This window comes from Microcoleus sp. MON2_D5 (genome assembly GCF_036701905.1).
Classification (GTDB): Bacteria; Cyanobacteriota; Cyanobacteriia; order Cyanobacteriales; family Microcoleaceae; genus Microcoleus.
Genome location: NZ_JAUBRM010000034.1, coordinates 1 through 57,552 on the forward strand (window position 1 = coordinate 1; position 57,552 = coordinate 57,552).

General features: G+C 45.7%; 58 protein-coding genes (1 of these 58 only partly in view). 34 read left to right on the forward strand and 24 right to left on the reverse strand.

The window, feature by feature from the left end:
• Positions 1-42: 42 nt before the first annotated feature.
• The 7 genes from QUA47_RS14195 (at position 43) to QUA47_RS14225 (ending at position 5,807) form a co-directional block, all read left to right on the forward strand.
• Positions 43-561 (forward strand): hypothetical protein, encoded by a 519-nt coding sequence (locus tag QUA47_RS14195; RefSeq protein ID WP_333431212.1) that lies wholly within the window; start codon positions 43-45, stop codon positions 559-561.
• Positions 562-679: 118 nt separating this feature from the next.
• Entirely contained in the window at positions 680-1,114 is a 435-nt protein-coding gene (locus QUA47_RS14200) for a ferritin-like domain-containing protein (RefSeq protein ID WP_333102835.1), read from the forward strand.
• Between the two features lie 103 nt (positions 1,115-1,217).
• Positions 1,218-2,180: an FTR1 family protein gene (locus QUA47_RS14205; RefSeq protein WP_333431213.1), complete on the forward strand. Its 963-nt coding sequence runs from the start codon at positions 1,218-1,220 to the stop codon at positions 2,178-2,180.
• Positions 2,181-2,778: 598 nt separating this feature from the next.
• Positions 2,779-3,516: a response regulator transcription factor gene (locus QUA47_RS14210; protein WP_039886887.1), complete on the forward strand. Its 738-nt coding sequence runs from the start codon at positions 2,779-2,781 to the stop codon at positions 3,514-3,516.
• A gap of 534 nt (positions 3,517-4,050) precedes the next feature.
• Positions 4,051-4,308 (forward strand): hypothetical protein, encoded by a 258-nt coding sequence (locus QUA47_RS14215; RefSeq protein WP_333218044.1) that lies wholly within the window; start codon positions 4,051-4,053, stop codon positions 4,306-4,308.
• Positions 4,305-4,619: a photosystem I reaction center subunit XI gene (locus QUA47_RS14220; RefSeq protein ID WP_333431214.1), complete on the forward strand. Its 315-nt coding sequence runs from the start codon at positions 4,305-4,307 to the stop codon at positions 4,617-4,619. The genes QUA47_RS14215 and QUA47_RS14220 overlap by 4 nt, the downstream gene beginning before the upstream one ends.
• Before the next feature lie 672 nt (positions 4,620-5,291).
• On the forward strand, positions 5,292-5,807 hold the full coding sequence (locus tag QUA47_RS14225; protein ID WP_333431215.1) for a transcriptional repressor: 516 nt from the start codon (positions 5,292-5,294) through the stop codon (positions 5,805-5,807).
• A 244-nt stretch (positions 5,808-6,051) separates the two neighbouring features.
• Here QUA47_RS14225 and QUA47_RS14230 read toward each other — a convergent pair whose 3' ends face one another.
• The 3 genes from QUA47_RS14230 to QUA47_RS14240 all read right to left on the reverse strand — a co-directional run bounded on the left by QUA47_RS14230 (position 6,052) and on the right by QUA47_RS14240 (position 7,680).
• Complete coding sequence (locus QUA47_RS14230) at positions 6,052-6,903, reverse strand: Npun_R2479 family HD domain-containing metalloprotein (protein ID WP_333218050.1); 852 nt, start codon at positions 6,901-6,903, stop codon at positions 6,052-6,054.
• A gap of 207 nt (positions 6,904-7,110) precedes the next feature.
• Positions 7,111-7,314 (reverse strand): hypothetical protein, encoded by a 204-nt coding sequence (locus tag QUA47_RS14235; protein WP_015174049.1) that lies wholly within the window; start codon positions 7,312-7,314, stop codon positions 7,111-7,113.
• Between the two features lie 213 nt (positions 7,315-7,527).
• On the reverse strand, positions 7,528-7,680 hold the full coding sequence (locus QUA47_RS14240) for a hypothetical protein (RefSeq protein ID WP_333431216.1): 153 nt from the start codon (positions 7,678-7,680) through the stop codon (positions 7,528-7,530).
• A gap of 85 nt (positions 7,681-7,765) precedes the next feature.
• On the opposite strand from QUA47_RS14240, the gene rpsL reads away from it, so the two are divergent.
• The 7 genes from rpsL to QUA47_RS14275 all read left to right on the forward strand — a co-directional run bounded on the left by rpsL (position 7,766) and on the right by QUA47_RS14275 (position 15,210).
• A complete protein-coding gene (gene rpsL, locus QUA47_RS14245; RefSeq protein ID WP_006632197.1) occupies positions 7,766-8,146 on the forward strand; it encodes a 30S ribosomal protein S12 in 381 nt (126 codons plus the stop codon).
• Positions 8,147-8,291: 145 nt separating this feature from the next.
• Positions 8,292-8,762 (forward strand): 30S ribosomal protein S7, encoded by a 471-nt coding sequence (gene rpsG / locus QUA47_RS14250; RefSeq protein ID WP_006632196.1) that lies wholly within the window; start codon positions 8,292-8,294, stop codon positions 8,760-8,762.
• A 345-nt stretch (positions 8,763-9,107) separates the two neighbouring features.
• Complete coding sequence (gene fusA / locus QUA47_RS14255; protein ID WP_190660864.1) at positions 9,108-11,180, forward strand: elongation factor G; 2,073 nt, start codon at positions 9,108-9,110, stop codon at positions 11,178-11,180.
• A 102-nt stretch (positions 11,181-11,282) separates the two neighbouring features.
• Positions 11,283-12,512, forward strand: a complete 1,230-nt coding sequence (gene tuf / locus QUA47_RS14260; RefSeq protein ID WP_190660866.1) for an elongation factor Tu — start codon at positions 11,283-11,285, stop codon at positions 12,510-12,512.
• 182 nt (positions 12,513-12,694) lie between these two features.
• Positions 12,695-13,012: a 30S ribosomal protein S10 gene (gene rpsJ, locus QUA47_RS14265; RefSeq protein ID WP_006632193.1), complete on the forward strand. Its 318-nt coding sequence runs from the start codon at positions 12,695-12,697 to the stop codon at positions 13,010-13,012.
• Positions 13,013-13,420: 408 nt separating this feature from the next.
• Positions 13,421-14,062: an LON peptidase substrate-binding domain-containing protein gene (locus QUA47_RS14270; RefSeq protein WP_006632192.1), complete on the forward strand. Its 642-nt coding sequence runs from the start codon at positions 13,421-13,423 to the stop codon at positions 14,060-14,062.
• Positions 14,063-14,277: 215 nt separating this feature from the next.
• On the forward strand, positions 14,278-15,210 hold the full coding sequence (locus tag QUA47_RS14275) for a PspA/IM30 family protein (RefSeq protein ID WP_333431217.1): 933 nt from the start codon (positions 14,278-14,280) through the stop codon (positions 15,208-15,210).
• A gap of 33 nt (positions 15,211-15,243) precedes the next feature.
• Here the strand turns inward: QUA47_RS14275 and QUA47_RS14280 are convergent, their stop codons facing one another.
• Both QUA47_RS14280 and pheA read right to left on the reverse strand, forming a co-directional pair.
• On the reverse strand, positions 15,244-15,891 hold the full coding sequence (locus QUA47_RS14280; RefSeq protein WP_333431218.1) for a pentapeptide repeat-containing protein: 648 nt from the start codon (positions 15,889-15,891) through the stop codon (positions 15,244-15,246).
• Positions 15,892-15,941: 50 nt separating this feature from the next.
• Positions 15,942-16,868 (reverse strand): prephenate dehydratase, encoded by a 927-nt coding sequence (gene pheA / locus QUA47_RS14285; protein ID WP_333431219.1) that lies wholly within the window; start codon positions 16,866-16,868, stop codon positions 15,942-15,944.
• A gap of 222 nt (positions 16,869-17,090) precedes the next feature.
• Here pheA and QUA47_RS14290 point away from each other — a divergent pair, with 222 nt between their 5' ends.
• Positions 17,091-17,669, forward strand: coding sequence for a DUF1997 domain-containing protein (locus QUA47_RS14290; RefSeq protein WP_333282704.1), 579 nt, complete (start codon positions 17,091-17,093; stop codon positions 17,667-17,669).
• Between the two features lie 137 nt (positions 17,670-17,806).
• On the opposite strand, the gene QUA47_RS14295 is transcribed toward QUA47_RS14290, so the two are convergent.
• The 6 genes from QUA47_RS14295 to pgl all read right to left on the reverse strand — a co-directional run bounded on the left by QUA47_RS14295 (position 17,807) and on the right by pgl (position 22,070).
• On the reverse strand, positions 17,807-18,259 hold the full coding sequence (locus QUA47_RS14295) for an FHA domain-containing protein (RefSeq protein WP_333282707.1): 453 nt from the start codon (positions 18,257-18,259) through the stop codon (positions 17,807-17,809).
• Positions 18,256-18,816, reverse strand: coding sequence for a hypothetical protein (locus tag QUA47_RS14300; protein ID WP_333431220.1), 561 nt, complete (start codon positions 18,814-18,816; stop codon positions 18,256-18,258). The genes QUA47_RS14295 and QUA47_RS14300 overlap by 4 nt, the downstream gene beginning before the upstream one ends.
• 169 nt (positions 18,817-18,985) lie before the next feature.
• Positions 18,986-19,723, reverse strand: a complete 738-nt coding sequence (locus QUA47_RS14305) for a PRC-barrel domain-containing protein (protein WP_333282713.1) — start codon at positions 19,721-19,723, stop codon at positions 18,986-18,988.
• Between the two features lie 55 nt (positions 19,724-19,778).
• Positions 19,779-20,255, reverse strand: coding sequence for an FHA domain-containing protein (locus tag QUA47_RS14310; protein ID WP_445243748.1), 477 nt, complete (start codon positions 20,253-20,255; stop codon positions 19,779-19,781).
• 97 nt (positions 20,256-20,352) lie between these two features.
• On the reverse strand, positions 20,353-21,144 hold the full coding sequence (locus tag QUA47_RS14315) for an FHA domain-containing protein (protein WP_190660884.1): 792 nt from the start codon (positions 21,142-21,144) through the stop codon (positions 20,353-20,355).
• Between the two features lie 206 nt (positions 21,145-21,350).
• Complete coding sequence (pgl, locus tag QUA47_RS14320; RefSeq protein WP_190660887.1) at positions 21,351-22,070, reverse strand: 6-phosphogluconolactonase; 720 nt, start codon at positions 22,068-22,070, stop codon at positions 21,351-21,353.
• Positions 22,071-22,545: 475 nt separating this feature from the next.
• Between pgl and QUA47_RS14325 the strand changes: the two genes are divergently transcribed.
• Positions 22,546-23,916 (forward strand): hypothetical protein, encoded by a 1,371-nt coding sequence (locus QUA47_RS14325; protein ID WP_333431221.1) that lies wholly within the window; start codon positions 22,546-22,548, stop codon positions 23,914-23,916.
• A gap of 284 nt (positions 23,917-24,200) precedes the next feature.
• Here the strand turns inward: QUA47_RS14325 and QUA47_RS14330 are convergent, their stop codons facing one another.
• The 7 genes from QUA47_RS14330 to QUA47_RS14360 form a co-directional block, all read right to left on the reverse strand.
• Complete coding sequence (locus QUA47_RS14330; RefSeq protein ID WP_333431222.1) at positions 24,201-24,704, reverse strand: helix-turn-helix domain-containing protein; 504 nt, start codon at positions 24,702-24,704, stop codon at positions 24,201-24,203.
• 198 nt (positions 24,705-24,902) lie between these two features.
• Entirely contained in the window at positions 24,903-25,349 is a 447-nt protein-coding gene (locus QUA47_RS14335) for a type II toxin-antitoxin system RelE/ParE family toxin (protein WP_190738079.1), read from the reverse strand.
• Between the two features lie 301 nt (positions 25,350-25,650).
• Positions 25,651-26,817: an LptF/LptG family permease gene (locus tag QUA47_RS14340; RefSeq protein ID WP_333431223.1), complete on the reverse strand. Its 1,167-nt coding sequence runs from the start codon at positions 26,815-26,817 to the stop codon at positions 25,651-25,653.
• Positions 26,818-26,898: 81 nt separating this feature from the next.
• Complete coding sequence (gene lptB, locus QUA47_RS14345) at positions 26,899-27,627, reverse strand: LPS export ABC transporter ATP-binding protein (RefSeq protein WP_190738078.1); 729 nt, start codon at positions 27,625-27,627, stop codon at positions 26,899-26,901.
• Positions 27,628-27,800: 173 nt separating this feature from the next.
• Positions 27,801-28,271: an LptA/OstA family protein gene (locus QUA47_RS14350; RefSeq protein ID WP_190660893.1), complete on the reverse strand. Its 471-nt coding sequence runs from the start codon at positions 28,269-28,271 to the stop codon at positions 27,801-27,803.
• A 305-nt stretch (positions 28,272-28,576) separates the two neighbouring features.
• Complete coding sequence (locus QUA47_RS14355) at positions 28,577-28,984, reverse strand: DUF309 domain-containing protein (protein ID WP_333406613.1); 408 nt, start codon at positions 28,982-28,984, stop codon at positions 28,577-28,579.
• A 147-nt stretch (positions 28,985-29,131) separates the two neighbouring features.
• Positions 29,132-29,494: a ferredoxin-thioredoxin reductase catalytic domain-containing protein gene (locus QUA47_RS14360; protein ID WP_333282733.1), complete on the reverse strand. Its 363-nt coding sequence runs from the start codon at positions 29,492-29,494 to the stop codon at positions 29,132-29,134.
• A 300-nt stretch (positions 29,495-29,794) separates the two neighbouring features.
• Here QUA47_RS14360 and cas6 point away from each other — a divergent pair, with 300 nt between their 5' ends.
• The gene (cas6, locus tag QUA47_RS14365) at positions 29,795-30,925 is read left to right on the forward strand and encodes a CRISPR-associated endoribonuclease Cas6 (protein ID WP_333406615.1); all 1,131 of its coding nucleotides are present in this window, start codon (positions 29,795-29,797) and stop codon (positions 30,923-30,925) included.
• Between the two features lie 76 nt (positions 30,926-31,001).
• Here the strand turns inward: cas6 and QUA47_RS14370 are convergent, their stop codons facing one another.
• Both QUA47_RS14370 and QUA47_RS14375 read right to left on the reverse strand, forming a co-directional pair.
• A complete protein-coding gene (locus QUA47_RS14370) occupies positions 31,002-32,444 on the reverse strand; it encodes a DUF2079 domain-containing protein (protein ID WP_333431224.1) in 1,443 nt (480 codons plus the stop codon).
• Between the two features lie 9 nt (positions 32,445-32,453).
• Complete coding sequence (locus tag QUA47_RS14375; protein ID WP_333431225.1) at positions 32,454-34,037, reverse strand: DUF2079 domain-containing protein; 1,584 nt, start codon at positions 34,035-34,037, stop codon at positions 32,454-32,456.
• Between the two features lie 127 nt (positions 34,038-34,164).
• Between QUA47_RS14375 and dxr the strand changes: the two genes are divergently transcribed.
• Positions 34,165-35,355, forward strand: a complete 1,191-nt coding sequence (dxr, locus tag QUA47_RS14380) for a 1-deoxy-D-xylulose-5-phosphate reductoisomerase (protein WP_333431226.1) — start codon at positions 34,165-34,167, stop codon at positions 35,353-35,355.
• Between the two features lie 358 nt (positions 35,356-35,713).
• Here the strand turns inward: dxr and QUA47_RS14385 are convergent, their stop codons facing one another.
• Positions 35,714-36,226 carry a phosphoribosyltransferase family protein gene (locus QUA47_RS14385; RefSeq protein WP_190660905.1) on the reverse strand — a complete coding sequence of 171 codons (513 nt, stop codon included), beginning with the start codon at positions 36,224-36,226 and terminating at the stop codon, positions 35,714-35,716.
• Between the two features lie 54 nt (positions 36,227-36,280).
• Here QUA47_RS14385 and QUA47_RS14390 point away from each other — a divergent pair, with 54 nt between their 5' ends.
• Positions 36,281-37,030: a pentapeptide repeat-containing protein gene (locus QUA47_RS14390; RefSeq protein ID WP_333406621.1), complete on the forward strand. Its 750-nt coding sequence runs from the start codon at positions 36,281-36,283 to the stop codon at positions 37,028-37,030.
• A gap of 327 nt (positions 37,031-37,357) precedes the next feature.
• Here QUA47_RS14390 and QUA47_RS14395 read toward each other — a convergent pair whose 3' ends face one another.
• Positions 37,358-37,558, reverse strand: a complete 201-nt coding sequence (locus QUA47_RS14395; RefSeq protein WP_039886773.1) for a hypothetical protein — start codon at positions 37,556-37,558, stop codon at positions 37,358-37,360.
• Positions 37,559-38,294: 736 nt separating this feature from the next.
• Entirely contained in the window at positions 38,295-38,492 is a 198-nt protein-coding gene (locus QUA47_RS14400) for a hypothetical protein (RefSeq protein WP_006632170.1), read from the reverse strand.
• 226 nt (positions 38,493-38,718) lie between these two features.
• Here QUA47_RS14400 and QUA47_RS14405 point away from each other — a divergent pair, with 226 nt between their 5' ends.
• The gene (locus QUA47_RS14405; protein ID WP_333406623.1) at positions 38,719-39,135 is read left to right on the forward strand and encodes a hypothetical protein; all 417 of its coding nucleotides are present in this window, start codon (positions 38,719-38,721) and stop codon (positions 39,133-39,135) included.
• Positions 39,136-40,124: 989 nt separating this feature from the next.
• Positions 40,125-40,304 (forward strand): hypothetical protein, encoded by a 180-nt coding sequence (locus tag QUA47_RS14410; protein WP_333406625.1) that lies wholly within the window; start codon positions 40,125-40,127, stop codon positions 40,302-40,304.
• Between the two features lie 188 nt (positions 40,305-40,492).
• On the opposite strand, the gene QUA47_RS14415 is transcribed toward QUA47_RS14410, so the two are convergent.
• Complete coding sequence (locus QUA47_RS14415; protein WP_333431227.1) at positions 40,493-40,798, reverse strand: transposase; 306 nt, start codon at positions 40,796-40,798, stop codon at positions 40,493-40,495.
• Positions 40,799-41,210: 412 nt separating this feature from the next.
• Here QUA47_RS14415 and QUA47_RS14420 point away from each other — a divergent pair, with 412 nt between their 5' ends.
• The 13 genes from QUA47_RS14420 to QUA47_RS14480 all read left to right on the forward strand — a co-directional run.
• Positions 41,211-41,417 carry a hypothetical protein gene (locus QUA47_RS14420; protein ID WP_190693815.1) on the forward strand — a complete coding sequence of 69 codons (207 nt, stop codon included), beginning with the start codon at positions 41,211-41,213 and terminating at the stop codon, positions 41,415-41,417.
• Between the two features lie 255 nt (positions 41,418-41,672).
• Positions 41,673-42,530: a calcium-binding protein gene (locus QUA47_RS14425; protein ID WP_333431228.1), complete on the forward strand. Its 858-nt coding sequence runs from the start codon at positions 41,673-41,675 to the stop codon at positions 42,528-42,530.
• Positions 42,531-42,807: 277 nt separating this feature from the next.
• Positions 42,808-45,723 carry a tetratricopeptide repeat protein gene (locus tag QUA47_RS14430; RefSeq protein WP_333431229.1) on the forward strand — a complete coding sequence of 972 codons (2,916 nt, stop codon included), beginning with the start codon at positions 42,808-42,810 and terminating at the stop codon, positions 45,721-45,723.
• A 24-nt stretch (positions 45,724-45,747) separates the two neighbouring features.
• Positions 45,748-49,839: a tetratricopeptide repeat protein gene (locus QUA47_RS14435; protein WP_333431230.1), complete on the forward strand. Its 4,092-nt coding sequence runs from the start codon at positions 45,748-45,750 to the stop codon at positions 49,837-49,839.
• Entirely contained in the window at positions 49,832-51,694 is a 1,863-nt protein-coding gene (locus tag QUA47_RS14440; protein ID WP_333431231.1) for a tetratricopeptide repeat protein, read from the forward strand. The genes QUA47_RS14435 and QUA47_RS14440 overlap by 8 nt, the downstream gene beginning before the upstream one ends.
• A 42-nt stretch (positions 51,695-51,736) precedes the next feature.
• Positions 51,737-51,991 carry a hypothetical protein gene (locus QUA47_RS14445; RefSeq protein WP_333431232.1) on the forward strand — a complete coding sequence of 85 codons (255 nt, stop codon included), beginning with the start codon at positions 51,737-51,739 and terminating at the stop codon, positions 51,989-51,991.
• A 31-nt stretch (positions 51,992-52,022) separates the two neighbouring features.
• Positions 52,023-52,382, forward strand: coding sequence for a Uma2 family endonuclease (locus tag QUA47_RS14450; protein ID WP_333431243.1), 360 nt, complete (start codon positions 52,023-52,025; stop codon positions 52,380-52,382).
• Between the two features lie 228 nt (positions 52,383-52,610).
• The gene (locus QUA47_RS14455) at positions 52,611-53,345 is read left to right on the forward strand and encodes a glutathione peroxidase (RefSeq protein ID WP_333282768.1); all 735 of its coding nucleotides are present in this window, start codon (positions 52,611-52,613) and stop codon (positions 53,343-53,345) included.
• 204 nt (positions 53,346-53,549) lie between these two features.
• On the forward strand, positions 53,550-54,521 hold the full coding sequence (locus QUA47_RS14460) for a sodium-dependent bicarbonate transport family permease (protein ID WP_190660925.1): 972 nt from the start codon (positions 53,550-53,552) through the stop codon (positions 54,519-54,521).
• Between the two features lies 1 nt (position 54,522).
• Positions 54,523-54,834, forward strand: coding sequence for a P-II family nitrogen regulator (locus QUA47_RS14465; protein WP_242728729.1), 312 nt, complete (start codon positions 54,523-54,525; stop codon positions 54,832-54,834).
• Positions 54,835-55,287: 453 nt separating this feature from the next.
• Entirely contained in the window at positions 55,288-56,316 is a 1,029-nt protein-coding gene (gene gap, locus QUA47_RS14470) for a type I glyceraldehyde-3-phosphate dehydrogenase (RefSeq protein WP_333431244.1), read from the forward strand.
• A 265-nt stretch (positions 56,317-56,581) separates the two neighbouring features.
• On the forward strand, positions 56,582-56,947 hold the full coding sequence (locus QUA47_RS14475) for a DUF1823 family protein (protein ID WP_333431233.1): 366 nt from the start codon (positions 56,582-56,584) through the stop codon (positions 56,945-56,947).
• Positions 56,948-57,070: 123 nt separating this feature from the next.
• Positions 57,071-57,552, forward strand: partial view of an LPS assembly lipoprotein LptE gene (locus QUA47_RS14480; RefSeq protein ID WP_333431245.1) — the 5' portion only. It continues 136 nt past the right edge of the window; 482 of the gene's 618 nt are visible here — the first part of the coding sequence; it begins with the start codon at positions 57,071-57,073; its stop codon lies off the right edge, out of view.

Consider the following 57,552-nt stretch of genomic DNA (forward strand, 5'->3'; position numbering starts at 1 on the left):
TAGCTAAAGATTCCATCCTGTTTTGAATAATGTTTTTGGATCTTGATCGCTACATCATACATCAATTCAGCAACGCCTAATTCCTATTTAGCGGTAGACAGCCAACAAAAGCTGCCTGACAAGTCTCCAGATGTTGTACCTTTCACTAATACGTCTACTGAAACGGCTATTGCGAGTAGCCCTACAGATAAGACTGTCCAAGCTGTACCTGTATCAGCAGGCCAGCAGCAAGTTCAGGCGGTGGATGGAACAAATCAGACAGCAGAAATTACGGATCGCGTCAAACTAGATGAGTTAGCTCTAAAAGTCTACGATCGCATCGATCAAAGTTGGCAAACTAGCCCTACGTTCAATCAAAATCTAGTGTATCGAGTCAGTACAAGCCAAGATGGGGCGATCGGCAATTTCGAGCCGCTCAATCAACCAGCCAAGGATTACACCAAAGAAACTCCTTTGCCAAATCTGCTCAAATCTCCCGAAACTAGCAGCAACAATGCAGCACCAGTCGCTAAGTTTACTGTAGTGTTTGCTCCTACTGGAACCTTAGAAGTTAACCCCTAACTCACATACAACATCTATATCGGGTAAGGTGCGCCATCCGCACCTTACTTTTCATTTTTAACTTAAATGTGATATTATAAACAGCGCCCTCTAAGGCATTCTACATCTAAAACAACAAATGAAAGAACTTGACGAAAAAAAAACTCAGGAACTGCTATGCACCATCATGGAATGGGAACTTGCAGGTGTCGTGCGCTACACTCACTATTCACTAATGGTGACAGGGCCAAACCGGATTCCCATCGTGCAGTTCTTTAAAGCACAAGCAACGGAATCCCTACTCCACGCCCAACAAGCAGGAGAAATTCTCACGGGTTTAGAGGGGCATCCCAGTCAGAAAATTGCTCCCATCGAAGAAACCTACAAACACTCGGTGAAAGACTTGTTAGAAGAAAGTTTAAATCACGAGAAAAAGGCGCTCAAAAAGTATAAATCTTTACTTGACGTTGTGACTGACTCCAGCGTTTATTTGGAAGAATATGCCCGCAATCTAATTGGACAAGAAGAATTGCACCAAGTAGAATTGAAAAAAATGCTGCGGGATTATAGTTGATTTAATCATTAGTTAGTGGTTAGTGGTTATTGGTTATTGGTTATTGGTTATTTCCAATCACCAATGACCAATGCCCCATGCCCATGCCCCATAATTATAAAAAATGAATTTTAGTGAAGCCATACCGACTTTTGTAATTACCCTGCGCGAAGGCGTAGAAGCCGCCTTAGTCGTCGGAATTGTACTAGCTTGCCTCAAAAAAGCCGAGCAAAGTCACCTCAATTCTTGGGTTTATGCAGGTGTCGCAGCCGGCATTGCTGCGAGCGGTTTTGTGGGTGTTCTATTCAATGGATTGCTCGCAGCACTATCAACATCAGAGCAGCCTTACGCACCAGTCCTTAAACAGCTATTAGAGGGCGTGTTGGGCATTGTGGCGATCGCAATGCTAAGCTGGATGCTAATTTGGATGACTCAGCAAGCGCGCTTTCTCAAAGCTGAAGTTGAAGGAGCAGTTACAGCAGCTTTGACAGAAAATAGCAATGCCGGCTGGGGCGTATTTGGCTTAATTTTTATTGCGGTACTGCGCGAAGGTTTTGAAACAGTTATATTTGTCAGCGCTCAATTTCAACAAGGCTTGAGTCCCGCTTTGGGAGCTTTGGGCGGTTTGACTGGGGCGGCAATAATTGGCGCGCTACTGTTCAAGTGGGGTGTCAAAATTGATATCCGCCTGTTTTTTAAGTTTATGGGGATTTTGTTGCTGTTAATCGTGGCAGGTTTGGCAGTATCGGCGCTGAAACATTTCGATCAAGCTGCTGGGATTTTGTCGCAGATGAATAGCAAGTATGCAGCAATTTGTGTTTATTACGATCGCCTCGCACCAGTCCACTCTTGTATTTTAGGGCCTATGGTGTGGAATGCAGCGGAAATTTTGCCCGATCGACAATTTCCAGGAGTGCTTCTCAAAGCACTGTTTGGATACAGAGATCGACTTTATCTCGTCCAAGCAGCGACTTACACAATATTCTTAGCCACCATCGGCGGTCTTTATTTCCAAAAATTAGGATCTAAGGCGACTCTTCCCAACAAAAATACTCAGCCCGAGCGATCGCAAACTCGCCCTCAGTAGGTATGCAAGCGGTTGTTATCGGTTGTTTTGCTGATTCCAGAGCGAGAGAACAATTAGCACCACAGGCAAAAAATTGACCAAAAATTGTCAGGTTGCGGAATTGATTATTTAACTTTTATATGATATTATTTAATGATTGCATTATTGTTTATTTACTTTATAAATACTTATATTAATATTATTTAATCATACGGTCTATCCCCCAACAAAGCAAGCCTTACCCCCTCAAAAAACACAAAAATTTTATAAGCAAAATTAACTAACTTAAAAAATTTACAGTTAAGAGTTAACAGGGTTATGCAAAACGCGGACTACCGTTAGGGCGATGCTGTGAAGCCCCAGGCGCACCCTGCAAAAGTTAAGGCTGTTCTTGCCGACCAAAAATCTGCCCCCAGCAAGATTTTGGGTCAACAGTTTTCTGATATGTGCTCCTAGGGCTTATAATTAGTACAAGAATATTTACACAGCCCCGAAAGTTCTTAATCAACCTTATAATCCTTACATGAAGCTTAAAATTAAAAAATTGTTCGTTAAAGTTACCTGGAACCCCCAGAAGGCTGTAGGATCTGCCATTCGGTTAGCGGTGAGATAAATAATGATGCCCCGGATACTTGTTATTGATGATGACGCGGCGATCGCCGAACTCGTAGCCGTCAACCTAGAAATGGCTGGCTATGAAGTCACCCAGGCAGAAGACGGCATCAAAGGTCAGGCACTAGCCATACAACTGCTCCCCGACCTGATCATGCTAGACCTCATGCTGCCTAGAGTAGACGGATTCACCGTATGTCAGCGTTTGCGGCGTGACGAGCGCACCTCAGACATTCCCGTCTTGATGTTGACAGCCTTAAGTCAAACTCAAGACAAAGTAGAAGGCTTCAACTCCGGCGCCGACGACTACCTGACCAAACCCTTTGAACTAGAAGAGATGCTAGCCCGAGTGCGAGCTCTACTAAGGCGCACAGACCGCATCCCCCAAGCTGCCAAACACTCCGAAATTCTGAATTACGGCCCGCTGACCCTGGTCCCCGAAAGGTTTGAAGCTGTTTGGTACGCTCAGACAGTCAAACTGACCCACCTAGAGTTTGAGTTGCTGCACTGCTTGCTTCAGCGCCACGGTCAGACAGTTTCTCCCAGCGAAATTCTCAAAGAAGTGTGGGGTTACGACCCCGACGACGACATCGAAACTATTCGTGTACACATCAGACACCTGAGAACCAAGATGGAACCCGATCCCCGCCATCCTCGGTACATCAAAACCGTATACGGGGCCGGTTATTGCCTGGAGTTGCCCAACAACGAGCAAGTAGCTGAAGAAACCAAATCCTCTGCTTGAGCTAGCGCGCCAGATGCAACAAGCAGTTAAAAATTCCGCTAGAAAAGCCTGAGAGCAAATGCTCTCAGGCTTGGTTGTTTGGAGTTTGAGATGAATATGTCAACAAATAGGCATTAACTCTCTTGATTCGGAAAAAAACAATGGCGCGCCCCCCTCTAAGCCTATTTTTAGAGAAGCTTGTCCATAGGAAAGTACCGGATTTCTTTTTCCACCTTGTCTTTTCCGAGAGGATTGGATAGCTACTCAAACAATACTCTAGCCATAATACTCTTTAATAATATTATTTATCAATAAATTTAGAAGTATTCCTTTAGCTGCTATTTTTGCTAACGAGAGACCAAACTCCGCTCAAGCGCCAAAAACAGTCATAATCGTGATAGGGCGATGTTTTTTCCTACTGATTTACATACCTGAACTCAAATCAGTGAAAATTTTTCTCAAATACCCCTTGACGAAACTACTAAAATTGTTGATTATCTATATCAATAACCTGCTATCGCTTAAAACTCCCCTGACATCTTTCTCAAGAGGTAAATGGCCGTGACCAGCATGGCAAAAAAATCCTTCTTCGCCGTTAGGGCGATTCACCTAATCAGCTCAGCCTTTCTAGGCTTCGGCGACATCTTTCACTCCCTCAAAGGGCCAGCAACCCTCGAAGCAAGAACTTCTTTCTTTGGCTACACATGGGAAGACGCAGACAAAATGACCACCCTCTTGGGCATCAGCCTAGTTTTGCTGGGTGTCGCTACCTTCTTGTTGGTACCCAAAGCTATGTATTTCGGTGGTTTATGAGTTTAGCTGACGGATATTCCCTAGTAGGAGCAGTTGCTGTGTTGATTCGGTTGCAGGAAAAAGGGTTGACACGGCTGACGGGTTTGCTGACGACGCTGGCATTGATTTTGATTTGGGCGATCGCCCTTTGTGTTGGCGATCGACAAAATCTGGAAAAAGACAAGTCATTCTATTGGCATAAAACTCCCGAACCTGGGAGTTTATTCCCGAGTGGTTTTGTCATCGGTGACACCTCTGCAGCTTTTCTCGGCTATTTGCTGCTAGAAAATATTTCTCCTATAGATGCCATTGTTCGAGGTTTTGTCAATTAACTACTCTGCTGGCGGTTGACATCGGTCGAGCGCAAGCCCGGAGAATTAGGAATTGCGAAACAGACTTTCATCCGCCGACTTGCTGAAAACCTTTTGTCGCTGTTACAGCGCAGTTACACACAGAAAATCGATGGTGCAATTCCTATTTTTTACCTACAAACGCCGTTCAGATTTCGGTCAACCTTGAGCAATAACCGTATGACTGTCTTTTTCTAAAATTTATGTATCGCCACTTTGATTATTTTTGTGGAGTCTGTCCGTAACATTGCCAGAAGGAGCGCATCAAATCAAGCGCTTGTATCCAATTCATTGTTATTGGGATTTTTTTTACGACGGACTACCGCCTCAAATTTACAGTGCGCCCGTGCGTTGCTTGTACTGAAGATGCGATCGGTTGCACTGACTTTGACCTTAAGACTTGTTTTACCAATGCTTATCAGCAACATTACTATAAACTTCACAAAAATTACGCCTAAATACCGAAAACTACTTTTTCAGTTCCACTTTTAGCAAGGGGGAGAGATGGCTAGCAGATTACCCTTAACTAAAGGGGAAGTCTAGAATTAGATGGATTATCACGGAAAATACACTTTAGGAGAATCTAAAAAATAGCGCGAATAAATAACAGATAATCCACTAGAAGCCTCGTTCAAGTTTTTTATTTTTTGCGACATGAATTTATACAGTGCTAACTCACTCAAAGTCGAACTAAACCAGAGAGGCTGCCGCCTTACTCCCCAGCGAGAAACTATTTTGAGTGTCTTTCAAAATCTGCCACAAGGCAATCATTTAAGTGCGGAAGAGTTATACAGGACTTTGCAGAATAAAGGAGAACGAATAGGCTTGTCTACTGTCTACCGCACCCTGCATTTATTAGCAAGAATGGGAATTTTGCGTGAACTAGAATTAGCAGAAGGGCACAAACATTACGAACTGAATTTTCCCGAATTGCATCACCACCACCACCTGGTTTGCATTCAGTGTCACAAAACCTTTGAATTTAGCGATGAATCCATTTTAAGAATTGGCAAAAAGCAAGTTGAAAAAGCTGGGGTCGAACTGCTTGACTGTCAATTAACTGTGCGAGCTGTTTGTTTGGAAGCGCTACGGGAGGGATGGCCTTCTTTGGTACCCAGCAATTGGTTGTGTCCCCGATATCATTCAGAAATTGATGAGGAAATTAGTTGATTGGGATGAAATACACTTCGGTAATGGGGAATTGGTAATTGGTAATTGGTCACTCTTGAACTCAGGTACGGCAATAGCGTTGCAAGGAATGATAGCGAAGTGATTCTTAGGAAAGCAATCTCACGCATTCAAAACCCCTTCTGCTTAGTAGCATGGGAAGGAATGTTAAGGAATGTTAGCGAAGCAATTATTAGAAAAGTAATGTCACGCATTCAAAAATTGTCGCCTTTCCCTTCCCCTTCCGTCAAGCAACCTCAGAATCGCAACGTTGGTGTTCCATCCGAAATATGTTAGCGTACAAACTAGCAACAATCTGTTTACCTTCCTGCGTCAACTGCAAGTAACCGAGAGATTCACTGATGTGAGGATAAATGCCGGTCCAGTAAAACTTAGAGTAGCTTTGCAGCAAGTCGCCCGGATGTCGATAGCCCAAAATTTTAGTAGCACCGCTTTCTTCCAACTCGTAAAACAGCGCGCCAATTTTCTGCAAATATTGCGGGTTGCTGAGCTGACCTATCAAGTCAGCACCGCGCACTAAACTAGAGTAATTAAGTGCATCCTCGTCAGTGTTACCGTCAAGCACCGAGAAACGAGTCTGTTCTATGTTCTGCTTAATTATCTCAGCATTAATTAGCTTGTGGTTGCCGAAGCGCTCGTCAATGAACAATTTAGCTCTGTCAACTCGGTAAGGAGCTAAGCTAGCCGCTGTTGCACCGGGAGCAAGTGCAATTCTCATGCCATCTTTTCCAGTAGCATACAATCCTTCTGATTCTTGGTCTTGCCGGCAAACTCCTTTGACATATCCGATGTCTTGGCACAGCAAAGAAATGATGAAGTGCAGCCAATCTTCGCAGGAAACTCCGCCCTTGCGAATGTGTTTTCCCCGCAAGATTTCTTGACCGACTAAGCTAATGCAAATGGCGTGTTCTACATTGTGATAAAGAGCGTCGCTGTTAGCGATGTTTTCTAACGCCATTGCCCCCACCCAGGCAATAATGTCAGCATAGTCTGATTTGTAGCCTCCGTAAGTGCGGCTGTACCCGTTCTGAAGTTGTTCGATGAAAGCCTCGATCAGCAGTTCTGTAGAATTAAACATATCCTATCCTTTTACCTTAATATTGCCTTTCAAGAACGGTGCATCTATTGGGGAGTAGTCTAATTTTATGGATGAGATTTGAACTCACAACTCCTGCACCCCGTGTGTGTTGTGCTCTGTGGGTGGCAATCTCAAAACTCATTGACGCAGCTACGCCCGGGGAGTCACTAAGCAATCTCGCGCCCTGAGTCAAAACTCCCAAGCAACTCAGTCCATCACTGACACCCATCCCCGCCGTACTGCATAGAGCAGCCTGCTGACAATTTTTCGCTCCTCTGAACTTTTTAAACTGTGAGAATTAATTGCGTATTGAATTTGTTGGAACACAGTCCGATCGATCTTACCGGATTTCCAAATGTTCAAGTAAAGTTCGGAAATTTTATATTCAGGAATATAAGCTTTGGTTGTCATCTGCAGTCAACTCAATGTATATTTCTTATTGTCCGGCAATTTTAGATAAGTTTATGTGATGTAGATCGGCTATAGACTGTGATGCGATCGCAGGCTGGAGTTAATGCGCCTCTCCTAACAATGGTAATTTGATCGAAAAAGCGATATGGCGAGCTTCATAAATTTTGCTGACGGCTGTGACAATCATCATAGTTGCGCCTAAATTATAGGATGTCACATACCATTCTCCCGTTGCGCTCGCCCCCTCCCAACTTGCAGCAACGAAAGAAGTTCGATCGCCCGCCGTGCAAATTTCTTGCCAAAGAAACTCGCGTCGTGTAGAATATAGAGTCTGGTATCCTCACTTACCCATAGATTTTCATTCATCCCGTCCCCCCAGAGGGGAAGGGACTTTCAGTGCGGATGCAGCCAAATCACTATATTCAGCAAAAAGCTAGAAATGCCGTAACTCATGCCCACTATTCAGCAACTCATCCGTTCAGCACGGGAACAAACGCAGAAAAAAACCAAATCGCCAGCTCTCAAGAGTTGCCCCCAGCGCCGCGGAGTTTGCACCAGAGTGTACACGACCACCCCGAAAAAACCCAACTCGGCGCTGCGGAAGGTGGCTCGGGTACGGCTGACCTCTGGTTTTGAAGTGACAGCCTACATCCCAGGGATCGGTCACAACTTGCAAGAACACTCTGTAGTAATGATCCGGGGCGGTCGGGTAAAAGATTTGCCCGGAGTTAGATACCACATCATTCGCGGTACATTAGACACCGCTGGGGTGAAAGACCGCAAGCAGGGTCGTTCCAAATACGGGGCCAAGCGTCCTAAAGAGAAAAAATAACACGCAGCTCGCCCGATCGTCGAGGTTGGGAAGCAAAAATAAATCCGATCGCGCCGATCGATTGCACGCTCGCTCGTCATAGATCGAGATCTGAGCCCAAAACCCCAAACTCAGTCATTCAAAATCAAAAATCCCAAGTAGAACTATGTCTCGCCGCACAGTTATTCAAAAACGTCCAGTTCCACCAGATCCAACCTACAACAGCCGGTTGGTAAGCATGATGGTGAGACGGATCATGCAGCACGGCAAAAAATCCGTTGCCTCCAGCATCGTCTACGACGCCCTCAAAACCATCCAAGAACGCACAGGGGCTGAACCGTTAGACTTGTTTGAAAAAGCAGTCAAAAACGCGACACCCCTGGTAGAAGTCAAAGCCCGCCGGGTAGGTGGCGCCACCTACCAAGTGCCGATGGAAGTGCGTTCCGATCGCGGTACCACCCTCGCCCTCCGCTGGCTGATCAGATTTGCCCGCGCCCGCACCGGCCGCTCGATGGCCGCCAAGCTAGCCAACGAACTGATGGATGCAGCTAACGAAACAGGCAGTGCTATTCGCAAGCGCGAAGAAACTCACCGCATGGCTGAAGCTAACAAGGCTTTTGCTCACTACCGCTACTAACGGCAACATCGGGCATGGAGAAAAGCGCGATCGTGCGGTATAAAAGCATCGGGTGAGAAATTGGAAAGTGTAAGTTTTGAGTGTTGAGATTGCTTCTCTTGGCGCAGTTGCGATTCGTGAAGCAAACTCAAAACTCCCAAAATCAAAATTCACGCACTCAAAATTCACGCACTCTCTGAATCCTCCATGTCGCATCCTTAATATTTTTGTAAACAAATTTTGCAAAAAATATTAAAATGTAACAATAAGCTCCAGAGACTTTTGTAAGTCGCTGGGGAGTGCAAAATAGGGTTACTGTGTAGTATAATAGTATTATAACAGCAACACAAGATTAAGGAGGTAGCTGTGGCACGTACCGTCCCGCTAGAAAAAACTCGCAACATCGGCATCGCAGCCCACATCGACGCGGGCAAAACAACAACAACTGAAAGAATTCTGTTCTATTCAGGCATGGTTCACAAAATGGGTGAAGTGCACGAGGGAACAGCAGTCACTGACTGGATGGAGCAAGAGCGGGAGCGGGGAATTACGATTACTGCCGCTGCTATCACCACCAGTTGGAAAGATTACAAAATCAACATCATCGACACTCCCGGACACGTAGACTTCACGATCGAAGTCGAACGCTCGATGCGAGTGCTCGACGGAGTGATCGCAGTGTTCTGCTCGGTAGGGGGAGTGCAGCCGCAATCCGAAACAGTTTGGCGACAGGCCGATCGGTACAAAGTACCGCGGATCGTGTTCGTCAACAAAATGGATCGGATGGGCGCAAACTTCTACAAAGTCTACGCCCAAATTCGCGATCGAATGAGAGCGAACGCCGTACCCATCCAAATCCCGATCGGCAGTGAAGAAAACTTCCGGGGAATTGTAGACTTAGTGCAAATGAAAGCCTATATCTACAACAACGACATGGGAACCGACATCGAGGAAGTAGAAATCCCCGATGAAGTAAAGGATCTAGCCGTAGAATACCGCACCAAGCTGATCGAGTCCGTAGCAGAAACCAACGACGCCCTTACGGAGAAATACCTTGAAGGCGAAGAGTTAACGGAAGACGAAATTCGTGCAGCTTTGCGGACTGGCGCGATATCTGGGACGATCGTCCCCATGTTGTGCGGTTCGGCGTTCAAAAACAAAGGCGTTCAGCTTTTGTTGGATGCAGTGATCGACTACCTGCCGTCGCCCTTGGAAGTTCCCCCAATTCAAGGACTCCTCCCCAACGGCGACACAGCAGAACGATTTGCAGACGACAGCGCCCCCCTGTCAGCCCTGGCATTCAAAATCATGGCTGACCCCTACGGCCGGCTGACCTTCGTTCGCGTCTACTCGGGTATCCTCAAAAAAGGCACCTACGTCCTCAACTCCACCAAGGACAAAAAAGAGCGGGTTTCTCGCTTAATTGTCCTCAAAGCCGACGATCGGATAGAAGTTGAGGAACTGCGGGCCGGAGACTTGGGAGCAGCCTTGGGTTTGAAAGACACCTTCACCGGCGACACCCTCTGCGAAGAAGGAGCGCCAGTGATTCTGGAATCTCTGTTTATTCCAGAGCCAGTCATCTCGGTGGCTGTCGAACCCAAAACCAAACAGGACATGGAGAAGCTCTCCAAAGCCCTCCAGTCGCTCTCGGAAGAAGACCCTACCTTCCGAGTCAACGTTGACCCAGAAACCAACCAGACAGTCATCGCCGGCATGGGCGAACTGCACCTGGAAATCCTGGTAGACAGGATGCTGCGCGAATTCAAAGTAGAAGCCAACGTGGGTCAGCCGCAAGTAGCCTACCGCGAAACCATTCGCAAAGCCGTCCGCGCCGAAGGTAAATTTATCCGCCAAAGCGGCGGTAAAGGTCAGTACGGTCACGTCGTGATCGAACTAGAACCTACCGAAGTCGGAAGTGGCTTTGAATTTGTCTCCAAAATTGTCGGCGGCACTGTACCGAAAGAGTACATCGGCCCGGCCGAACAAGGGATGAAAGAAGCCTGCGAATCGGGTATTGTAGCAGGATATCCCGTGATCGACCTCAAAGCCACTATGGTAGACGGGTCTTTCCACGACGTAGACTCTTCGGAAATGGCATTTAAGATCGCCGGCTCAATGGCGATCAAAGAAGCCGTGATGAAGGCTTCGCCTGTGCTGCTAGAGCCTATGATGAAAGTAGAGGTGGAAGTTCCCGAAGATTACATCGGGAACATCATCGGCGACCTCAACTCGCGTCGGGGTCAGATTGAGGGCCAAGAGACGGATCAGGGAATTGCCAAAGTTTCTGTAAAAGTTCCACTAGCAGAAATGTTTGGCTACGCCACTGACATCCGCTCGAAAACCCAAGGTCGAGGCATCTTCACAATGGAATTCAGCCATTACGAAGAAGTGCCGCGAAATGTGGCTGAAGCCATCATCGCTAAGAACAAAGGTAACTAACGATTTTGAATTTTAGATTTTGGATTTTGGATGAAATCCAAAGTCTAAAATCTAAAATGTTAAAATCTAAAATCGCTAAAAGAAACAAGGAACAAATCGAGAATGGCACGCGCAAAATTTGAACGGAATAAACCCCACGTAAACATCGGCACGATCGGTCACGTTGACCACGGCAAAACAACTTTGACCGCCGCGATTACGATGACTCTCTCTGCACTAGGTCAAGCAAAGGCTAAGAACTACGCCGACATCGACGCCGCGCCAGAAGAAAAAGCACGGGGTATTACGATTAATACTGCTCACGTCGAATACGAAACCACAGGTCGGCACTATGCCCACGTAGATTGCCCCGGACACGCTGACTACGTGAAAAACATGATCACCGGTGCCGCTCAAATGGACGGTGGCATCTTAGTGGTATCAGCCGCAGACGGCCCCATGCCTCAAACTCGCGAACACATCCTGCTGGCAAAGCAAGTTGGCGTTCCCAGCTTGGTTGTGTTCTTGAACAAAGAAGACATGGTGGATGATGCTGAACTGTTGGAATTGGTAGAACTGGAAGTTCGCGAACTTTTGAGCTCTTACGATTTTCCGGGCGATGACATCCCCATCGTCACAGGTTCGGGATTGAAAGCTCTCGAAGCGATGCTTGCTAATCCCAAGACTGTAAAGGGCGAAAATGAGTGGGTTGACAAAATTTACAAGCTGATGGAAGAAGTAGATGCTTACATCCCCACCCCAGAGCGCGAAGTTGACAAGCCTTTCTTGATGGCAGTTGAAGACGTATTCTCGATTACTGGTCGGGGTACTGTCGCCACAGGCCGGATTGAGCGCGGAACCATCAAAGTCGGCGAAACAGTCGAATTGGTGGGTCTTAAGGACACTCGCAGCACTACGGTGACTGGTGTGGAAATGTTCACCAAGTCTCTGGAGGAAGGTTTGGCCGGCGATAACGTGGGTCTACTGCTGCGGGGGATTTTAAAGGCGGATATTGAACGCGGAATGGTGATTGCCAAGCCGAAAAGCATCATGCCTCACACTCAGTTTGAATCTGAAGTGTACATCCTCAAGAAGGAAGAAGGCGGTCGGCACACGCCCTTTTTCTCTGGCTATCGCCCTCAATTCTACGTCCGTACCACTGACGTGACCGGCACGATCGCACAGTTCACCGCTGATGACGGTAGTGAAGCAGAAATGGTGATGCCTGGTGACCGGATCAAAATGACTGTTGAGCTGATTCACCCGATCGCGATCGAACAAGGAATGCGCTTCGCTATCCGCGAAGGCGGACGCACCGTCGGCGCCGGCGTTGTTTCCAAAATCCTCAAGTAGGAATCCGATAACAGCTTAAATAGCAGAAAAGCCGCCAAATTTAATCAGGCTTTTCTGCTATTTAGTGATTAGTTATTACTCAGAAGTCTGCTGTTAGCAGTTAGCCCAAAAACAACTGCAAAAAGACAACAGACAACAGACAACAAACAACAAACTGAACCTCGAAAATTCAAGAAACAAAAATGGCAACAATTCAACAACAAAAAATTCGCATTCGCCTCAAAGCTTTCGATCGCCGAATTCTAGACGCATCCTGCGAAAAGATTGTAGATACAGCAAATCGCACAGCAGCCACAGCGATCGGCCCGATTCCCCTACCGACAAAACGGCGGATTTACTGCTTGCTGCGATCGCCCCACGTAGACAAAGATTCTCGCGAACACTTTGAAACCCGCACGCACCGCCGGATTATCGACATTCACCAGCCATCAGCCAAAACAATTGACGCTTTGATGAAACTGGATTTGCCAGCCGGCGTAGATATCGAAGTCAAGCTGTAGATTGACCTATCTCAAACGCAGAAAGAAGGATCAAAGGGAAGAGCATTTGTTCCTTCTTTTTGCATAAAGTTCCCTAGTCATTACTTATTAGGTATTAGTTATTAGTTAAGACTCAACAATAATTTCTGCTCGGGCACGAACTTAAATAATTATTCTTAATTAAGGGGCGATCGCTACAAAAACGCTCCTTTAGCAGTCGCTATCATCGCATTCAGCATCACTTAGTTCAGCAAAAAGGTATATTTAGCATTTTGACGAAATAACGCCTTTGTCAAGCTGCCAGCACGGGCGATCGCGCTCGCTGGCTCAAATCCGCGTCGCAAAAGCCCGATCGCTCCTGCCCCGGAATTGCCTTTAATCAGTTAAAGTAAGAAAAATAAGCGCAAGTACCGTCACTTTTGAGCGACAATGGCATCCTCTTCCTCTGTAGCAGTTCGCGAACTCCCCTTATTTCCGTTGCCGGAAGTGGTTCTATTTCCAGGTAGGCCACTCCCGCTGCAAATCTTCGAGTTTCGCTATCGAATCATGATGAATACGATTCTGGAGGGCGATCGGCGTTTCGGTGTACTCATGTGGGACCCCAACCAAAACAAAGTCTCCGCCGTCGGCTGTTGCGCCGAAGTGATTCACTGCCAACGCCTGCCCGACGATCGCATGAAAATTATGACTCTCGGGCAGCAGCGGTTCCGAGTGCTCGACGCAGTTCGGGAAAAACCGTATTTAGTCGGTCTAGTAGAATGGATTGAAGACGAACCGCCGCAAAAAGACCTCAGACCTTTGGGAAAAGATGTCGAACAACTGCTGAGAGATGTAGTTCGCCTCTCCAGCAAATTGATGGATCAGCCGATCGACCTGCCCGAAGACATTCCCAGTTTGCCTACAGAATTGTCCTACTGGGTAGCCAGCTACCTTTACGGGGCAGCGACAGAACAGCAAACTCTTTTAGAATTGCAAGATACTGCTGCGAGATTGGAACGCGAAACCGAAATTTTGACTTCTACTCGCAATCACTTGGCAGCGAGGACTGTACTTAAAGATACCCTCAAGTAGCCAATTTGCCTAGGAAAAAGCACGATCGGTTTGACCTGCATTGAAGAAATAATTACACACAAATCATACCATTTTCGATTGGCGATTTTCGATTGGGAATGAGTTATGAACTAAGAGTTCGGAGATTGGCTACAGTTCCATTCTTTTTGGGAACTGGTATCTGTTTAATTCTTAACTTCAAACAGGTTCGGATAGGTTCCTTATAGCAGTAACTTGTGTTAGACAATCACGACCAACCGAAACCATACGATGCAGTTAGAGGCGGTCAACTGCCACCTCCTGTGGGCGGTGTAGTGCTCGGCGGACTAGCAGGAGTTAAACATCGGCTGTCTAGTTCTGTCAACGAACATCGAATCGCCGCCCTGAGAGAGACATTGAATTACGGCGATGCCGGCTTAAAAATAGTCATCAACATTTGTCAAAGCGAAACAGGGCCAGTGCAGCGGGCGGCCTGCGATTTGCTTCGACAAAGGCTGAATTCGATCGCCCGCGAAAAATTACAGGCCTTTGTAGCTTCAAGTTCAGATTCAGAAGCTAAGGTAGATAGCAGTGAAAAAATATTAAAGCACTCATCCGGTGCAGTCTCAGAAAAAAATTACGATCGGCAAATGTCCGAAGCACAGTTAATATTTGAGACAGTTACGCAGCAGATGCAACCAAATTTGTTGCTCTTAGAAGCACTGGTAGCCTCTGTAGAACGCGAAGAATTTACCAGCGAACTGATGAATCTTTGGGAACTATTAATCTTAGAAATTCAGGAACCTCTCAAAGAACTGCGTCAGGCTGTTGGCACTGCGATTTCCGCCCAACTGCGGATTCAGTGGCTGTACAATCAAGCTGAATCTCAAGCCAACCAGTGGCAGCAACGAGCTTTGCTAGCTCTTCAGACACAGGATGAAAATTCAGTCCGCCTCGCCGTGGTTCGCAAGCAGATTCAATTCGATCAGGCGGCAGAACTAAAAATTGACTTAGACTACCAAACTGTGCGAGTAGAAAATCTCAACCGCAACTTGCTGGCTTTGGAAAGTAAGATTGCTCAAGCTAATTCCAAGAAAGAGATCCTCAAGATGCAGCTTCATTTTGCTAAGGTACAGCAGCAAATAGACTTCACTTTCAGCCAAGTCAATAGTATATTTTTTAGTCCTTAGTTGTCGGATTCTCTGCGGATATATTGCCTGATGTCAGACTTGTCTGACGCAAAAATGTATTGTCCCACTGAAAATTGTTTCCTCATCTCGCTTAGCTCCTTCGAGATTAGCCCCGCACAAAAATGCCCCGCTCAAATTAGCACCCCTCAAGTCAGCTCCTCTCAAGTCTGCGCCCTCAAGGTTACTTTCACACAAAAATGCGCCTCTCAAACTTGCTCCCATCAAACTCGCTCCCCGCAGTCTAGCATTGCTTAAATTGGCTTCGTTGAGGTTTGTATTGTCCAAGCAAGCATCTATGAGGTTGGCTTCCATAAGGTTTGCCCTATACAAGTTTGCACCGCTCAAATCAACACCAATCATTTTCGTATCGCTCAAGTTGGCGTTTGCCAGGTTTGCCTCACTCATGTCAGCTCCTGTTAATCTCGCGAATCTTAGATCGGCTCTGCCACTCAAATCGATGCCCTCGAGTTTAGCCATCACTAGGCAAGCATTCTTGAGGTTGGCATCTATTAAGTTAGCCCAACTTAGGTCTCCTAAAGCTAAATTGACCTCCTTCAAATTCGCAGAGGCTAGATTAATGTGAATTAGAAAAGCTTTTGACAGGAAAGCGCCTATCAAATTGGCTTCGTGAAAATTTCTTTCTCCGGCTGCGTATCGCTTGAGAAGTTCATCAGCATTCATCTCGCCCGACTCCTAAGTTTTACTTAAAAAGTATAGTACATAAAAAGAAATTATACAACTGACAGCAAGCTGTAGCAACCAAAGATTTTTAAAGTTTCGGTGTGATTTTTTAACTCTTCGAGTGCCGATTGAACAAATGCTTGGCAGGCGTTAGCCTCAACGTCCATAAAGAAAATATATTCTCCGAGCGATCTTTTAGTCGGTCTAGATTCAATCCGACTTAAATTAATACCGCGACTGGCAAATACTTGCAAAGGTTTTACCAGTGATCCCGGCATATTGGCAGGTACGCTAAAAGCTAGTGAGGTATGGGTGCAATTAGACGGTGAAGCATCGAGGATCAACTCAGGAGCAGATTGTGTAATGGATTTAATGGATGAGCGAGCCCCTGATTCTACGTTTCCGATTTCTCCACCACTCCTGCTAAGTACCCAAAATCGAGTGTAATTATCGGGATAATCATTAATGGGTTGAGCTAACACTGGCAAATGGTAAAGTTCAGCAGCTCTTGGCGAAGATATCGCTGCTACATTTCTATCTTCCAGATATTGCAATGCTTCCGTGGTAGAATTGGCCGGAATTAATTGAGCTGAGGGAATAAACTGCCCCAACCATACCTGACACTGAGCTAGCGCTTGCGGGTGAGAGTAAACTTTTTGAATCTCGTTAAAATTTTTAGCATTAGACACCAGAGCGTGGGAAATTGGCAAAACTAAGGCGTGTTGAATGCGGAGTTGATCGAGTCGCCACAGTGTATCTAAGGTGACAGTCACACTGCCTTCGATCGAATTTTCAACGGGCACAACTGAATAGTCAACCTGCCCTACGGCCGATGCCTCTAGCGCTTGGGAAATGGTGGAATAAGGACACAGGGCGCATTCCAAGTTAGTTTTCAGGCTCAACCAATTGACATAAGCTAGAGCCGCTGTTTCTGCATTTGTACCAACAGGGCCGAGATGTGCGATCGAAATTTTCATTTAGAGGCAATTTTAGGTTACAAATGTTTGCTTTACTCTCATCAGCTAGGAAGTATGATGAAAAATTAGCGATGTCCCGAAAGCTTTTATCGGTGATTTCTCGGATGACATTGCTGGGGGCGCGACGTATGTCACCTGACTTAGGGCGCGACTTATGTCACCTTAAAAAAGGTGATAGTTTATTAAGATATGCTTAGGAATCCTATATTTTGATATTTTCTCATGTATACCCGCTTTAATTCTTCCCAATCCGTTGAGATCGCCGTACCAGAGGAACGGGTTCCCATTCAACATTATCTGCGCCAGCCGAGGCGACTGGTGAACGCCCTTGTCGATCAAAGTCGCACAGAACAGCTAAGCGATGACTGTTTCCGCCTAAAAATGCGACCGTTACAATTTATGATGCTGAGCCTTCAACCCACAGTAGACATGAGGGTGTGGGCGCAGTCGGACGGCACAATCAATTTGGAGTCCGTCGCCTGCGAAATTCGCGGCGTGGGTTATATCAACGATCGCTTTGCTCTCAATCTCAAAGGACAGCTTTGTGTACACCAAAGCAGCGGCGTAGCGTACTTGAGGGGAAAAGCGGATTTGGAAGTGCAAGTAGAGTTACCGCCGCCGTTTTGGCTGACGCCCAAACCCATTTTAGAAGCAACGGGGAATGCTTTGCTCAAGAGCGTACTGCTGAGCGTCAAACAGCGCTTGATGCACCAGTTGCTCTCGGATTACCGCCGGTGGGCAAGCAGTGAAACTGAGGTAACATCGATCGAGATCCCCCCAATCCTATCTTTAGAAGGGTGAAATCCTACTAGAGAACCTGTTAATTAATGTATAGGGATATTTAGGCACAAATCAGGCCACTTACCACAATATTAGTTAGACGCTCGAATTGGGCCTCTGAGCTTTGTTTGAACTAGCCTGCCATAGATAGCTGCCGATCAGTCCAGATCGATTTGAGTGAGCCCTCCATGTTCATCGTCTTCGATGATTCCCACGACCCCAGGCCAAGCAGTTGACCTGTTTTTTGAAACTTCCTCCTTTTGACGGAGATCCTGCTGCGGTGGCTTGATTATTTTGCCCGGTTGATTCGTGGCGGCCACCCCAATCCTGATTTTTGGCCCGGAGTTGCCCAAGCGAATTGTCATCCCGTCCACAACTGACACCTGAGCGATCGGTCTATCATCTACATAAGTGCCGTTAGCACCAAAATTAATAATTTCCCAGCCATTGGCGTGATTCCACAGCTCTACATGGTGGCGGGAAACTACAGCGCTGTAAATAATTACATCATTGTCGTTCGATCGACCGATCCGAACCACCGGTTCAGCTTCAAAACACCAACTTTGAACCGCTACAGACTGGATAGGATGTAAAAGAGTTAAGGTAATCACTGATGTTTTGACACTCCACCGCCAGACAGAAACGGGGATACTTCCAGAGAGATTTTTTGGGAGAAAACTGCAAAAAATTTGATTTTTAAAGGCGTCGTCAGTGCGCCATGATTCCCTCGCTCTGCCGTAAAATTTGAACTTTTGGCTGCTTGAGGCATTTGAACAAACTTTTGATGGTTAGCTTTTGGCGCAGACGCAAATTTTTGCTGTCCTCGGTAACAACCAAACACGATGTTATTAATCGGGTGAACGTCCCAGTGATTGACAGCGGTCTTAACCGCTTGATTAATGTGGTCTGGGAGGGAACGATTGTTCGCATGGGTGAGCCGCTCAATTCGATCGGCCAAATCACCCTTTTCCCGCTGACGAACCAGAGAATTTAACTCAGACCCGCGCTGGTTGCAGCGCTGATTCGATTTCTCGATCGGGCGACAGTCAACGATTAAGGAATCGGTGTTTGTAAAGAAAGAAGTTAACCAATTATTAATGCTGGGGGCTCTAGATAAAATACTTGTTGGTTGTATCAAACAGCATAGGTCTTTTTGAGTTGCTAACATTTTCCTTATTGATGCGATACCTTTAAAATACAATGCTTTGAGCAGCACTGGAATTTTGAGGGACAACACATCAATCTCTCATAGCGAAAATACCGCTCGACCTTCCTCGCGCGCGTCGGCCCAAAATGCGATCGGCAATTAGTCGCAGGGCGAGCGGGAAGGCCAAACTTCAGCTCAAATCTGACTCGGGCGGCTCCGGGTTCGGCTCTGGCGGGACAGATTCTTGTCTTTGCCGCTTCAACTGTGCAACTTTTTCTTGAGCTACATCCCTGACTTCTAGAGCTTTATCTTGGAATTTTTCCGCGAGACTTTGAGCGCCCCGCTTCACACCTGCCACATTTTTGAGAGTTCTGTCGAAATCTTCATGTAAAAACTCTGCTACCAGACCGACTTTTTTGTGCAGTCCCTCCGCGTACTGCACTGGCTCCGATACAGCAGCTTCAGAGACGATCGCCCGCTTGCTGCCGATGGTCGAAATAGCTGCCACAGGTAACAAGTAAATGTCGTCTAAAACACCGCGCCAGCCGCTCGATTTAAATAGGTAGTGGGTGACTGAACCCGTGCGGACATCAAATAGGTAGTCAACCACTGCACCTGCCTGATTCCCAGCGTCCGTGAGTACCTCAAGGCCGATCGGACAAACAGCTTGTTCCGGCTGATGCAATTCCGGCAGTTCCGGGTTAATGGTGACAAAAACATTTTCCCCCACCGTATCAACTTGCGCCCAAGCGAACCAAGTTTTTTTGCTGCCCAAAAGTCCCGACTTGCAAGTAAAGCCGATCGCCCGCTGGGAGTGAGCATCGAGCCAAACCCGATCTACCCTGCCGACCTCTTCCGCCGTTCTGCGGTCGATCGTGCGGCGGTTGAGCAGTTCGCTGCGCCTAACAATCTGTGGTGATGTACTCATAAATAAACTCCTGAGTGCCGCCTTTGAAAAATGTCGATCGTCCAAAGAAGCCGGTTTAATATTCTTCTTCCGAATAATGGCGAGTATGATCTGCCTCCGTTAACTCCTCCTCTTCCCTGGAAGTGCCAACTTCTTTTTGGTCGGGAACAGGAATCGTGCTAATTTGCACGGCGCCCGAGGGAGCGTGAATTTCCTTAGCCTCCCTTGGCTTGACGCTAATTTGTCCTAACTGGACTGAGGACTGATTCGGGCCTACGTTGATTTGAATTTTCGGACCTGAGCGAGCCAAGTGAACGATCAGACCGTCCACAATGGGAACCTTAGCGATCGGCTTACCATCGAGGTAAGTGCCGTTGGTACCTAAATTGATCAGTTCCCAAGTTATGCCGCTGCGCCGCAATTCGATGTGGCGACGAGAAACCACAGCGCTAAAAAGAACGACGTGGTTTTCGGTCGAGCGCCCGATCCGGACGACCTGCTCGTCTTCAAAGATCCAACTGCGGACGGGTATAGACTGGAGTGGATGTAGCAAGGTCAGCTTAATCACATTGGCAGCATTGAGTTTTGGTAGAGCGCCTCAAGATGCGATTTTAGATTTTAGACTTTCGATCGCCCAATCCAAACTCGCTCTAAGAGATTTGAAATAAAAAGGTAACCAGGTCTCCTTTGCCCAGAGAGATGCGGTCTCCCGGTCGCAACCGGTGGCGGTTTCCCTTGGGTAGCGGAGTATTGTTGACGTAAGTGCCGTTGGAACTGCCTACATCTTCTAGGTAGCAAGCATCTCCCTCCACCCGGAGATTTGCGTGTACCCGAGAAACTATCTCAGAATTAGCAAATCCCGAAACATCAATATCCGGCGGTACTAAGTCATTTGGCTTGCCTATGTGAACCACAGACAGACTGTGAGGCAATTCCATCGGCGTATTTGTCTGAACGTGTAGCAGGCGGGCCGACTGCTGTTGCAGTTGAGTTTTAGCTACACCTGCTGGCTGTGGGCCCGGAACCGTAGGAGAGATATTTACTGGTGTTGCCACCGATTCAGTTGTAACAGGAACCGAGGGCGATGGCGCGGGATCGGGAATCGTCGGAATGCTGGCGGGAGTTTTTTCCAAGTTGAGCCCCTTATTCAGGGTAACTAGAGGTTCCATTGCCATCAGGGGATCGGGTGGGACTAAATCCGGCGCCGGTGACGATACCACTGTGGGGCCTACAGGCGAGAGGGACGGTACTGTCACCTCAACTTCTGGAACTATGGAACCCGGACGCAAGTTAAAGCCACACTGGCCGCAAAATGCTGCATCTGTCTGAACTGCTGCACCGCAGTTCGAGCAACTTGCGGTAACAGGTAAAGGCGTGTAGCAAGCCTCACACTGGCTGGCCCCGTCGGGGTTCTGGTGATTGCAATTGGGACAGACAATCATCGATTTCTCCTTGCTATCGGCCAGATTTTCAAATCAGCCTCATAAAAATACTCGTGTATATGGTCAAATTTTAACTTTAACCGCCACAATTCTTATATTGCTTCGCTAATACTAGCAACTGAGCTGACGCCGTGACGTTAGCTGTGATGGGCAAGATTGAGTTAGTGATAATGCTGACTGTGTTGGCACGCTTGCGGCTCTGTCGGCTATTTTACTGCTTCGCCAGCCGCCGCATCGAGCAGCCACCAAAGTTCGCCCTCTGGTTGAACGAGTCTGGCTGGATAGGTCATTTCGTCGGCTGCGGGGGCAAAAATTTGAGCTAGGGCGGGTTGTTTGCTGGCTCCTGCGACCATGAACATGACGCACCGGGCCCGGTTGATTAAGGGGACTGTAAAGGTAATGCGGGGTTGACCGTCTTTGTTGCCGACAGTTACTAGGGCATCCCGGACTTCCAAGGCTGCTGTGCCAGGAAATAGAGAGGCTGTGTGGGCGTCGTCTCCTATGCCCAATAAAATGATGTCGAAGGCAGGAAACTCGCCCTCGGATACTTTGAAGAACTGCTGTAATTCGGTTTGGTGCGCCGCAGCGTCGGCGGCGGGGTCGCCGGCGCCTGTGGGCATGGGGTGGATGTTGCTGGCGGGGATATTCACTCGATCGAGCCACGCGAGGCGCGCCATTTTTTGATTGCTGTCTGGGTGTTCTGGGGGAACGTAGCGTTCGTCCCCCCAGAATACGTGAATTTTGTCCCAAGGCAGGTCTTGGGCTGCGATCGCTCTGTAGAGCGGTTCCGGTGTGCTTCCGCCCGCTGCGGCGATCGTACAAAGTCCGCGTTCTGCTATGGCTTCTGAGATTTTCGACAGCACAATCTCCAGCGATCGATCTATTAGTTGTTCCCGATTTGCTAATACTTCAACTACTTTTTTCATTAATTTCCTCTCAACTTTCCTTGGGTGTTATTCTCAGCAATTGCCAATTTTACCTTGACATTTTGGTTTGACATTTTGGTTTGAGGTCGAGCTGCTGACAGACCCGGCAGACCTGGCACCGCATCGCATAACATTTTATCATCTTATGCCCCTTGATTTGGCGAAAGCAAGACATATTTCTACCAGTGCTTTATGGATTTTCACCCGTTCATTGAGCTTTCGCAACTTTCAATCAAAAGTTTGAGCCTACTCGGAGCATCTCTGCAGAAAGTAAAAAGCGTTTTTTGGGAGTCCGAGCCGTCCCGCACAGCAAATTCTATAAATATAGCGAGCCGGACGATCGCACGCCGACAGTAAAAGCCAAACCGAGATCCTCCCGATCGCACTTACACCGGCATAGCAAAAATAATCAAGATTGATGTGGTAGACTAGGAAAAATAGTTTTAAATCCGCACGCTCGGATGGAAGCAAAACTATGTCAATTATTAAGCGATTTCCTACATCTGCCCGCTATCTAATAGCGCGGTTGCGCCACTGGATCCAACCGGCGGTTTGGGCTCCCCTAGCCGTCCTCTGTGCAGGGGGGTTATTTATCTGGGAGGTCTCTGTAAATCCAGAAAGGTTGAGCATAGATGGCGAAGAAGTACCAGCCTCAAACTCTCCAGCTTCGCTATCGGGGCTATCTGCTGAAGATACCGCCATTGCGGCTGAAATCGACAGCTTACCAGTGCTAGTCAATCAGTTTAATGGCTCTACTGCTTCTGAAGTGAACTTGTTAAATTCATCCGTAGTAAAAAGCAAAGGTTTATTCGAGGAACTTCGATCTCGGGGCTTAGAAACTCCTCAGCCATCTTCAGCCCCCAAGCGGGTAGGAAGCGGCGGATTTTTGCCTGTGCCAAATTTAGCAAATCCTGCTGTCGATGATGCCGGAAACAATAACCCTCAAAATTCCAGCTTGCCAAGTTCAAACGCAACATCAGCATTGAGTTTATCTGGCAGTGGGAGACTGACTTCCGGGATAAAAACGATCGAGCCTGAGTCTGGGGGTACAGCGACAGCAACTTTATCGCAGGGGTCGAGTGATGCTAATTCAGATAAAAAAAACGACAATTCTCTGCCTTTGAGTCCGCTGCAAGCAGCTATGAAAAAATACGTCGTTGCTAACACTTCGGCAACGGTGGCGGAGGCTGAGAAAACTGGAAACTTGCCTAAATTGCTCGATCGACCGGCTTCGGATCCGGCTGCTGTAAATGCGACAAATTTGCTCCCAACGACCGCTAAAGCTCAAGCTGGAGCAAATCCTGTGAGTGTTCCCACAGCACTTCCCCCACTTGTGGCTCCAACAACTACTGTGAGCAAGGAATCTCAAGAATTCTTAAACCCCACAGCTACAGTCCCTGAACCCTTGGCTGGGTTAAATTCCCGAGTACCGAGCCTCCCCGAAATTAATGCAGCGGCTCCAACGGTGGCTTTGCCGAAAAATCCCTACCAAACTAATTTATCTGGCTCAGGCTTCGCACCTGAAGTTCAACCTGTGGCTCTTCCAGTAGCCATACCTTCGCCAACAGCTCTACTTCCCAATGTCGGTCCATCTCCCTTTCCAAGCGGGATTGGGGGAAGCAAGATAATTAGCCCTCAATTCTCTCCCAATGCAGCGAATTCTCAATTTCAAACAGCTCCACCGAGTCAGCTTAATTTGCCGGAGCCACCTAACTTTGGAGTGGTTCCCCAAAATACAAATCAGGGCGTGCAGCCCATTCAACCTCAACCTTTTTCTACACCCCGCTCCCTGCGTCCGGGACGCTATATTGGCGGTGGCGAAATCAATACTTTTGCTAATCCGTGATATCCTCTCGGGTTGCATCGGAATGATATATTTGAAAGATGTCAATGCTCGCGCTATGGATAGCGATCGGAGACGCTCGCACTACATAATTCCGATGTAACCGGATTTGATATTACACTGAGGATATTAGGAAAGGTAAAGTTAAATTGATTTTTTTAGAGATAGGAATTATTTATTAAAAAACTATTGCGTGAGTGTCGAGTTTCCTGGTGCGGAACATTTCGGGGTGTCGATTGATATGGACAAGAATTGAACAACAAAAAAGGCAAAAATAGTAAACAGCATCAACAAGAGTGGATCGTTAATTGTGGTTTAGACACACTTTTATGTTTTTTATTAATTGCTTTGGGATCAGATTTGGGAGAGATTAAATTTTTTGAAGTACGAGCCTTTTTAGCTGATTTTATTACAGAAATATTTTTTTTGTCAACCCTAGAAGAAATCGTTTCCTTGCTGGAACTTTTATCAGTTACAAATCTCGCTTCAAGTGAACACCCTGGACTAGAATCTAATGTAGATAAGGTTTCCAATCTAGGAGATTGCTTTCCTGACTCTAAAGTAGCTAACTGCGGTTGTTTTATATCTGCTTTATCAGAAAAATCCTGCTGACTTAACCCAGTAGTCTCCCTGAGTTGAGCAATCTCTCTTGCGAATGTAAATTCAGGCTCTAACTCGTCATAAAAAAATTTAACTTTGGGATTTTGAAGCACTTTTTCTTTAACATCCTTCCATTTGATTGCCATATCAAAACCTAACCAATTTAATGAACTAAAACAACCATTAAACATAAAGTAAAAGCATTTCGTCTCTCTCAAAACTCTTGAATGGCAACGCTCTTACTTCTGGGAAATATAACCATGTTCAATTAAAGCTGCTGTGACAAGAGAACTACACTACTCGACCGCAGAAAAGTATTATCAATACCCCATCTAAAATCTAATGTCTCTAATAAATAATAAATTTAATCTAATAACTTTAGTCGTTCTCTATTTTTCGTTCGTTTTTTTTCGCTTACTTCCGAGAGGTTGCTTAGATTTGGGGGATTGCTTATTCAGTGGTGTTTTCTCCTCCCTGTACTTTTTGAGACGTTTGTCCGCCGTTTCAATGTGGTTATTGGGAATCTTATCGGATTTCTTTTGAAATCCATAAAGCAAAACGCAGGTTTTACATTCCCAAGAATAAAGCAGTCGATAGATGTTCGTGTTTTGTTCAACCCGAATCGACCAAATGCTTCCCCGCACCTTTTTGATGTTGGATCGAGGGATACCAGAGCTAGGAGAGCTCCTTCCTTCGCCAAACTCCTCGATATGGTCAAAAATTTTGGCAAAAAGTGCTTGTACTTTGTCATCTAGGTCACAAAACCAAGAATATACAGCAGGCACTGCAAACAAAACTTCGTAAGCAGTTGCTTTTTGTTTTGACTCATTAGGCATTGCACCTCACCTCCTTAGGGCAATTTAGAACACTTAGGGTAAAGAGGTACAGTACCTGCGCGAGTAGTGTATTCACTTGTCAAGGTTCAGCCAGAGGTATAAAACATTAAGGGATTCTAACGCCCTCCAATAACTATTATGCGATCAACGGATGTGTCTGTCAAGGGAGGCTACCCAAGATATACCCCTACTCGTTCCCAGGCTCTGCCTGGTAACCAGTTAATGCCCCATGCCCCATCCCTGCGCTTTGCTCCGCCCCATGCCTTAGCCCATTGCCCTTAGCCCAATTACGTTGTATCACTTACCTAGCGGCGGCCCGCACCAACAATAATCCCCCGATTCCCAAGCCAAACACGATCGGCAGCCAAGCCGACAGAATCGGAGTCAAAACAGCTTTCACGCCCATAGAACTGGTCATGAAAGAAAATACGTAGTAAGTAAAAATCACAACTACGCTAATACCAAAACTCGTTCCTCGGCCGGATCGGCGCGGTTGAGTTCCCAAAGCGGCTCCCACTACACCAAATACCATGCACACGAAAGGAAAAGCATATTTTTCTTGAATTCGCACCTTTAATTTGCGAATTTGCGGTTCGTCGCCGCTGTTTTTAAGGATATCCAAACGCTCTAAAGCTTGGGCAATGTTCATTTCCTTGAAATCCCGCGCTCTAGCAGCTAAATCTAAGGGCGTGCGGGGGAGTTGCAACTGCTGGTGTTGAAACCTAACTATATTGCGGTAAGAACCGTCAGGAGCAACTATATAAGCGGTTCCGTTGAAAAAATCCCAGGTATTTTCTGAGGGATTCCAAGTAGCTGATTCTGAAGAAACGATTTGATTGAGGCCTGGGGTGGAGCGATCGATAATTGTTAAACCTTTCATTCGCTGGCCGTCAAACTGTTCTGCATAAAAAAAGCGGGCCAGGGTTTCGTCGCCACCTTTTTCGGGTTTGCGAAATTCTGTGTAGATAATATTTCTATCTTGAAATATCGGTTTTTCTCGCTTCAGGGCTCTGTCTAAAGTCAGAGTAGCTCTGTAGCTGGCGGCGGGTACAACTAACTCTTGCAAAGCAAAGGTGAAGCCTGCAACAATTAAACTCATTATCACAGCAGGCAGTATCAATCGGTAAACGCTAACTCCGCAACTGCGGAGGGCGATGAGTTCGCTGTCGCTGGACATTCGGCTGTAGGCCATTAAGGTTGCTAGCAGCATTGACATGGGGAAAGCCAATACTACGAAGTAGGGAATTTGCAGGAGAAAAATTTCTATGGCGGCGGTGTAGGGGAGGCCGGATTCTGTTACTCTGCGGACTAATTCAAATAAGGCTCCAACTGTGACGGCGACGGATGTAAAGAGTCCGACGCCAAAGAGAAATGGCCCGATTAGTTCTTTGGTAATGTACCAGTCCATTACTGAAATTCTCGGCAGCCAGTTGATGGGATTCAAAGAATTGGATATTGCTATTTTCATAGTGGCGCGTTGTCGCAGATTGCTCCTCAATCTAACATCTAAAATCTCAAATTCGACCGTTTGCCGAAGGCATTCAAAAGACTATCGCACGAAGCTGTCGCCCAAGTAATACTGACGCACTAAAGGATTGCTGTAGAGTTCTTCTTCAGCCCCGGAGGCTAAAATTTGGCCGTCTCGCATGATGTAGGCTCGATCGGTAATTTCGAGGGTTTCTCGGACGTTGTGATCTGTGATGAGGATGCCGATTTTACGATCGCGCAATTTAGCAATAATGGTTTGAATTTCGTCTACGGCGATCGGATCGACGCCTGCAAACGGTTCGTCTAAAAATAGGAACATCGGCCCGTCTCGTCCCGCGGCTAATGCTCTGGCCAGTTCAGTCCGCCGCCTTTCTCCCCCAGATATTTGAATTCCCAAACTCGATGCTATTTTTTCTAAGCGAAATTCTTGCAATAGGAAATCGACTCGATCGCGCCATTCCCACCGCGGCACTTGAGTTTGTTCTAGGACTAACAAAATGTTGTCGCGCACGCTCATGTTCCGGAAAATGCTTGCTTCTTGAGCGAGATAGCCAATTCCCAAATGCGCTCGCTGGTGCATCGCCAATTTAGTGATGTCTAAATCGTTTAGCCAAACGGTGCCTTGATTTGGTTTTTCTAATCCGGTTGCTATGTAAAATGTGGTGGTTTTGCCGGCACCGTTGGGGCCTAGCAGTCCTACGATTTCTCCTTGGGCTACCGAAAGGTTGACGCGACTCACTACATTGCGTTTTCCGTAGGATTTGTGAATATTTTCGAGTACAATTTTCATGTTCGCTCCCGGCAACCTCTACAAGCTAAATTTCAGACTGCGGCTTTGTGCGATCGAGTCTCTAATTTAAATTTTACCTTTTCAAGTTTGTTAGTTTTCTAAAGACGAAATTTCGCATCTATCCCAAGTAGTATGTTTTGGCTGAGGCGAAATTTCGCTGCTGCGAGCCGCTTTTACCGGGGGGCTGTAGTTGGACGTGGGGAGCCAACTGCTTTTTGGGCTGCTGCATCTTGTTCCGGGGCAACCAGATAGACAGATTCTACCTGTCCTGGGTTGTTTGGCAGGGCAATAAACCGCCCTTCGTCAATGAGGTATGTTATGGTTTCGCCGCGCAGGCTGTTGCCCTGCTGCAATACGTAAACATCTCCGCTGAGAATGATCCGGCGCTCGCGGCTGAAGTATTGTGCTTGAGCTGCGGTTGCTTGTATTTGGCGGGCTGGATAGTTGATTTGGACGTTGCCGCGGGCTGTCACGATGCCGGTTTTGGAGTCGGCTTCTTGAATGTCCGATCGCACGCTGAGAGTGCGGGGCGGCCCGGCTTGCGGGTAAGTGGGAGAGGCAATCGCGCCTGCCAGAGTGAGGGGCAACAGCAGCGATAATCCTTTGAATATTCTGGAATTGAGTAGTTTAGCGGAGGGCATCATAAGCTTGGAGCCTCAAAATTTGTGAAATTGCTGAAGGGCATTCTCTCCAGTTAGGTATTTTATCTTAACGGCCAGAAAGATTCCCGTGAGGTCGATCGATTGACCCGAGAGTCTCAACCAATTATCCTAGCAAGACAACAGCGAATTTAATTGATTATTTTGCTGAGTGGCTGCAACTGTCTTAACCGGGAACGGGCAAGAGGCTCGTTCCACAGCAAATTAATATACTTGGGCAGCCGGCAAGAAAGCCAGCCCTCCTCTGTGTAGATGCCAAGTATACTGCACACCCTAATACAAACATTTATTTAACTTTTTGGTAGTTTGATAATTCGCGGCAATTGCAAGCCTGCAACTTCTGTACCTGCGAACAACTGTTGAAATTTAGCTACTTCTTCCGGGCCAGCTTGTTGCAAAGCGCTCAAAAGTTTAGCACTTTGTCCGAGCAAGTCTTCAACGGCAATTCCGGCATAACTCGGCTGATAATAACTGAGCCGATTTATTCCTTCTCCCAGCAAGATTACCGCACCGCGCCAGTTTTTATTTCCTAAGTGATAAAGCGCGACCGAAATTTGCAATATTCCCTGATAAAACCTTTTTTCCGGCTCGCCGGCTTCCATCCACAAAGCCTCTAAAGTATCGTGACAAGCGTAAAATTCTTGGCTGTTAAACTGTTCGATACCTTGCCAAAAGTCGAGCGGGATTTCCTCTATCATTCGATTGGAGATTGGGGATTTTCGATTGCGGATGTGTCTGTGAGTAGGCGGCGATCGATTTTTTTTAAATAGCTAAGTCTTAAAAATAGGAAAAATAACGACCTCTTTTCACAACTACTGCCATTTAACGACCGCCTACTTAACCGATTACATAGTCTCTCTGACAGCTTTAATCTGATCCATTCCTATTTCCTGATTAGTTCCAGCGAAATCGTTATCTGGCGTCAGAAATAACATACAGTGACACTCTTTGCGCTCGCGCATGGGAATGCAGGGACAGTTCCAGTAGGCGGCTTTTACTTCGGCTTCTTTATCTTCGTAATGGCGACAAGGGCATAAGGGAGCGCCTAGTTCATCTTTGTGTTTTGCTAGTCCTTCTATCACGACTGCAGTGACGGAAGGCTCGGAACAAAAGTAAGTTCCCGTGCGCTTGGCATAGGTTTCGGAGAAATTCTTCATCGCCTCCAAAGTTTTTTCGTTGGAGAGTTTAGATTTTTCTGTTGTGTTCATAGTTAAGGATCGGAGTTGAGGATGCTACGAGCTTTTAACAATTGTAGCGCAGAATGTGATTTTAAACACTTGTATATTTCTGTTTACTTACAAGGAGGAAAACCTTGACAAAGATTGAGTTTTAGGTTGTTGGTTTTTTACTGGTTTTTGTCTATCCGGGAGGGCGCGGGAAACTGGTGGCAGACCCGGTTTTTGAAGCAGCCAAAAGATTTGGGCTATCGATCACCCTCAACAATCATCCCCCAAAGGGGATAAAAATCGGATAATATAGCACAGCGCTGTCCTTGTTAGTGGCATCTGATGGCAACTTCCCCGAACCGCACCCGCACCCGCGATCTAAAATCTCCTCCGTCTGGGCTGATTTGGCCGGCTGACACCGAGTTAGTCGGATTAGTGTTTGAATTGACTCCCGGCGCTGCTAGCTATCTGTACGCGCAGTATGCTATAGGTTTGCACGCTTGGTTTTTAGGTCAAGTACAGCAAACTGATCCGGATTTATCGAAACTTTTGCACGATGAACAGTCAGAAAAAGCCTTTACTATTTCGGGATTGGAAGGTGATTTGCTCCCCGGCGGCAAAGAATTTCAGCTTTTGGGCGATCGAATTTATCGCTGGTACGTAACAGGACTTTCAAAGCCAGTAGTGCAGTGGCTGAGTCAGTGGCTGCAAAATTTGCCCCAAGAGATAGATTTGCGAAATGCTCCGCTGCTAATTCGCTCTTGGGATATTGCTTTTGCTCCCACAACTTACCAGCAATTATTAACAGCAGAACCCCCCTTGTCGCCAACCATCAAACTTAGTTTTGTGACTCCTACAAGCTTTCGTAGCAAAGGCCATCACTTCCCTTTGCCAGTTCCCGAAAATGTTTTTCACAGCTATTTGCGCCGCTGGAATAACTTTTCGGGGGTAAATTTTGACCAAGCAGAATTTTTGAGTTGGATTGATGAAAATGCAATTATTAGCCGCCACAAATTGGAGTCGCAAAAGGTAGCGGCGGGCAAAAAAGGCATGGTAACGGGCTTCACTGGGGCTGTGGAATTTGGGCTAGGGCGATCGGCTCACAATCGCCCTGATTTTGTACAATTATTTTATGCTTTGGGGCGGTTAGCGCCTTACTGCGGCACGGGCCACAAAACTACTTTTGGATTGGGACAAACGCGAGCACAATGGTTGACAGAAGCGCTACCTGAAGTGTCGATACAAAGCGTATTGGCGGCGCGAATAGATGAATTGACAGAGAAGTTTATGGCGCACAGAAAGCGTACAGGCGGAAGTCGCGCTGCTGAGATTGCTGAAACTTGGGCGACGATTTTGGCGCGCCGGGAATTGGGGGAATCTTTGTTTGATATTGCTGCTGATTTGGAAATGCCTTATGAAACTGTGAAAACTTACGTGAAGTTGGCAAGAAGGGCTTTGAAAGTAGAGGATTAAGGTTAAATTGATTTGTAAATGAGATTTGTTTTACGAACCGCGAAGGCGCGAAGGGCGCGAAGGAGGAGAAGATGATTTATTTGTTAGCGTTTTGGGTAAATAGGTATATGTCGTCTCGCTGATATTTTAGTTGAAATTGAGGGGTGTTTTTTAGTTTAGTTACTAGGTTTTTAACAAATTCTCGATCGCTCATCCAGCCAGGATATCTGAGGTTCAGCAATACATAATCAAATTCTGCGAGATTTGCAGGCGGCGTCTTAGCCTGAGTTAATCTTACTACAGGGCGGTGCGCTAAATGCGGAGCAATCTGAACATTTGTTAAAACACTGCCTTTGGTTTCAACAAGAGAAATTGCCTCTCTGGTAGCTGGCAAAGTGTCGATCCCATTTAAATAAATAGTCCAAAAATAGCCGTATTTCGCTAAAGCTAAGAAAGCAATCAACGACCAAATTACAATGACTCTAGGCAATGGATAATTAGGAATTGGCAATCTATCAAATATTGTCTTTCCCTTTTGCTGATTGCTAGCTGCTAAACTGGAAATTACGGCAACCAACAAAAACGGCAATATCGGCACAGAATATTGATGAACTAAATCCCGCTGAGCGGGGCGATCGGAAAGAATATTCATTGCCAACATCGGCACAGCACTAATTAAAGATGACAGATGACGCGGGGACAGCCACCAAATTACTGGTAAGAGCAATAAGGCTAAATATTCCAAAGTTTCTAAAGAAAATAAACGCCCTAAAACTAGATTTGGTTTCACTATTAAATTAATAGCAATTTCCAAAACAGAGTTGCCCAAATATTGATATCGCCCAATTGCCGCGTGTTCTCTTCCCTGATTAAAATACGGTATAACTGCCTGAGTAACTACCAGGAACCAACCCGCGCCTAGAAAGAGAGCTATGAGCCCACAATTGCGTTTTTTGTCAAAACACAACAGCCACAAACCCATCGCAGCCACAGTTAAAGATAGGACGGCTTTGCAGCTCAAAACTAATACAATAGCAGCACAAAACCACAAGGTTTTATTCAGCCTCGCGGCTAAGATTGCTGCTAGCAGTGCTGGTAAAGCAATGACTTCTGGGTGGAAGTCGAAGAGATTGACATTAAATACTAATGGATAGAGGAGGTAAATACAGGCGATCGCCCAAGATATGCTATTATTTAATCCGGCTTGACGTGCCAAACTCCAACTCGGCCAAGCGCCTAAAGCTAGGGAAACAGCTTGCACTAAAAAAAGCCAGTGAACATCTGGATATATTTTGTAAAGTAAAGCTAGTGGATAGAAAATAAAAGCGGCGTGATCGCCCCAAATATTTATTGCCATAAAAGAGGAAAATGGCGTTTGATTTTGGGAGATTAAATAAATTGCTTGGTCAAAAATTGCTAAGTCGAATGCAGTTGATTGAAACAAAGCGTGTCGCGCGCTGCTGGCGGCCAATAAGACTAGCGTTGTCACGACAATCATTAAAAATACTGGATGAGATTTTAGGGATTTTAAAGTTAGCATTTTATTGGTTTAATCAGCCCTTCGTTTAAATAGGACAACTTCGTTTTTTTTAGAAGTTAATTTAAAATCGGGAGAGTTTTTAAGTTTATTTGCTAAGGTATCACCAATTTTTTCCGTATCAGGCCAGGGATGGCGCAGGTTTAATAATATGTATTGAAATTCAGCTAAATTTGTTTGGGGCGAAATTTGTGAAAGCAATTTTACTATTGGGCGGTGGGTAAAGTGAGGGGCAAGTCTATTATCTGTTAAAATACTGCTTTGGGGTTGAACTTGTGCGACTGCTTCGCGTGTAGCTTGCCAGGTATCTAGTCTATTTAGGTACAGATAAAAATCTTTATATTCGCCCACACCTAGGAAAATTAGTAATGACCAAATTATCATGATTCTCGCCAATTGAATTCCCTGCCAAAGTTGAGAAATTCGGAAGTTTTTAAATTGTGGCCGATTGACCCATGTTAAAAACTGTTGCTTATTTGCTTTATCCTCTTCCTGGTTGCCTTTTATTTCTTCCCTGTTCCTTGTTTCTTCCTTCGCGATTACTGCTAAAAATAAAAATGGAATTACAGGCACTGAATACTGATAGGCTAAGCTGCGTTGAAATGACAAGTCAGAGAGGATATTGATGAGCAGGGTAGGGATGGCAGGAATTAGCGCTGTTAGATATTGTAGGCGTAGTTTGCCGGAAAATGGCAATAGCAGCCAAATCACAGGTAAGGTGAGGAGAAATAAATATTTGAATGTATCGAAGGAAAGGATTTTTCCTAATACTAACTGTGGTTTTAAGATGAGATTGATGATGATTTCTAGTACGGATTTGCCTAAATAGCTGTAGCGCCCGACTCCAGCGACTTCGCTGCCGCTAAAGAAGGGGATGATTTTCTGGGAAGCTATCAAAAACCAAGCTGCACCTAGCAAAAGTGCGATCGCCCCGTACCGTTGCTTTTTTTCGCAAAAAAACAGCCATAAACCCATAGCGACAACGGTTAGGGACAAAACCGCCTTGCAACTGAGAACTAACACAATAGCGGTACAAAACCACACAATTTTATTTAAACGCGCCGCCAAAATTGCTGCCAAAAGTGCGGGTAAAGCGATTACTTCTGGGTGAAAATCAAATAAATTAATGTTAAATACCACCGGATAGAGCAAATAAATCAATGCGATCGCACGCGATTGTTCTTGATTTAAACCTGCCAAACGCGCTAAACTCCACGTAGGCCAAGCCCCCAGGGATAAAGCAACTGCTTGTACCAACAGCAGCCAATGCACATCCGGGGAAATTTTGTACAGCCAAGCTAGCGGATAATAGATTACCGCTGCGTGATCGCCCAAAATATGAATCCCCATTAAAGAAGAAAAAGGCGTTTGGTTTTGGCTGATCAAGTAAATTGCTTGGTCAAAAATTCCCAAATCGAAAGCAGTTGATTGGAATAAAGCGTGCCGTAAACTGCTACACACAAAGAAAATTGCCGCAGCAGTAGCCATCGCCCAAACCAAACTCGACGGTAGCTGCGATCGACCTTCCTCTATATTTTCGGCGATCGAGACACTGATGTCCTCACTGGAATCAGCAAAATTTTCCCTATTCTGCATGAAATCTGGCACTAGGTGGTCACTCAAAATATGATTCCATCGAATGTGCTTTCCACGCAATAGTTAACCACTAATTTTTATCCCCGCAATCGTAATATTAGAATAATCCACAAAACATTAAACAATTGTGAAAGCAATAACTCTTCTCGGCTCCACAGGCTCCATCGGCACTCAGACTCTGGATATTGTAGCTCAATACCCCGATCAATTTCGGATTGTCGGGTTAACCGCCGGACGAAATGTAACGTTGCTGGCCCAGCAAATTCGCCAGTTTCGACCGGAAATTGTCGCGATTTGCGACGAAGATCAATTACAGGAATTGAAGGAGGCGATCGCAGACATTGACCCTCAACCTATTTTACTTGCTGGCGAATCAGGCGTTGTCGAAGTTGCCCAATACGGCGACGCTCAAGCCGTCGTCACCGGCATAGTTGGCTGTGCCGGTTTGCTGCCAACAATTGCAGCTATCAAAGCAGGCAAAGATATCGCCTTAGCCAATAAAGAAACATTAATCGCAGGTGGCCCGGTTGTCAACCCCTTAATCGAAAAATACGGCGTTAAAATATTGCCTGCTGACTCGGAACATTCTGCCATTTTTCAGTGCCTCCAAGGTGTTATGGTTGGCGGGTTGCGGCGAATTATTCTCACTGCTTCGGGGGGTTCTTTTCGAGATTTGCCGATCGACAAATTAGCCGCAGTAACAGTAGCCGATGCTTTGAAACATCCGAATTGGTCGATGGGGCAGAAAATCACGATCGATTCTGCTACTTTGATGAATAAAGGATTAGAAGTAATTGAGGCTCATTACTTGTTCGGAATGGATTATGACGACATTGATATTGTCATCCATCCTCAGAGCATAATTCACTCGTTAATTGAGCTGCAAGATACCTCGGTTTTGGCGCAATTGGGATGGCCGGATATGCGCTTGCCGCTGCTTTACGCTTTGTCTTGGCCGGAGCGAATTCATACAGATTGGGAACGGCTGGATTTGGTAAAAGCTGGGGATTTAACTTTCCGAGAACCCGACCACGAAAAGTATCCTTGTATGCAGTTAGCTTATGCGGCGGGACGTGCGGGCGGTTCGATGCCTGCGGTGCTGAATGCGGCAAACGAACAGGCGGTAGCGCTATTTTTGGAGGAGAAGATTCAGTTTTTGGATATTCCGAAGTTGATTGAGAAGGCGTGCGACAAACATCAAACTGATAACTGTGAAAGTCCTGGTTTAGACGATATTTTGGCGGCGGATCGGTGGGCGCGACAGGAAGTTTTGGCAGATAGTATGGAATTGGGCGATCGTATTCTTTCGGTTCGCTAATTGTATCAGCAGACTTGCACTTACCCACAAGCCCGCCGGGGAATTAATTCCCCGTCTCATAGCTAAAGTCGGTTGAAATTGAGATCTTGCACCATTCTCAAGAACAGGCAAGATGCCTGTTCCACAAAGAGTGAATTTTGTTGTGGGCCGTTGCTCCTAGCCCGCCCATAAAAGGCTTATTGAGAATGGTGCAATATCAGAGTTGAAACAGACTGCCAAACCTTAATAAATATTCAGTTTTATTTGAGAGGAGTTTAGCTATGAGAGAGGGGTTTCAACGCCGGACGGACTATGCCAAAAAGTGCAAAATATCGCCCAAACCATGTTAAAAGTTGACCAGATGTTAGCCTTTTATAGACTAACTCCCAACTTTCGCCGCCAAATCAGCCGCACTCATCTTTTCGTACATTTCAAAAGGTTGGTGAATCCAAGGATTGTCAGCCAAATAATCTACATAATAATCCGGCTTTGCAACAGAACAAGCCTTGTACCAGAGTACAGCAGTCCGAATTTCCTGAATATCATCGCCGTAGCGACTCTTCAGCCAAGCAATACTTTGATCTAAACTAATTCCCGAATCCACCAAATCGTCAATCAAGAGAATGTGGCTCCCCAAATTATCGCCCACCATTGTCAAATCGCGGGCAAACTCGATCGCACCCCGGACATTTCCCTCGGCCCCACCATAGGACGAGGCCGCTAAAATCGCCAGAGGTTTGTCGAAAATCCGCGACAGAGTATCCCCAACGCGCAGCCCTCCCCTCGCCAGACAGACAATTCGATCGAATTTCCACTGAGATTCCTCAATTTTTACAGCCAAATCCTCAATTTTCCGATGGTACTCAGGCCAAGAAACGTAAAGGTCGCTCATTCCTAATATTATTGAAATATCAAAGGTATTATTAAATATTTTGGGGAAAATGACATGGATGCAGAGGAACTTCTCAGACGGTATGCAGCCGGAGAACGGGTTTTTCACAAAGTAGACCTGGCCGGGGTCAATATGTCAAGGACAAACTTGCGCGATATTGACCTGAGTCACGCTAATTTAAAAGGTGCAAATTCGATCGGTCTCACCCTCTACAGAGCTAATCTGTATCAAGCAGATATCAGCCAAGCCAACCTCTCTCAAGCCAACCTCATGTCCGCTAATTTTGGCGAATGCGACGCGGTGGGAGCGAACTTGAGCGGAGCCATCTTGCGGAGTGTCGTGTTTAGCGGGGCAGATTTAACGGGGGCGAGTCTCAGGGGTGCAGACATGAGAGATGCAAACCTTCAGGGGGCAATTTTGATTCAAGTTTATGCAGTTAACGCTAACTTGCAAGGTGCAAACTTGACAGAAGTGAAGCTTTGCGGAATCAACCTCAGCAAAGCCAATTTAACCGATGCGAACTTAACACAAGCTGACCTCAGCCATGCTAACTTAACTCAAGCAAATTTGAGCTGGGCAAATTTGACGGAAGCAAATCTGGAAAAAGCTGATTTGAAGGGAGCCGATTTGAGCGGAGCTAACTTGAGCTGTGCAAATCTCCATCAAGCAGATTTGAGCGGAGTTTCCCTTAAGGGAGCAAATCTCCGGGGAGCAAACTTACATCAAGCTTCTTTGCGCGGGACAAATTTGAATGAAGCGAATCTCAGAGAGGCCATGATGCCTGACGGCACAATCTCTGACTAAATAAGCTGAGAAAATAGAAGTTAAAACCGCAGGGTGCTTGTGGCGCACCCTACATTTAGGCTAATGCCTGATTTTTTTAAGGGGATTTAATTCTGCGTTAATCTCATGCGCCCAAAAATCGAGAGAAGCCCCGGACTCCTGTTGTGGAGAGGCAAAAATTTTAGAGTGTTGTTCAAGCTCCCAGATTCATCTGTGGAGTAAATCTAAAATCTCAAATTGCTAGAGTGACCGGGACTCCACGGTTCGACTGAGCGCTTGCGGAGGTCTAAAATCCAAAATTGACTGACAGTTCATTTAAAGAGAGTGGCAAAAAAATTTGGCGATAATTTAATCTACAACCTTCAGCCAGCCCCGGCGAACGGCGTGGAGCAAGCGGTTGATGGCTATTTGATCTTCTTCGGTAAGACAGTCATTTAAGAGCGCTGTCTGGAGCTGTTGTCGGTGAGTGGGAGTCAGCAGACCGGAGTGATATACCTGAAAGACTAGCTCTGCAATAGTAAATTGAGGTAAAAGCGTTTGGGTTGTCATCATGTGTTTTTTTTTGAACTCGCTTTTGACAGTATTGACTAATTTTTCCAAAATTTATGTGATTCAACTACGGAAGTAAATGTGATCGATTGGCTCTTGATGAGTGATTTGTGTCAGCCGAACTAGGGGATCGGATATTTCCTCGATAGCCCTGCTACTTGAAACACAAACCCCGTCGCGATTCCTCGCTTCTGGCAACCCCCACATCTCTACTTTTGGTTAAGAAACGGTGACAAATAAATTAATATTTATCTATTAAGAGATTACTAATGACTGCTAGCGAAATCGCTCGGCTTAATTCAACGTAAAACTTTTAGCGTGTTTAGAAGCCCGCTTTTACCTACATTTACCTAGTTTCTTGCTGTGTTCTTGTTTCCGTGTATATACTTAACGATCCGCCCAAAGACAGATACAAGTTTTCGATAGGAGTCCCCAGCAGCCCCAAATTTTAGGCCCTAGTTAAAGCTCCCAGATTCATCTGTGAAGTCAATCTAAAATCTAAAATCTAAAATCTAAAATCTAAAATCTAAAATCTAAAATCGACTGACTGCTTCCAATCAAAAATCCCGGCTTCTTCAAGAAACCGGGTCGAGCTTTTCGAGCGCAGTACAATTTTTTTTGGAGAGGGTTAATGGAGCGACCTACTCACGAAAATCTTATTGTTGGCAATTATTGTTGGCAAAGCTTGACAGGAGAGACAGTAGAAATACTCATCTCAACTTCTTGTGTGAGGGAACTAATCGGAAATCCTGACCCATCCGCGGCGGATGGCGTGCAGCAGGCGGTTGACTGCATCTCGGGCGTCTTCGCTGAGAGCGCTTTGGCAGAGTTCGCGGAGCCCGTGGCTTTCAGTGCGAGTCAGATTGCCTGAATGAGTGACTTGATAGAACAGTTCAGCGATCGCGCGATCAGATTTTAAAGTCAGAGCTTGCATGAAATCTCGTTGAACTCGACTATTATAATATCGAACATTTGAGAAAAGAGTAGGGTGATTGCCGTCGGGTAAGCTGTGTGATTTTTCTTGGCTCGATTTGTGACCGAAGTCTGCGAGTATACGTGAGTTAAATCACAGAAAACCAAAGACCTCGATCGCATAAGCTATGATTGGGGTGGTAGCCTCAAGGTCTGACAAAACCTCGAAAAGCCCTCAACGCAAGGCTTTGAAGTCCTTAGACCGCCGCGCAGCGGGAGTAAGTCCGCTCTACATCGCAGGTCTGGACTCGGAGAGCTGTGAAACTTTGGGTTTTAGATACTTGCAGCTTGCAGCTCAGGGCATAAAGTTGCGAGCTGCGAGCCACGGCCTGAGATACAATAATTATAAATACTTCTATCTCATCTATAGGCAGGCAGGTAAAAAAATGATAATGATTAGCTACTTTTTGATTGCCTTAATCGTTTTTCTTGTTTGGTTCAAAAGTTTTTGGAATGATACAGCCACATCTAAAAAAGACGTGATATCTTGGATAGCCTTAATAATGGGACCTCTGTTTTGGCCTGTTGTTGTGCCCCTATCCCTTTTGCAAATTACCAGCAAAAAGTCTGTTGTAAAAACAGCTCAATGCGATCAAGAATTATAATAAATTGTGGAAGTAACTGGCTTCAACATAGTTGGTTATCTCGTCCTAAATTATTCGGCAGGCATCGCTTCTGGCAGCGAGTAAATGAGCTGGTTTCAGTGTAAAAATGCAGCTAGAAGGTAGAATTCAATAAAAACTCTGAATCCTAAAACAGTATTTTTTTACCGAGCTCAAATTCTGCCTTCGGCTTTTTGACCCCGCCCGAAAACGGATACAAGTTTCCGACAGGAGTCGGCAGCAGCCCAAAATTTTAGGGGATCTTGTTCAAGCTCTCAGATTCATCTGTCGAATAAATCTCAAATCTCCAATCGTTCAACTGAGCGAGATTCACTGAGCGCTAGCCGAACCTCTCACGCCGAAGTCTCCAATCGACTGATGCCTACTTTTCTTCTGTCACATCGTGATTTAAGGGTGGGGCTCAGTCAAAATTGTCAGACGCAAATTGTTGGACAGCGACAGCAACATTTTTTTACTCAAAAATTATCGACAACCTCAACCAAGCTCAAAATTAATATGTAATGTAACAGGGCTTGTTCCTGGCAAAAATATAACTTCAGACATATTTTCGCCTGCCGCTGACCAACATAAGAATTTTTATTACTTGCGGCCACGGCGTACCATTAATCGAATGTGGGAAAATCCTGGCTAGGCGTTGAAAAACAGCTACGCTCTTTGGTATGTAACCTTTTCCAGAGCCCTCTCTTCAAATCGTAGCAGCTCTAAACAGAAAATTGTAGAGTTCGTTTATACCCAAATTGCCTAACTCTTACCGCAGTTAGATAGACAATTCAAGGCAGAGACTGCAACATGAAATAGGCAACAAAAACTGTTTCAAATCTCAAGTACGACTTATTTTAGGCGATCGGGCATCAGGAGTGTATAACGCGAGCCAGCTAAATTTTTAGAGGTGCGAGATGTTTGGGAACTTCTAAAAAAAAGTGCCGTCACGGTATCCAAATTCGTTATTTGCATAAAAAGTAGGAGTCAAAATGAACGAAGTATCTGAGAAACCAATTTATAGAGTTCTTAATCTATTGTCGCTGCTAGCGCTGAGCTACTATGCAGCTACTTCCATCAATTATATTTTCGAGAGTGACGCTCACATCTACAAGTACGACAGCCAGAGTAATGCCAACGTGTCACCAGCGCAACTAGAAGCACACCGCTAGGAATAAATTGTAGAGATTTTCTCTCAATGAATGCCGAACCAAAATTCTGGAAATTTGCTAATCGTTAATGATCAGCTCGAAGTTAACAACACTTAGTAAAAAAGTATTTTTGAAAAAAATAAATAAAATTTTCACTCACAGGTATTAGCCATCGAATGTACCACAAAACTTAACTATTTAATGAGTTCTCAAAAGATACCAGAGTGATGAAACGATGGCCAAGCATTTTCATCAGTAAAAGCATTAATAGCTTTAGTAATCGCTTCATCAAGAACATTTGAAGGTGGATATACTTCAGAACGGAAAATCGCTGGGATTTTGGCCCAATACAAGTCTATCGGAGATAAATCCGGCGAGTATGGAGGTAAGAATTTTACCTGGGCTCCGATAGATGCCATCAAAAAACTGATGGCTTCAGCATTATCAACAGGTAAATTATTCATAACTACAATTGCGCCAACCCATAACTGGGGCAGGATTCGCCAGCAGCCCAAAATTTTATATCCTAGTTCCAGTTCCCAAATTCATCTCAGGACTAAAATCTAAAATCTAAAATCTAAAATCTAGTGACAGTATCGTCACAACTCTACGGGCCCACCGTTCCTCCCAACTTCACCAAAAGACGAGCGCTGCATTGTCTGATTGTCCGGATGGATGTGGATCATGGTTGAAATGAGGGATTGTGGTTGCAAAACTGGGTTTTTTAGCCAAAATCCTGCGTTGAGCGTCAGGGATTTGGCTGGAAACATCAAGGTGATGAGGCTCAAAAGCCTGTCCGGGACTGTGTTGGGACGCACTTTTGATTGAATCCGGCCTCCAGCGTGCACGGGCTTGCTTTCAAAGCCAGCTAAAAAATTTTGATTTCTGGGGAACTATTAGCAAAAATCAAAAGTCAGGTCAACTACAGTGTACTTAAAAGAAACCGCAGCTCAGTTCCAGCCCCATTGCGGGCGATCGAACTCTCCGGCGATCGACAGTGCCAAGGGCCCGGTGCAAGTTCTCAATCTTGAGAGCATACTCCCATTAAAAATGGTCTCTGTGTATCTTCCGGCTATTGTTTTAATAATGACTAGCCACGCCGACGGTCATTATGGTAAACTCGCAAACGTTTAAGGGCAATATTTTCGTGTTAGAGGAGGCAGTGGTGGAGTCGAGAGTCAAAAGCAGGAAACAACCGATATTTGCTGCTCAACGAATACAGGATTCTACTCGCGCTCCTAGGCTCGCTGCTGACAATTTAAATTACATGACAGCTTATAGCAGCCGGGTCAATTAGGGTCTCAACCGATGTCCGGTTTCATTTATTGAATCCCTTTGGAGGGAAAAGTGTATTGTAGAAAAATGATTGATCTTTTAGGAGGAGTGTAAATGACACAGGTAACAAATCCAACACAACCAGTTTCACAAAGTACACTTGGAGGCGGTGGCTCAAACATTACCGGCATCCAGGGCCCTAACAGGTTGAACGGCAGCTCCGGCGATGACATCATCCTGACTTTTGGGGGCGCAGATGTCATCGCCGGTGGCGCTGGCAACGACAACATTTTCTCCGGTGGCGGAAATGACAGTGTCGGCGGCGGCGACGGCAACGATTTAATCGCTTCTGGTTCGGGCAGCGATGCGGTAGCTGGCGGCACTGGCGACGACCGGATATTTGCCGGTAAAGGCGATGACCTCGTCGATGGCGGTGATGGCAATGACGTGGTTTCTGGCGACAGAGGCAACGACACCGTACTCGGCGGATCGGGCAGCGACAGTGTCTACGGTGGCCAAGGCAACGATATTGTCGACGGCGGCGACGGCAACGACAGTGTCTACGGCGGTAAAGAAAACGATACTGTCAATGGTGGCGGTGGCAATGACTTTATCTCTGGCGACAGAGGAAGTGATGTCCTGACGGGCGGTGCTGGCAGCGATACGTTCTTCTTCTTCTCCAGCGGTGGCGATTTTGGCGTAGACACGATCACTGACTTTACCCCAGGCGAAGATAAGATCCGCTTGAAGCAGGGTGGTGTGTTCTCTGGTTTGGGCACCAGCTTCGAGGCAAGCGAGTTTGTCGTCGTTTCTAATTTCAACGCAGCCACTCCAGGAGCAACCACGACGAACAAGTTGGTCTACGACCCAACAAGCGGTACGTTGTTCTTCAACGGCACCAACGGAGTGCTAACTGTGGCTCAGTTGCAGCCTGGCCTGACGATTACCTCGAACAACTTCGAGTTGTTCTAAAACAACTGGCTGTTGTGGGGCAGCACCGGATAAGATTCGGGGCGGTTCTCACAAAGCCGGTAGTTTTAAAGGATTTCAACCTCACTCTGCTACAAGCGGGGTGAGGTTGAAATATTCAATGCAGGAACAGAAGCAGAGGCAGTTAAAAAAAATTGATCGACAGCTATTGATAAAATTAATCGATCGCCCGATCGGGCAAAATATAAATACAAAGTTTTTAAATTAGAATTTCTAGGTTTTACTGAAGCGGTAAAGAAACCGCAACTGCTGGCTAGCAATGAGCACTGAAGAATATATCCGGCAAGCCCAAATTTATTTGAACCGGGGTAAGTTAACTGAGGCGATCGATTTTTGCAAAAGGGCGATCGAACTTCAACCGTTTTCGCCATCGGCTTACACGACTTTAGGCGAAATCCTCGAAGCTCAAGGCGATCCGACGGCGGCAAGAGACGCTTTTGTGCAAGCTTTGGAGATTTCGCCGCAGTTTTTTCTGGCTCATGCTTATTTGGGTCAACTTTACAGCGACTATTCGTGGCTAGATGAGGCGGTTTTTCACTATCGGCAAGCTCTGGATTTGAAACCAGATTGGGCGGAAGTTCATTATAACTTGGGAAATATTTTTCACAAGCAGGGTAATTTGTTGGGGGCGATCGACTGTTACCGAAATGCGATCGCCAAAAAACCTGATTATCTCGATGCTTTATACAATCTGGCTGTGGTTTTAGATGAAAATAGCCAGCTCGAAGCGGCAATGGATACCTACCGACAGGTGATTGCTCTGAAGCCGGATTACGTGGAAGCTTACAGCAATCTGGGTGTGATTTTGCTAAAGGACGATCGGGCTGCTGAGGCGATCGAGGTTTACCAGCGGGCGATGGAGATTAAGCCGGATTGGGCAACGCTGCACAATAATTTGGGTCAAGCCTTGCTGGACAAAAGTCCGGAAAGGGCGATCGCATCTTACCTCACAGCTATTGAGTTGGAGCCGGACATGGTTTTGGCTCACTACAATTTGGGGAAAGCGTGGCAATTACAGGGGGAACATTCGGCGGCGGTTGCTTGTTTCGATCGCGCGATCGAGATCAATTCCGACTATATTTCGGGCTATACAGACGCCGGGTTTTCTTTGATGGTTTTGGGCAAAATTGCTGAAGCCATGCCTTATTTTGAGCGGGCAATAGCTCTTAAGCCTGATTTTGTTGAGGCTTACTGCCGCTTGGGAGACAGGCGCAGAGTTGGGGCGGTAGAAGATGATGAATTGTCAAGGGCGATCGCTGCGTGCGATCGATTTCTCACAGCACTAACTGGAAGGAAGAGAGAAGGCACAACAGCAATTTTGACACGCATACACGGATTAATTATCGAGCATGAGTCTGATGTTGAAAGAACAGGGAAGAAGTCCGAGGGAAGGCACGACACGGATTTTGACACGGATACACCGATAAATTCTCCACAACAGGGAAGAGGGAAGCAGGAAAAATTATCAATGCCCAATGCCCAATGCCCAATGCCCAATGCCCAATTACCAATTGCTGAAATTTGCGATAATTTAGCCGAAATTTACTTGCATTTGGGAAATGCTTTAACAGAGTACGGCGGACACGAATCTGCCGCCGCTTATTATCAAAAAGCTTTGCAAATTCAGCCACAGAATGCAGAGATTTACTGGCGGCTGGGGAATTCCTTAGCCCAGCAAAAGCGGTTCAGTGCAGCAATTGCAGTTTACCGCATGGCTTTGACGATTCAACCTGCTTTACCGCAGGTTTATTTTGAGTTGGCAAAACTGCTGGAAAAACAGGGGCGCTGGGAACGGGCGATTGATTATTATCAAAAGGTTTTAGATCTGCAAGTGCACGGGTATGGGGATCAGAAACAGTGGAAAAAAGAGAGTTTTATCTCGCCCGCTCACAATTCTATAAAACCTCCTCACGGTATTTACTTATCGAGTTGGGATTGGCTGGTTAATGCTAATTTGGATGCTGATAATTATGTGGAAATATTTTGGAAATCTGCACCAAAAGCAAGCGCAGAAAATATTCCGAATTCCCAATTTTCGATATCCAATTCCAAATTGGCAAATTCCGAGTGTGCCGGTTTAACTTGCGGGCTGTGTTTGCAGCGACTTTCTAAGTGGTTCGATCCAGTGCATTTGGGTTGGGGAGTTTGCCGTTTGTCCAACTCGCAACCGATACCTGTGCAGTCGCCCAAGACTTTTGTGGCCGCAATTCCCAACGGGCGAGTTTGGAGTGTTCCGCAGGAAAATTATTGGCTGATTTGCAAGGCGATAGCTGTAATTACTCCTGACAATTATTTGTTGGCTGATGTGTCGAGAGATTATCCGGGGTTTTTACCTGGATGCGAAAAGCATGATGTTAGAAAACACAGCGTGTTTAAGTTAGAATCCTTCCCGTCTCTCAAGCAAATTGACGGCAGGGTGGCCGTGCTTTCGGGTTTGTCGGGAAATGTCTATTTTCACTGGATGGTTGATGTTTTGCCGAGGATAGAATTGCTGCGGCACAGCGGTAGGGATTTGGCGGAAATTGATTGGTTTTTGGTGAATAGTTGTCAGCACCAATTTCAGCGGGAAAGTCTGAGAATTTTGGGCATTCCCGAAGAAAAAGTCTTGGAGAGCGATCGCTTGCCTCACATACAAGCAACCGAGTTGATTGTACCTTCTTTTGCGGGATATTTGGGCTGGCCTTCTGGGTGGGCGATGGATTTTTTGAGGCGGGAGTTTCTCAAGGGAATTATACCTAGTTTGGGCTATCCAAAACGCATTTATATCAGCCGCAGCAAAGCAAGATACCGACGAGTTTTGAACGAGGAAGATGTGGTTGAGGTTTTGGAGAACTTTGGCTTTGTTTCTATTTTACCTGAGTCCCTGTCTTTGGCAGAGCAAATTGCTCATTTTTACCACGCTGAGGTGATAGTGGCTGCCCACGGCAGCGGCTTGACAAATACAATTTTTTGTAGGCAGGGAACTAAAGTAATTGAGTTGGTGTCGCCTCACTATATCAGCCATTATTACTGGGGAATCAGTCAATATTTGCAGTTGGAACATTACTTTTTAACGGGCGAGGCTTTTGAATGCTATCCTATTAGACAGTTGATGTATCAGAATTCGCTGACTGAGGATATTTTAGTGAACGTGAGTTCGCTGAAAAGGATGGTTGAGGTGGTGGGTTTGGGTTAGTTGGTGTCTGGAGCAAGTTTAATTATGCCCTCGATTGAGAAGATGGAAAAGGCAGCGGTTGATTTGAGTCGGCAAGCAGAAGTTTATTTAGCCGAAGGAAAGTTGAATGAGGCAGTTGCTGCTTGCGAGTCAGCGTTGAAAATTGAACCGAATTTGGCGACAGCTTGCCAGACGCTGGGAAAGGTGATGCAGCTTCGAGGTGAAATCGAGCAAGCTAAGCAGTGGTATGAAGCGGCAATCGATCGCAATCCAAATTTGCCGGAAGTTTATGCTAATCTCGGCATTTTGTATTCTCAGGGTAAACAGTGGGAAAAGGCGATCGCCAATTGTGAAAAAGCGATTTCGCTAGCGCCGAATTTTGCTGCTGTTTATCGGCAGTTGGCGAGAATTTGGACGCAGTTAGAGAAGCGAGAAGAGGCGGCAGACTGTTGGTATCAAGCTTTTAATATCGAGCCGAATTGGGCAACTGCGGAGGAACAAGTCACTCTGGGAAATAGTTTGGTTGAATTGGGAAAGTTCGATCGCGCTATTGAATGTTATTCGCGGGCAATTGGGTTAAATCCCAACCTAGCAACAGCTTATCACAATTTGGGGGAAATGCTGGTTGGTCAGAAGCGGTGGGATGAGGCGATCGCCAATTACCGACAAGCCATTGCCATCAATCCAAATTCGTTTGAATCTTACCACAGTTTGGGTAAAAGTTGGGCAGAGCGAGGAGAATTCGATCGGGCGATCGCCTGTTACAACAAAAGCCTCGAAATCAATCCCAACTACGCTCGTGCTTACGTGGGTTTAGGTAATGTTTTCGCGCAAAAACAGGACTTTGATGCAGCCATTAAATGTTACCGTCAGACTCTGGAAATTAATGATAATTCCTACTGGGCATACAATTGCTTAGGGGACGCTTTGGCTCAAAAACAACTGTGGCCCGAAGCTATTAGTTGCTACCGCCAAGCTATTGAAATAAATCCCAATATTCCTGGGTTTTATGTCAATTTGGGAATTGCCTTCACCTGCGAAAAATCCTGGGATGAAGCTGTGGCTGCTTTCCTGCAGGCGGTTCAGATTGAGCCGAATTTGACGGGAATCAATCAGAGGTTGGGATATGTTTTGCGGAAGCGCAGCGAATCGGGTTTAGACATCACAATCGAAACTTATTGTCAAGGTATTGAGGTACTTGCAAGCGGGAAAATTTACCACAACTTGCTGGGAATTGAGTTAGATGGAGCGGAGTTTTATATAAATTTAGGCAACAGTTTAGCGAAACAGAAGCAGTTGGAAGGTGCGATCGTATTTTATAGCATGGCACTGCAAATTGAACCCAATGCTGCGGAAGTTGTCGCTCAACTGGATAATGTGCGGGCGAAACAACAGGAGTTATACGCACAAATTGCCACTTACCGCCACCAAATTGAAATCGATCCGAGCAATTCTAAGCCTTACAACGATTTAGGAAATATTTTACCGCAATTAGGGGAATTAGAAGAAGCAATTATTTGCCACCAAAAAGCGAGCGAATTGAGGGGTTGGCCTGAGTGTGCGGCGAAAGATTACCAATTTACCCAAGATTGGTTTACCCACAATATTCCTATTTGGCAACGGCATTTGCAGGAATTTACCGGAATTGCGGATTTTCAAGTGGTGGAAATCGGCAGTTTTCAGGGAATGTCGGCTTGCTGGCTGCTGGATAATATTTTAACTCATCCGACGGCAACGATTACTTGTATTGATTTGTATTTTCAACAACATTTTAAGGGCAATATTGTTAAAACGGGAGCAGCCGATCGGGTAATTGAATTAGAAGGTTACTCTCAAGATTTGTTAATTAATTTGGCTTCGGAATATTACGAGGTTGCTTACATTGACGGCTGTCACAAACCCACCAGTGCTCTGCAAGATGCGATTTTATCTTGGAGGTTGGTGAAAGTTGGGGGATTGATGATTTTTGACGATTACGAGTTTACGTTTCCCGACAGCCCGGAGCAAGATACTAAAATTGGGATAGATGTTTTTTTGGAGATGTTTGGAAGTCAGTTAGAAGTAGTACACAAAGGCTATCAACTGATTGTCAAAAAAATCGGCAATCAAAGTTTGGGCGAAGAGCAAACTCTGTTGTCTCTGGGTTGGGAAAAGTTGGGGGATATTGCGGCAAATGCGGATTATTTGGATGAGGCGAGCGCTCGCTATCAAACAGCGATTAAAATTAAGTCTGGCAACTACTTAACTTACCACAAGTTGGGTAAAACTCTGCAAGAGAAAGAACTGTTTGACGAAGCTCGGGCCGCTTACCAACGGGCGATCGCACTCAACCCTAATTTTAGTTGGGCTTACCACTTTTTGGGGGAAACTTTACAGGCGGTTGAGGAATACGACGAAGCCGCTGCTGCTTACCGCAAAGCTATTGAGTTAAATCCCGATTTTTGTTGGACTTACAACAATTTAGGCGATGTGCTGATGGAGCTTTCTGACTGGGAGGAAGCTGCTGTTGCTTACCGCAAGTTAGTTCAACTAAATCCCGATTTTTGTTGGTCTTACGAGAGATTAGGTAAGGCTTTGGTTGCACTGGAAAATTGGGAGGACGCGACGGCGGCTTACCGCAAAGCTATTGAATTAAATCCTGATGATTGTTGGTTGTACAATAGTTTGGGGGAAGTTCTGGAATCGCAAGAAAATTGGCCCGAAGCAGCAGTTGCTTTTGGTCGTGCTATTGAGCTAGAACATGAGCATAGTTGGCTGTACAAAAAGTTGGGTGATGCACTGCGGAATCAAGGGGAATTGGAAAGGGCGATCGCCATTTACGAAAAAGGCATCAATCTCGATCCAAAATCCTGTTGGTGTTACGAAGGATTGGGTTTGAGTTTAATTGCCAAACAGCAGTGGGAACCTGCAATCACTAATTTAGTTCAAGCCCTGCAAATTAAACCCGATTTGTTTGAAGCTTACGATAATATAGGTTATGCTCTGGAACAACAAGGAGAAGGCGATGAGAGCGCTCGGGCAAAATGCAGTAATCAAAATTTACCCTTAAGTATTCTCGAAAAATACTGTGGGTTTACAGAAGATTTGACCGTTGCAGCAGAATCAAATCCTAACCTCACCTGCATTGACATCCATCCTGCGACTCAAATCAATTTATCTAATTCCAAAACAATCGACAGCAGCCGGAGATTTTGGGAACATCAAAGTCATTCCAGAAAAGCTTTTGTTGCGGTCTTGCCAAACGGACGAGCTTGGGCAGATGTTGTGACTACCGCCGTGATTACTTCAGACAATAAACTTGTTGCTGATATTTCAATGGGTTGTGCTGAATTGGTAATCACTTCCGACAAATTGCCTCCCGCTGAACACGTCGATGGAAATGTAGCTTTTTTATCTGCTCGCTGGGGTGGAGCAGCTTATTTTCATTGGATGTTTGATGTGATTACGCGATTTGACCTTTTGCAGCGGAGCGGATTGATAGAAACTATAGATAAGTTTGTTGTCAATGCCTCGGATTCTTCCTATCAAGCAGAAACTTTAGATACTTTAGGAATTTCTCAAGATAAACTTTTAGAAAGTCGCTGCAATTTACACATTACAGCCGATAAATTAATAGTGCCGTCAATATCTTATGACGGATCGGGAGCGGTTTCTAAATGGAAGTGTGAATATCTAAAAGAGACATTTTTAAAGGAACAACAGCCAATAAATACAGACTATTCAGAGCGCATTTATATCAGCCGGCAACAAGCATCATATCGGCGAATCGTCAATGATGAAGAGGTAATTAAATACTTAGAAAAATTAGGGTTCCGCAGTGTCAAGTTGGAAACGATGTCGGTAGCGGAACAAGCATCGTGTTTGGCTGCTGCTAAAGTAGTTGTCGCGCCTCACGGAGGGGGGCTGACAAATCTAGTTTTTTGCAGTCCGGGAACTAAGGTAATTGAGATTTTTTCTCCCCTTTACGTGCCGCATTGTTATTGGATGATTAGCAATTTGTGCGGTTTGGAACATTACTATTTAATTGGTGATTTGGTTGAGGATGGAACTCAGACCAAACCTCTACATAAAGATATGCAGTTAGATTTGAACTCGCTGGAAAAATTACTAGCTATGGCAGGAGTTTTGCATGGATAATGATTACCACAATTTGGGTAATTCTCTGCAAGAAAGCGGTCGGTTTGATGAGGCTATTGCTGCTTACAAAAAAGCTATTGAATTAAATCCCAATTTTTCTTGGTCTTATCACAGTTTGGGCGATGTTTTGCTGAAACTTGAAAAATGGGAGGAAGCTGTCGCTGCTTACAAAAAAGCTGTTGAGTTAAATCCTAATTTTTCCTGGTCTTATCACAATTGGGGCGATGTTTTGCTGAAACTTCAGCAATGGGAAGAAGCTGCTGCTGCTTACCGCTGCGAGATTGCACTAAACTCGGATTTTGCTTGGTCTTTTTGCAATTTAGGCGACGCTTTAACTAAACTAAAACAGTGGGATGAAGCTATCGCTACGTATTTAAAAGCTATTGAAATTGACGGAAATTTGCCTGGAATTTACGAGAAGTTGGGATACGCTTTTGGGCAAACAAAGTCGGATTTAAGCTTAGTGTTAGAACAATCTCAATTGCAAATTACACCGGAAAATTGGGAGTTGTATTTGCAGTTAGGAAAGAATTTAGCCAAGTACGATCGCCCAAAAAGCGCAATTATTTTTTATAAATGGCTATTGACAAATATGCCGAGTTGTGCAGAAATGCCAGAAAAATTAGAGGAGTTGTTGCAGCAGCAAGAAAAGTGCGTAAGCGAAGCCCTCGAAGAGGATCGCGCATTAGCCTCATCTCGCGCAACTGTCGCCCAAAAACCAGATGATTGCTGGTCTTATTACAATTTAGGTGCTGTTCTGAGCCACCAAAAATATTGGGAGGAAGCGGCGGCGGCCTTTTTCCAAGCAATAGAAATAAATCCCGATCTTCCTTGGTGGTTTTATTACAATTTGTGGGAAGTTTTGGTTAGGCAAAATAAGCTAGATGAAGTTGAGAACTTGTGCCGCCAAGTTGTTGCAGCTAAACCGGAGGCTTTTTGGCCTTATCTGAATTTGGGAGAAGCTTTAACGAGGCAAGGTAAAATTCCCGAGGCGATTGATTTTTATCGAACAGTCAGTTTTAAACAAAGTTTTGCATCTATTCTAAGTAATAGAATAGGCAAGATGCCTGTTCTACAAGCAGATACAGGCAAGATGCCTGTTCTACAAAATTGGAACTTAAAACCCGTCCAATTTCCTAACTTTATAATTATTGGTTCTCAGCGGTGTGGCACTACTTCTCTTTATACTTATTTAGCCCAACACCCGCAAATTTTGACTCCGATTAAAAAGGAGATGGATTTTTTCTCGTGGCACTTTGACAGAGGGATTGATTGGTATTTGGCTCATTTTCCGCCAATGCCTCCGGGAGAGCAATTTTTGACGGGTGAAGCAAGTCCGAGCTATTTTGACTCTCGGGAAGCACCGGCACGGCTCTACAGCCTGTTTCCAGAGGCTAAACTGATTGTACTTTTGCGAAATCCCGTCGATCGGGCGATTTCTCAATTTTACCGCTTGACTGGCTTAAATTGGGAAGCGCGATCGCTCGATCGAGTAATTAGCGATGAAATTGAACGGTTGAATCAAAATCCAGAATACATCATCGGCGAGGAACCCGGAAATTATTTAGCTCGCGGTAGGTACATAGAATTTATTAAAAACTGGCGGACTTTCTTTCCCCAAGAACAGTTGTTAATTTTGAAAAGCGAAGATTTTTATGCAGATGCGGCGGCTATAGTCCAGCAGGTTTTAGAATTTTTAGATTTGCCGGAATATCAATTGTCTGAGTACCAAAATGCTAATCCGGGTTCTTATCAGCGGGTAAATGAATCGGTTCGCGACAGGTTGAGCGATTATTTCCGACCTTACAATCAGGAATTAGAGGAATATTTGGGGAGGCAGTTTGATTGGGAATAAAGTTGATCTAAGATTAGAACAACTTGTAAGGAGGTAATACCGATGCTGACGAGCGAGCTAGATACGCTACTTAAGGAACAAGCACTCCAACGCCAAGATCCTGAATATCGCTACATTACCGATAGCGCCAACTGGGAACAATACGAGACACTGCTGGATCGGATTGGAGATACAGCGGGATCTCGAGTTACTTATTTAGATGGAGTTTTGGAAATTATGTCGCCTTCTCGCCGGCATGAAAGTCGCAAAACTGGCATTGGAAATCTGCTAGAAATTTACTTTGTAGAAAGAAGCTGAAATCGAATATTTTCCTTTTGGGTCTACAACTCTGCGACAAGAGGAAAAAAGTGGCGGTACGGAACCGGATGAAGCTTACTGTATTGGCACAGATAAAGAATTTCCCGATTTGGTAATTGAAGTGATTGTTACCAGTGGCAGCATCAATAAACTAGAACTGTATAGAAGGTTGAATGTGCGAGAGGTTTGGTTCTGGCGAAATGACCGATTTTCTATCTACCATTTGCGAGAAGAAATTCCGCTTGAATTCGTGTCAAACTGCGGTTATGAATTAATCACACAAAGCGAATTGCTGCCAGGAATTGATATCGATGTGTTGACAGAATGTGTAAAAAATCCTCACCTGTTAGCAGCAGCAAAGGATTGGAGACAGAATTGCCGACCTACTTAAACAGCAAGTTTTAAATCTGCTAGCTGTCGCAAAGACAATGAACTGAGTTCGCGCGCGCCGCGAGATTGATTCGGACTATGATTCAAACTATCGTCGCAAAGACAATTAACTGAGCTCGCGCGCGCCCAAGTCCGAGAAAAAACTCGCCTCCCTTGACAAGTCATACTCGTTATGAGTACGCTATAATAAGCAAAGGAATAGAACCCAAGTACCTAAGAATTTAAAATCATGCTGACGAACAAAGAAGGTCAAAGAGTACCCAAAGTCACCTTTCGCACTCGCCAAGACAACGAGTGGGTGGATGTCACCACCGATGATATATTTGCAGGTAAAACGGTAGTAGTCTTCTCGCTGCCGGGAGCTTTTACTCCCACTTGTTCGTCAACGCACCTCCCCGGTTACAACGAATTGGCGAAAGTTTTCAAAGAAAACGGCGTAGATGAGATCGTTTGTATTTCCGTCAACGACACCTTTGTGATGAACGAATGGGCCAAAAACCAAGAATCAGACAATCTGACGTTAATTCCCGACGGTAACGGCGAATTTACTGAAGGCATGGGAATGCTGGTAGACAAAACAGATTTAGGCTTTGGCAAGCGGTCTTGGCGTTATTCGATGCTGGTAAAAGATAGCGTGGTTGAAAAAATGTTTATTGAGCCTGATGAACCGGGCGATCCTTTCAAAGTGTCCGATGCCGAGACGATGCTCAACTACATCAACTCCGCAGCACCCAAGCCGAAGCTAGTGTCGCTGTTTACAAAAATGGGCTGTCCCTTCTGCGCTAAGGCTAAGGCAATGCTGAGTCAAAAGGGCTTGGATTATGAAGAAATTGTCTTGGGCCGGGAGATCACAACCCGATCGCTCCGGGCTATGACTGGGGCTACAACTGTGCCGCAAGTATTTATCGACGGCAAGTTGATCGGTGGTTCCGAAGCCCTAGAGTCTTATTTGGCAGTTGCTTAGTTAAACAACAATAACTTAGCCTGCAGGTGCACAGTCCACACCTTACTCGTTGTACGGTGCGTACTGTGCGCCTTTGCCGTATTTGGGGGTATTTAGCCCGATCGAGCTGGCGCGTCCAAAGTTCGATCGGTCTATTGATCCATTCTCGTGCCACAATTACTGGGGAAGTAATATTAAAAACGCAAGAAATGGGAGTGAACCATCGTGGATTTGAGTTTAGTAGCGTCAAATATCTTAAATCCGCCCATATTAGCTTTTTTCATGGGAATGCTGGCAATTTTTCTCAAATCTGATTTAGAAATTCCAGCGCCCATCCCCAAACTGTTTTCGCTGTACCTGCTGTTTGCGATCGGATTTAAAGGCGGCGTCGAACTGTCCAGAAGCGGAATTGACCAGCAAGTCGCCCTGACAATTTTGGCAGCGATGCTGATGTCAATGCTAGTACCCATTTATACTTTTTTCATACTGAGAATCAAACTCGACTCCTACAATGCCGCCGCGATCGCAGCTACCTATGGTTCCATCAGCGCCGTCACATTTATCACGGCAACCTCCTTCCTCACAGCACAGGGGATCGACTTTGACGGTTACATGGTAGCCGCGCTAGCATTAATGGAATCCCCAGCAATTATAGTCGGGCTAATCCTCGTGAGTGTATTCGGGGGGGAAGAAGGAAAACGCGAAATAGTTTGGCCAGAAGTGTTGCAAGAAGCATTCCTAAACAGTTCAGTTTTTCTACTGATTGGCAGCCTAATTATGGGCATAATGACAGGAGAACACGGTTGGCAAGTTATGAGTCCGTTTACTCAAGACTTGTTTTACGGAGTTTTGACTTTTTTCTTGCTAGACATGGGGCTGGTTGCTGCTAGCAGAATTAAAGATTTGCAAGAAGCAGGAATTTTTCTGATCGGCTTTGCAATCCTAATTCCCATACTCAACGCAGTAATTGCTTTGCTAATAGCGAAATTAATCGGAATGCCACAGGGAGACACTTTGCTGTTTGCCGTATTGTGCGCGAGTGCTTCTTATATAGCAGTACCAGCAGCCATGCGCCTAACTGTTCCCGAAGCGAATCCCAGCCTTTACATTTCAACTGCCTTAGCAGTGACATTTCCCTTTAATATCATTGTAGGCATTCCCATGTATCTATACGGAATCAATATGTTTTGGAGGTGAGATGATGGAGTCAGTCAAAAGAGTAGAAATCATAGCTCACTCAGTGGAGCTCGGCAAGATTTTAGACGGTTTAGACAAAGCTGGCGTACCCGGTTATTCGGTGATTCGTGATGTCGCTGGAAAAAGCACCCGGGATCACGTTTCTCGTGGTTCATCAATGACAGCACTGGATAACATTTATGTGCTTGCTTTTTGTTCACCAGCTCAAGTATCAGCAGTTGCAGAAAACATTAGACCAGTGCTAAATAAATTTGGTGGGTCGTGTTTTATTTCCGATGCGGTGGAATTGCTAATTACTAGGTGCGTCGGGTAGTCATTAGTCCTTAGTGATTGATGATTATACCAATTCCCAACAGTAGAGCTGCATATAGATTGTACGCCATATGTGTAAGGACACGGCAATGCCGTGTCTTTGCGCGTATCTGCGACTTGAATCCTAGGCTTCGGGCCCGGACAGCCGCTGGTGAGAATGCCACTCCGTTTTTGCTTTTGCCTAAGTTTTTTCTAATTACTTTAGCGTGATTTAAAAAAGGCGATTTTGAAAATAATTTCTGTCTCTTATAGCACTTTTACCAGTTTATAATCATCAGGCATCAGCCATTAGCCAGCGGTCATTTCAGGATTAATTGCGCTTCCCCGCTGCAGAATTCAGAATTATTAAGAGATAGAAAAGAATCACTTGCCAAAATCCGTTAGCGTGGTAAATTCTAAGCCACCACAGGCGATCACCCGATCGACTAACGATATTTTCAAGAGGAGTTTAAACATGGCTGCATTAAAAGTTGGCATCAACGGATTTGGTCGCATCGGACGGCTAGTCATGCGTGCCGGCATCAAAAACCCCAACATCGAATTTGTCGGCATTAACGACTTAGTTTCGCCAGAAAACCTGGCTTATCTTTTCAAATACGACTCCACCCACGGCATTTACGACGGCGAAGTTGAAAGCAAACCCGACGGGATTATCGTTGACGGACTATTTATCCCCTGTACAGCGATTAGAAATCCTGCCGAATTGCCCTGGGGTAAATCCGGCGCCGATTATGTTGTAGAATCTACCGGATTGTTTACAGATTTTGAAGGCGCATCAAAACACTTGACGGCAGGAGCAAAACGAGTAATACTTTCAGCACCGACAAAAGACCCGGAAAAAGTACCAACATATCTAGTAGGGGTCAACCACCACAAATTTGACCCGGCAAAAGATACGGTTGTTTCTAATGCTAGCTGTACGACGAATTGTTTAGCACCAATTGCCAAAGTTATCAACGATAACTTCGGTTTGGAAGAAGGTTTAATGACGACAGTTCACGCAATGACAGCTACTCAACCAACTGTAGACGGCCCCAGCCAAAAAGATTGGCGGGGAGGACGCGGTGCGGCTCAAAATATTATTCCATCTTCGACCGGTGCAGCGAAAGCTGTTACTTTGGTGTTGCCAGAATTGAAAGGAAAATTGACGGGAATGGCTTTGCGGGTGCCAACTCCCGACGTGTCTGTAGTTGACCTTACTTTCAAAACGGCGAAGGAAACTAGCTATAAAGAAATTTGCGAGGCCATGAAAAAAGCTTCGGAGGGCGAACTCAAAGACATTCTTGGATATACTGAGGATGCGGTGGTTTCGACAGATTTTCAGGGCGACGCGCGATCGAGCATTTTCGATGCAGGTGCGGGAATTGAACTGAATTCTAAGTTTTTCAAAGTCGTTTCTTGGTACGACAACGAGTGGGGTTATTCTAGCCGCGTGATTGACTTAATGCTGTCGATGGCCGAGAAAGACGGAATTTTGAATTGATTTTTTGTGAGGTGGCATTTGGGGCGGGCTCGCGTGTCCACCCCACAAACAAATTCCTATGATTTTTTGTGGAACGGGCATCTTGCCCGTTCCTGATAATTATATAGCAACCTTCTCGGTAGTTAAAGCATTTTTAATTGCTGAAACAATTGGTTTCATCTTCCTTCTTTCCCAATGCCCAATGCCCAATGCCCAATGCCCAATGCCCAATGCCCAATGCCCAATGCCCAATGCCCAATGCCCAATGCCCCCTCCGTTCCTTTATATGTCTGAATTACCACCGCTGAATAACGAAACTATTTGGGCTATTCTCAACGAAGAGATAGACGATGCTGCTGTCAACCGATTAGTTTGGCACTATCTCGGCTACCGCTGCGATGCCGAGATTGGCAAGTGGAACAGTGCAGGTGTTGCACCCGAGTGGCGTCAAGAGTACCCGGAACCGCCGGATTTTATCGATTCTAGGCCGGCGACGGTGAAATTGACTCGATCGACTCCTCCAGAAAACAAGCAGTTGCTGAAGGAAAAATTGGGCTTTAAAGGCTATAAAATTGGACAATTTGGGCCCAGGCAGACTCGCAGGGCGACGATGGCTAATTGGTTGATGGGTTTTATGGAAGCTGGGGCGTAAAAGAAATTTGGGATGGCTGTGCGGTTGTTGCCCACCTTAGAGTACAGAGATATGAGATTTTTTGGCAGGAAAACGAGCATTTCCCTCGCTAGCCTAATGCTAGCAGGCGTTTGAGTCAATGGGATCGCCACACCAGCCACCACGCAACCCGCAACCCAACTCGCCCAAGCAACTGCCAAAAAACGCCTCGTCGTCATGGACTTCGACTACGGCCCCACCAACAGCTATTACACTTCCTACAGGGGAGTCGGCGCCGCCAAAGGCCTCAGCGAACTGTTAATCAACGAACTCGTCAACAACGGCACTTATACAGTAGTCGATCGTAGCAAACTCGAACAAGTGCTCAAACAGCAAAATCGCAGCGGCGCGATGGATGCCGGCACAGCAGCCGAAATTGGCAAACAATTAGGAGTTGACGCCGTACTCATCGGCACCATTACCAAATTTAATATCGACAAACAATCAGGCGGCGGCAGTTTCATGGGAATCGGCGCAGGTTCGCAAAAAACCAAAGCTACCGTTCAAATAGACGTGCGGTTAATCGGTACAGATTCGGGAGATATTCTTGCCACTGCCAAAGCAGTAGGAGAAGCGGATCAAAGCGC

What these genes read in the sequence shown, in the direction of transcription:
- QUA47_RS14300 (WP_333431220.1), bottom strand. Translation starts at nt 18,816, where the DNA reads ATGTTAGCAACTCAAAAAGACCTATGCTGTTTGATACAACCAACAAGT.
- QUA47_RS14475 (WP_333431233.1), top strand. Translation starts at nt 56,582, where the DNA reads ATGTCTGAATTACCACCGCTGAATAACGAAACTATTTGGGCTATTCTC.
- QUA47_RS14200 (WP_333102835.1), top strand. Translation starts at nt 680, where the DNA reads ATGAAAGAACTTGACGAAAAAAAAACTCAGGAACTGCTATGCACCATC.
- QUA47_RS14280 (WP_333431218.1), bottom strand. Translation starts at nt 15,891, where the DNA reads ATGAATGCTGATGAACTTCTCAAGCGATACGCAGCCGGAGAAAGAAAT.
- QUA47_RS14210 (WP_039886887.1), top strand. Translation starts at nt 2,779, where the DNA reads ATGCCCCGGATACTTGTTATTGATGATGACGCGGCGATCGCCGAACTC.
- QUA47_RS14390 (WP_333406621.1), top strand. Translation starts at nt 36,281, where the DNA reads ATGGATGCAGAGGAACTTCTCAGACGGTATGCAGCCGGAGAACGGGTT.
- QUA47_RS14430 (WP_333431229.1), top strand. Translation starts at nt 42,808, where the DNA reads ATGAGCACTGAAGAATATATCCGGCAAGCCCAAATTTATTTGAACCGG.
- QUA47_RS14385 (WP_190660905.1), bottom strand. Translation starts at nt 36,226, where the DNA reads ATGAGCGACCTTTACGTTTCTTGGCCTGAGTACCATCGGAAAATTGAG.
- QUA47_RS14205 (WP_333431213.1), top strand. Translation starts at nt 1,218, where the DNA reads ATGAATTTTAGTGAAGCCATACCGACTTTTGTAATTACCCTGCGCGAA.
- QUA47_RS14435 (WP_333431230.1), top strand. Translation starts at nt 45,748, where the DNA reads ATGCCCTCGATTGAGAAGATGGAAAAGGCAGCGGTTGATTTGAGTCGG.
- QUA47_RS14230 (WP_333218050.1), bottom strand. Translation starts at nt 6,903, where the DNA reads ATGTTTAATTCTACAGAACTGCTGATCGAGGCTTTCATCGAACAACTT.
- QUA47_RS14440 (WP_333431231.1), top strand. Translation starts at nt 49,832, where the DNA reads ATGGATAATGATTACCACAATTTGGGTAATTCTCTGCAAGAAAGCGGT.
- tuf (WP_190660866.1), top strand. Translation starts at nt 11,283, where the DNA reads ATGGCACGCGCAAAATTTGAACGGAATAAACCCCACGTAAACATCGGC.
- QUA47_RS14465 (WP_242728729.1), top strand. Translation starts at nt 54,523, where the DNA reads ATGATGGAGTCAGTCAAAAGAGTAGAAATCATAGCTCACTCAGTGGAG.
- QUA47_RS14305 (WP_333282713.1), bottom strand. Translation starts at nt 19,723, where the DNA reads ATGAGTACATCACCACAGATTGTTAGGCGCAGCGAACTGCTCAACCGC.
- QUA47_RS14395 (WP_039886773.1), bottom strand. Translation starts at nt 37,558, where the DNA reads ATGACAACCCAAACGCTTTTACCTCAATTTACTATTGCAGAGCTAGTC.
- QUA47_RS14220 (WP_333431214.1), top strand. Translation starts at nt 4,305, where the DNA reads ATGAGTTTAGCTGACGGATATTCCCTAGTAGGAGCAGTTGCTGTGTTG.
- QUA47_RS14225 (WP_333431215.1), top strand. Translation starts at nt 5,292, where the DNA reads ATGAATTTATACAGTGCTAACTCACTCAAAGTCGAACTAAACCAGAGA.
- gap (WP_333431244.1), top strand. Translation starts at nt 55,288, where the DNA reads ATGGCTGCATTAAAAGTTGGCATCAACGGATTTGGTCGCATCGGACGG.
- QUA47_RS14445 (WP_333431232.1), top strand. Translation starts at nt 51,737, where the DNA reads ATGCTGACGAGCGAGCTAGATACGCTACTTAAGGAACAAGCACTCCAA.
- QUA47_RS14350 (WP_190660893.1), bottom strand. Translation starts at nt 28,271, where the DNA reads ATGATGCCCTCCGCTAAACTACTCAATTCCAGAATATTCAAAGGATTA.
- pheA (WP_333431219.1), bottom strand. Translation starts at nt 16,868, where the DNA reads ATGAAAATTTCGATCGCACATCTCGGCCCTGTTGGTACAAATGCAGAA.
- QUA47_RS14425 (WP_333431228.1), top strand. Translation starts at nt 41,673, where the DNA reads ATGACACAGGTAACAAATCCAACACAACCAGTTTCACAAAGTACACTT.
- QUA47_RS14215 (WP_333218044.1), top strand. Translation starts at nt 4,051, where the DNA reads ATGGCCGTGACCAGCATGGCAAAAAAATCCTTCTTCGCCGTTAGGGCG.
- QUA47_RS14340 (WP_333431223.1), bottom strand. Translation starts at nt 26,817, where the DNA reads ATGAAAATAGCAATATCCAATTCTTTGAATCCCATCAACTGGCTGCCG.
- cas6 (WP_333406615.1), top strand. Translation starts at nt 29,795, where the DNA reads ATGGCAACTTCCCCGAACCGCACCCGCACCCGCGATCTAAAATCTCCT.
- QUA47_RS14235 (WP_015174049.1), bottom strand. Translation starts at nt 7,314, where the DNA reads ATGACAACCAAAGCTTATATTCCTGAATATAAAATTTCCGAACTTTAC.
- QUA47_RS14375 (WP_333431225.1), bottom strand. Translation starts at nt 34,037, where the DNA reads ATGCAGAATAGGGAAAATTTTGCTGATTCCAGTGAGGACATCAGTGTC.
- QUA47_RS14315 (WP_190660884.1), bottom strand. Translation starts at nt 21,144, where the DNA reads ATGATTGTCTGTCCCAATTGCAATCACCAGAACCCCGACGGGGCCAGC.
- QUA47_RS14370 (WP_333431224.1), bottom strand. Translation starts at nt 32,444, where the DNA reads ATGCTAACTTTAAAATCCCTAAAATCTCATCCAGTATTTTTAATGATT.
- rpsJ (WP_006632193.1), top strand. Translation starts at nt 12,695, where the DNA reads ATGGCAACAATTCAACAACAAAAAATTCGCATTCGCCTCAAAGCTTTC.
- QUA47_RS14240 (WP_333431216.1), bottom strand. Translation starts at nt 7,680, where the DNA reads ATGAATGAAAATCTATGGGTAAGTGAGGATACCAGACTCTATATTCTA.
- QUA47_RS14335 (WP_190738079.1), bottom strand. Translation starts at nt 25,349, where the DNA reads ATGCCTAATGAGTCAAAACAAAAAGCAACTGCTTACGAAGTTTTGTTT.
- QUA47_RS14410 (WP_333406625.1), top strand. Translation starts at nt 40,125, where the DNA reads ATGAACGAAGTATCTGAGAAACCAATTTATAGAGTTCTTAATCTATTG.
- QUA47_RS14325 (WP_333431221.1), top strand. Translation starts at nt 22,546, where the DNA reads ATGTCAATTATTAAGCGATTTCCTACATCTGCCCGCTATCTAATAGCG.
- rpsL (WP_006632197.1), top strand. Translation starts at nt 7,766, where the DNA reads ATGCCCACTATTCAGCAACTCATCCGTTCAGCACGGGAACAAACGCAG.
- QUA47_RS14455 (WP_333282768.1), top strand. Translation starts at nt 52,611, where the DNA reads ATGCTGACGAACAAAGAAGGTCAAAGAGTACCCAAAGTCACCTTTCGC.
- QUA47_RS14290 (WP_333282704.1), top strand. Translation starts at nt 17,091, where the DNA reads ATGTATACCCGCTTTAATTCTTCCCAATCCGTTGAGATCGCCGTACCA.
- QUA47_RS14400 (WP_006632170.1), bottom strand. Translation starts at nt 38,492, where the DNA reads ATGCAAGCTCTGACTTTAAAATCTGATCGCGCGATCGCTGAACTGTTC.
- QUA47_RS14330 (WP_333431222.1), bottom strand. Translation starts at nt 24,704, where the DNA reads ATGTTTAATGGTTGTTTTAGTTCATTAAATTGGTTAGGTTTTGATATG.
- QUA47_RS14355 (WP_333406613.1), bottom strand. Translation starts at nt 28,984, where the DNA reads ATGATAGAGGAAATCCCGCTCGACTTTTGGCAAGGTATCGAACAGTTT.
- pgl (WP_190660887.1), bottom strand. Translation starts at nt 22,070, where the DNA reads ATGAAAAAAGTAGTTGAAGTATTAGCAAATCGGGAACAACTAATAGAT.
- lptB (WP_190738078.1), bottom strand. Translation starts at nt 27,627, where the DNA reads ATGAAAATTGTACTCGAAAATATTCACAAATCCTACGGAAAACGCAAT.
- QUA47_RS14270 (WP_006632192.1), top strand. Translation starts at nt 13,421, where the DNA reads ATGGCATCCTCTTCCTCTGTAGCAGTTCGCGAACTCCCCTTATTTCCG.
- QUA47_RS14360 (WP_333282733.1), bottom strand. Translation starts at nt 29,494, where the DNA reads ATGAACACAACAGAAAAATCTAAACTCTCCAACGAAAAAACTTTGGAG.
- rpsG (WP_006632196.1), top strand. Translation starts at nt 8,292, where the DNA reads ATGTCTCGCCGCACAGTTATTCAAAAACGTCCAGTTCCACCAGATCCA.